Below are 55500 nucleotides of genomic sequence, written 5' to 3' on the forward strand. Positions count from 1 at the left end.
GACCGCTCGTCCCCGAGCACCTGGCGCAGCTGGAGCAGGACATGAAGAAGGCCGTGGAGTCCTTGGCATGAGGCCTGGGATGCGGGTTGAACAGGAGCTCATGGTGAGGCAGGAGCTGGGGCGCGGATGAGATCAGTACGCACGATCAGCGCCATCGACTCGCACACCGAGGGGATGCCGACCCGCGTCGTCACCGGCGGGGTCGGCGTGGTCCCGGGCGCAACGATGGCGGAGCGCCGCGAGTACTTCATGAAGCACCTGGACGACCTGCGGCTGTTCCTGATGAACGAGCCACGCGGTCACGCCGCGATGAGCGGCGCGATCCTGCAGCCGCCGACCCGCTCGGACGCGGACTGGGGCGTGCTGTACATCGAGGTTTCCGGCTGCCTGCCGATGTGCGGTCACGGGACGATCGGCGTCGCCACGGTGCTGGTCGAGTCCGGCATGGTCGAGGTGACCGAGCCACACACGGTGGTCCGGCTCGACACCCCGGCCGGCCTGGTCGTCGTCGACGTTGCCGTGAGCAACGGTCGCGCCGAGCACGTGACGTTGCGGAACGTCGCGTCGTACTCCCATGCCCTGGACGCCACGGTTGACGTACCGGGACTGGGCAAGGTCACCTACGACCTGGCGTACGGCGGGAACTACTACGCGATCCTGCCGCTCGACCAGCTCGGCATCCCGTTCGACCGCGCGGAGAAGGACCGCATCCTCAAGGCCGGGCTCGACATCATGGACGCCATCAACGCCACCGACCGCCCGGTGCACCCACTCGACCCGGGCATCAACGGGTGCAAGCACGTCCAGTTCACCGCACCGGGTACAGACGGCGCCGACTCGCGCAACGCGATGGCCATCCACCCCGGCTGGTTCGACCGTTCCCCCTGCGGCACCGGTACGTCGGCCCGGATGGCACAACTTCACGCCCGCGGCGAACTCGCGCTCAACACCGACTTCGTCAACGAATCCTTCATCGGCACCCGCTTCACCGGCCGCCTGATCGAGGAAACCACCGTAGGTCCGCACCCCGCCGTCATCCCTACCGTCACCGGCCGAGCCTGGATCACCGGCACCGCCAACTACCTCCTCGACCCCGACGACCCCTTCCCCACCGGCTTCGTCCTCTAACTCCACCCCCTCGCGGAGCCACGCGTAGCCAGCGGCCGGCGCGAAGGGGGCCAGTTCTGGTGCGTGTGCACAAGCAGCGGTGGGGTTGAACAGGTTATTGCCTGTTCAACCCCACCGTTGCCCGGCGTTTGCCCGCGCCAACGAGCGCGCGCACAACCCGCCCCGCGCAGGTACTGCCGCGCGGGAGGACCTTCGCCTGTACACCGCACGCGGCCCGGCGGAGGTGAGCACTTCTCGGGGGTGTGCACAGGCACCGGTGGGGTTGAACAGGTAATGACAGGTGCACCGCCACCGGTTCTTGTTCACACCCCCGACGGGTGGCTCCGATGGTCGCACCGTGCATCAGGCGCGGGTTTGTGACAGCGCGTTCGCGACTGCCGCGCTTCTGCCGCTGCCCGCGCGCGACCTCGGCATGGGACGCGGCGTACGCCGACGCCTGCCGCTGAACCCGCGGGAGCGGCCAGCACCGGGGTAGCCCGACAGGTCATGTCCCAGGAACCCGACAGGTGATGTCGCAGGAACCCGACCGGTCATGTCCCGGGAAATGGTGGGCTTGAACAGGTAATAACGGGTGCACGCCCACCCCTTCCTGTTCACGCCCCCGACAGGTGGCGCTGCGGGGCGGGGGAGTTAGCGGTGGAGTTGGGATTGCCAGTTTTCGGGGACTTTGCCGCCGGGGACCGGTTGGGTTTCGGGGTGCGAGGCGGGTGGGGCGAGGTCGGGGCCGTCGTAGTACTGGGATTCGCCGTAGTGCCAGAACCAGTCCTCGCCCGGTTCGAAGCTGCGGACGATCTGGTGGCCGGTTTCGGCGGCGTGGGCGGATGCGTGCTGGGCGGGGGAGGAGTCGCAGCATCCGACGTGCCCGCACTGTGCGCAGCGCCGGAGGTGGAACCACCATCCGCCGAGCTCCAGGCACTCCGCACATCCGGTGCCGCTGGGAGGAACTGAGGGGTCGATGCCAGGTGTTCCGGAGCTCTCCGTCATACCCCACATCCTCGACCCGCCCACGCCCCACCCACAACACCCGTTCCACCCACGCCCGGTCGCCAACACTCAGCGGTACGGCGATCCGCCCGCATCGGCTCGCTGCCATCTCCAGTCCACCCAGCGACGGGCCGCTGGATGCCAGGTGATCCGGCGGCCTGCGGCATTGGGCCTGCCGACGGCACCAGGTTCACACGGCGGCCGATCGCCCGAGCCCAGACGTGCGGCGTCCTGCGGCGATCGCGGCGTTCGCCTGCTGAAACCACAATTCCACCTGGGGCCGGCGGTGAAGACCCGCTGTGGTGTGGCGGTTACTCCGGCCAGGGGGAGTTCTTGACGACCTCTACGAAGTTGGTGGGGTGGAAGGTGGGGTCGTGGTGCTGGAGGACGTCGGCTTTGACGTTGCCGAAGGTGGTGGCGGGGCGGGCTACGAGGCCTTCGGTGAAGGCGGCGAGGATGCGGGTCTTGAAGTCGGGGCGGGGGTGGGCGGTGGTGACGGCGGTGCGTTCGGTGGCGGTGATCGCGTCGTACCCGATGCCGAGGACGTCGAGTTCGACGCCGCGGGTGACGAGGGCGACTTCGGGGGACATGTGCAGCGGGATCTCCGGAGTGGTGTGCAGGGCGATCGCGGTCCAGACGCGGTCGGCGGCGTCGCCGGTGATGCCGTGGTTGTGCAGGAAACGGCGGGCCTCGTCGGCGCCGTCGAGTTCGAAGCGTTGGTCGGTACGGCGGTAGCGCTCGGTGAGGCCGAGGTCGTGGAACATCGCGCCGATGTAAAGGAGTTCGGCGTCGTAGGTGAGGTCGCGGCCGCGCAGTGCGCCGAAGAGGAAGACGCGGCGGGAGTGGTCGAACAGCAGGGGTGAGGCGGCGTCCCGGACGACTTCGGTGGCTTCCCGGGCGAGGGCGCTGTCGGGGATCCGGATGCCGGCGATGGATTCGGTCATGGCTCCAGCGTCGCGTCGCCGGATACGCTGGCGCCATGTCCAGATTGCCACGTGAACCACAGATTCGGACACAGGTTCGGGCACGGCGGATCGGGTTCGTCGTGTACGACGGTGTGACGCTCCTCGACGTGACCGGCCCACTCGAGGTGCTCCACCAGGCGAACGTGGTAGGCGATGCGCCGCGGTACGAGACCACGCTGGTCAGTGCGGACGGCGGGCAGGTCACCGCGGCGTCCGGACTGGTGTTGGGAGGAACGCGCAGACCCGAGGACATCGCCGAAGTGGACACGGTGATCGTGGCTGGTGCCGATCACCTCGTCGGTGGGGTGCCGGGCGAGGTGCTCTCGGTGACGGCAGCACTCGCGGACCGGGCTGGGTGTGTGGCGTCGGTGTGCAGTGGGGCGTTCGTGCTGGCGGCACTCGGCTTCCTGGACGGGCGGCGAGCGACGACGCATTGGCGGCATGCGGCGGCGTTGGCGCGGCAGTACCCCAAGGTGGACGTCGTACCGGACGCGTTGCATGTCACCGACGGGCGCTACCTGACGTCTGCCGGGATCAGTGCCGGCATCGATCTGACGCTCGCGTTGGTCGAAGCGGATCATGGCGTCGAGACGGCCCGGGCTGTGGCGCGAGAGTTGGTGGTGTTCATGCAGCGGCCGGGTGGTCAGTCGCAGTTCTCGACCGCGATGGCGACTCCGCCGCCGCGGACCGAAACGCTCAAGGCGATCACGGACACCGTCCTGGCCGACCCGGCGGGGGACCACAGCCTGACGAACCTTGCTGCTGCGGCCGCGATGAGCCCGCGGCATCTGACGCGGGTGTTCCACAGTGAGTTCAAGACGACCCCGAGCCGGTGGGTCGAACGCGTGCGGCTGGACCGTGCGCAGCAACTCCTGCTCGACGGGCACAGCATCACGACGACGGCGCGGCTGAGCGGGCTCGGCAGTGACGAGACGTTGCGGCGAGCGTTCGCGCGGCACCTCGGGACGACGCCGACCGAGTACCGCCGGCGCTTCCGGACGACCGCGTAAACCGCCGAGACCGCGTAAACCGCCGAGACCGCGTAAACCGCCGAGACCGCGTAAACCGCCGAGACCGCGTAAACCGCTGGCACTGCATGATCTGCCGCGGCCACGCGATGCGTTGAAACCTGCGTGATCCGGTGAAGAAGAGGACAGAAACCGACCGCTACTGCGGCCAGACTCGAACTATGACGACAGCGCAGCGGATTCCTGGTGGTAAGTCGACGGTCACCCCGTACGTCGTGGTGAAGGGGGCGGATCGCTTTCTCGCGTTTGTGGAGCGGACGTTCGAGGTGACGACGAGTGGACGGTTCCTGAATCAGGACGGGACGGTCGGGCACGCGGAGATCACGGTCGGGGAATCGGTGCTGATGGCGTTCGACGCGGCGCCGGAGTGGCCGGAGACGCCGAGCTTCCTGAGTGTGTACGTCGATGACGTCGAGCGGATCTACCAGCGTGCTCTCGATGCCGGCGCGACGGTGGTGACGGAGCCGATGTCGTCGGGGATCACCGGCGATCGTGGCGGCCGGGTGAAGGACCCGGTGGGCAACATCTGGTGGCTGCAGACACATGTCGAGGATGTCGACGAGGCCACGGCGCGCGAGCGGTTCACGGACCCGAAAGAACTCGAAACCATGCGTATCGCCCAGGAAACATTCGCCCAGGAAATGCGCCGCCGCGTCACCAGTTGACAGTCCGCATCAAAGGCCATAATCAGCAGGCTCGGGCAAACGTCACCGGGTGGTCAGGCGGACTGGTTGGCCGGGGCGGAGCTGGGCGCACGCGTCCAGGTCGGCTTCGGATACGTAGGCGACCACCGGATACCCACCTGTCACGGGGTGGTCGGCAAGGAAGATCACCGGTGTCCCGGACGGGGGGATCTGGATCGCCCCGCGCGCCATCCCCTCGCTGGCCAGTTCTCCGGTGCGAGCCCGTTCCAACGGCGCCCCGTCGAGCCGTACGCCGACGCGGTTGCTGTTGCTGCTCACCACATACCGCTGCGACACGAGCGCCGCCCATCCCGCGTCCGTGAACCAGTCTCGCCGCGGTCCAGGCGTAACTCGCAGTACGACGTCGCCGGCTGGCGGATGCGCGACCGGCGCCAGATCCACGCCAGGCATGGGTAGCACAGCCGACCCGACCGGCAGCGTCTGATCAGCCTCGAGCGGCGCCGGTCCCAACCCGGACAGCAGGTCGGTGGACCGTGACCCGAGTTCCTCAGGTACGTCGATCCCGCCGCGAACGGCCACGTACGTACGAAGACCACTCGCTGGTGCCCCGAGCCGAAGCACCTGCCCCGCGCGCAACGTGGCCGGGGCGTTCAGCGGTACGCCGGTGCACGGCGCCCCGGTGATCGCGACAACCAGATCGGTGTCCGCGTGAATCGCCAGCCCGCCGAACGTCACCTCGATCGCCGCCGCGCCCACCGGATTACCGACCAACCGGTTGGACAGCGCATACGCGGACCGGTCACAAGCACCGGACGAGGGCACGCCGAGGGCCGCCTGACCGATCCGCCCGCGGTCCTGGATCGTTGCCAACGGCCCTGTTTCGAGAACGGTCAGGCTGCTCATCCACGACCCACGTCGACGAACCGGACCCGGCGCCCCGGATGCAGCAGCGTGGACTGCTCGCGTCCGGAGTCGAAGACCTGCACGGAGGTCCGGCCGATCAACTGCCAACCGCCCGGCGACTCGCGCGGGTACACGCCGCTGAACTCACCGGCCAGCCCGACGGCACCCCGCGGCACCTTCGTGCGGGGCGATTCCCGCCGCGGGATGTCCCAGCTGCCGGGCGACGTCAGGTACCCGAAGCCCGGGGCGAATCCGCAGAACGCCACGATCCATTCGTCGCCGGTGTGCCGCGCGACCACCTCGTCCGACGTACAGCCGAGCAGTTCCGCGACGTCCGCCAGGTCCTCGCCGTCGTACCGGACCGGGATCTCGACCAGGTCGGTCGGGACCCGCGAGCCGGCGGCCGGGGACACGGCGCGGAGGGCGCGGGTGAGCTGCTCGAGGCTGCCCGAGGTGGTGATCAGTACGGTCCGCGCAGCCGGGACGACGTCCACGACCTCGGCCGGCGGATCCGCGATCAGGGCCGCGTAGTACCCGAGGACCTCGTCGAGATCGGCGAGCTCGACCAGCAGGGCCCGGTCGCCCGCCGGCAGGATGCGCATCAGTGGCTGAACGGGCGCAGCGTCACGCCCGCTCCCTCCAGCGCGCCCCGCACGTGCCGAGCGATCTGGACAGCGCCCGGGGTGTCGCCGTGTACGCAGATCGAGGAGGCCTCGACGACGAGCGAACCACCCGCTTGGTCCTGGATCGGTTGCCCGGTCGCCATCGCCATGCAGCGCGCGGCGATCTCCTCGGCGTCTCGTAGCACCGAACCGGCCTCGCGCCGCGACACCAGCGTGCCCTCGGGCGTGTATGCCCGGTCCGCGAAGGCCTCATGAACTGCGGTCAGACCGGCTTCGCGGGCAAGCTGCAGCCAGACCGACCCGGGAAGTCCGAGGACCGGAAGCTTCGGGTCGTACTCCGCGACCGCCGCGACCACTGCGCTCGCCTGCTCCACGTGGTGGCCGATGGTGTTGTACAGCGCGCCGTGCGGCTTCACGTACCGGACCCGGTCACCGGCGATCCGCGCGAACGCGTCCAGCGCGCCGAGCTGGTACAGCACCTCGTCGCGCAGTGCGCTCGGCTCGATGTCGACGTGCCGACGGCCGAACCCGGCCTTGTCGTCGTACCCGACGTGTGCGCCGATCGCGACGCCACGCTCGACCGCCTCGGCCGTCACCCGGCGCATGATCGACGGGTCGCCGGCGTGGAACCCGCAGGCCACGTTCGCACTCGTCACGACGTCGAGCAGCGCCAGGTCGTCGCCCATCGACCAGGGGCCGAAGCCTTCACCCATGTCCGCGTTGAGGTCCATGTGCCACCTCCTGGCCCCGAGCGTAGGGATTGTTGAACAATCCTGCAAGACCCTTGTTCCACTTTTCGCCGCCACCTGGGATGATGCACAGATGAGCACGGGTGGGGATGAGACCGGCCGGCAAGCGTGGTTGCGGACCGTCGCTGCCGATGTCGCGCGCCTGGATCGGAGCAGCTCGGCGGAGCGGGCCGCGGACGTCCTGCGACGCAGTATTACCGAAGGTGCGCTGCCGCCCGGCGCCCAGCTGTCCGAGATCGAGCTGACCGAGGTGCTCGAGGTCAGCCGGAACACCCTGCGCGAGGCCTTCCGCCTGCTGACCCACGAAGGGCTGCTGGTCTACAAGTTGCACCGCGGCGTCTTCGTCCCGGAGCTCGACGAGCACGACGTCGTCGATCTGTACCGGCTGCGCCGCGTGCTCGAGGTGGACGTCATCCGCGGCCTGGCCGAGCGCGATCCGGAGCTGCCCGCCGAGCGGCTCGAGCCGCTGCACGACGACGTCGAGGCGGCCGAGGCGGCGGCGAACGCGGACCGCTGGCCTGCCGTCGGTACGGCGAACATGCGCTTCCACCAGCACCTGATCGAGCTCGCGGACAGCGACCGGATGAACGCCATCACCAGCCGCCTGCTCGCCGAGCTGCGGCTGCTGTTCCATGTGATCGCCACACCGCGTGAGCTGCACGAGCCGTACATCGAGCGGAATCGCGGGTTGTTCGAGCTGATCGAGGCCCGCAAATACGAACAGGCTGCCGCCGACTTGCACCAGTACCTGCTCGACTCCGAGGCCGGCCTGCTGACCGCCTTTCGGGACAAGGGCCTTCGCGGATGACCGGCAGCTGCGGATAAGTGCTTGCGCCGCGCCGGGCGTACCTGAGTTGATGGTGGCCATCGACAGTTGCAAAGGGGATCTCAGCTCATGACAGACGACGCCCGGACCGACCAGACGCCGAAGTCCTACCGCCCCATCGACGCGAAAGGGTTCCGGGAGTTCATCGCGCAGGGCTGGGGCCCGGTCGACCGCTCGGTTGCGGTGCCGGCCGGCCTCGCCGAGGCCGCCGCGGCGCACCGGCGCAAGCTGGTCGCCGCGCTGCCCGGTCGCCGGATCGCACTCGGCGCGGGCCGGGCGCCGGTCCGCTCCAACGACACCGACTACCAGTTCCGCGCGGACAGCGACTTCGTCTGGCTGACCGGCTGCCAGGCCGAGGGGGCCGTCCTGGTCATCTCCGCCGACGGCGACGCGACGCTGTACCTGCGCGAGGCGGCCGGGCCGGACGAGGCGGACTTCTTCGCCAACGCCCGCGACGGCGAGCTGTGGATCGGCCCGGTGCCGGGGCTGAAGGATTGGTCCGAGGCACTGCAGATCGCCTGCCGTCCGATCGAGGAATTGCCGGCGGCCGTCCGTGGCGCGGTCCCGTTCATGCTGTCGGTGCCGGGGGTCGAGCCGATGCTGGACGCCCTGGTCCGGACGTCGCCCACCGACGGCAACGCGCTGCGGCAGACCATCGCCGAGCTGCGCCGGATCAAGGACGACTGGGAGCTCGACCAGCTGCGGGAAGCGGTCGCGGCGAGCGTGCTCGCATTCGGCGACGTGGCGCGGGAGCTGCCCGAGGCGATCCGCGGTGGCGGCGAACGCTGGCTGCAGGGCACCTTCGACCGGCGCGCACGGACGGCGGGCAACGGTGTCGGCTACGCGTCGATCGTTGCGGCCGGCAAGCACGCGCCGGTGCTGCACTGGGTCCGCAACGACGGCCCGGTCAACGAGGGTGACGTGATCCTGCTGGACGCCGGCGTGGAGACCCGCACGCTCTACACCGCGGACGTCACCCGGACCTTCCCGGCCACCGGTGAGTACACGGCGGCGCAGCGCCAGGTGCACGACCTGGTGCACAAGGCGCAGCTGGCGTCCCTCGACGCGGTCCGGGTCGGAGCGCCGTACCGCGCCTTCCAGTACGAGGCGCTGCGGGTCCTGGCCGAAGGGCTGCGCGACTGGGGTCTGCTGGACGTCTCGCTCGACGAGCTGCTCGGGCCCGACGGGCAGCAGCACCGCCGGTACATCGTCTGCGGGACCGGTCACTACATCGGTCTCGACGTGCACGACTGCGACGCGTCGCGCCCGGAGGCGTACTTCGCCGGCACCATCGAGGCCGGGATGGCGCTCGCGGTCGAGCCGGGGCTCTACTTCCACCCGCACGACGAGACCGTCCCGCCTGAGTTGCGCGGGATCGGCATCCGGATCGAGGACAACGTGGTGGTCCACTCCGACCGGCTGGAGATCCTCACCGAGGACCTGCCGATCACCACCGACGGTCTCGAGCAGTGGACCCGATCGCACCTCGAGGCCCGCTGAAATCCAGGTAATCAAAATTACCGGTCACGAACAGTAACGTTCTCCGGCCCGGCGCGATGTAGTAGTCGGGGGAGGGCCGAGCTCGGCCGGGCGCGTGGGAGTGGGGGGCCTCGACCATGCGCCGGCCGGGTCGGCCCTGAACTGGGGCCGAGGGGGACCCAGGATTCTGGGCACGGGGAGTAGTCATCATGAACCTGCGAGTGCGAGTAGTGAACTGCGGCCGCCAGCACTGGTACGCCGACATCGACGACGCCGACGATCCGCAGCCGGACGACCCGTTCTGGTACGTCGACAACTGCCGGACCCAGGCGCAGGCCCTGGAGAGCGCCTGCGCCGAGCTCCGGCTGATGCGGAACCGCCTGGTCCGCGGCGACCACCTGGACCGCGTCCTCGAAGTGACCGGCGTCCCGGTCTGATCCACGAGCCGGTCCGACGTACTAGGCTGCCGGCGGTACGGCGGGGCAGTTGCTGCCGCGCCTCGCTACGTCACGCGCAATCAGGTAGTTGTCGATCGTGCGCTGCATGCACGGGCTCTTCCCGTAGCTCCCGTGTCCCCAGCCTTGGTACGTGAGCAGTACGCCGTACCGTCCGAGCTGCCGCTCCACGCTGCGGGCCCAGGTGTAGCCGGTGGCCGGGTCGGCGACGCCGAGCAGTACGGCGCCGGTGAAGACGGCAGCCGCGGAGCGTGGAGTGCGTCGAAGAAGCGTCATACCGCCGATCCTTCGGTAATCGTTTGCTGCGCCGCATCGGGGAACCGCCCCCACGGCACCCCGGACCCCGGCTGGGGGATGTTGTTAGGGTCGGCCGTTGATGACTACCAAACATGCGGCGGTGTTCCGGGTGGTGGCGATCGCCGAGGCGATCTCGTGGACCGGACTGCTGATCGGGATGCTGTTCAAGTACGCACTGACCGGGAACGAGGTCGGCGTGCACATCTTCGGGCCGATCCACGGCGGGATCTTCGTCGCGTACGGGATCACCGTGCTCGCCGTCCGCGGCCCGCTGCGCTGGTCCTGGCCGGTCACGCTGGCGGCGCTGGCGGCCAGTGTCCCGCCGCTGTGCACCTGGTTCTTCGAGATCTGGGCGGTCCGTACCGGCCGCGTGGACGGCCGGATTGACGCGAGCCGGGAGGCCGCCGTACCGTCCACAACATCAGCAAACACCGCCGCATGAACCCGTGCGGGAGAGTCCCGGCTACGGCGTAACCGCCGGAACCGGGCGCCGTAGGAGCAACTCTCCCCAAGAATCTCTCAGGCACCTTCACCGCACGGGCGAGGCACCTCTGGAGGGCGTCCGCCCGACAGAGCGGGGAGGACACCAACGGTCAACGTCGACCGGAAGGAACCTCCACACGATGGCGATCAGCGTCTTCGATCTGTTCAGTATCGGGATCGGCCCGTCGAGCTCCCACACGGTGGGACCGATGCGGGCGGCCCGGACCTTCGCGCTCGGGCTCGCCGCCGACGGCCTGCTGGCCGCGACGGCGCGGGTCGAGGCCCAGCTGTTCGGCTCGCTCGGCGCGACCGGGCACGGGCACGGCAGCAACAAGGCCGTCCTGCTCGGCCTCGAGGGCGAGGACCCCGAGACCGTCGTCACGCACGCCGTCGACGCCCGCGTCGAGACGATCCGCGAGCGCGGCCGGATCCAGCTGGCCGGCCGGCACGAGATCGCGTTCGACGAGAACACCGATCTGCTCATGCACCGCCGCAAGGCGCTCCCGTACCACCCGAACGGGATGATCTTCGTCGCCCGCGACGCGGCCGGCACGGTACTGCGGGAGCGCACGTACTACTCGGTCGGCGGCGGGTTCGTGGTCGACGAGGAGGCCGCGGCGGGGGACCGGATCGTGCCGGACACGACACCGCTGAAGTACCCGTTCACGACCGGCGCCGAGCTGCTCGACCGGTGCCGCGAGTCGCAACTGTCGATCAGCGAGGTGATGCTCGCGAACGAGCTGGCCTGGCGTACCGAGGACGAGGTCCGCGCCGGCCTGCTGCACATCTGGCAGGTGATGCAGGACTGCGTCCGCGAGGGCTGCGAGACCGAAGGCATCCTGCCCGGCGGACTGAAGGTGCCGCGCCGGGCGCATGCCCTGCACCAGAAGCTCAGCCAGGACCCGTGGTCGGTCGATCCGCTCAAGGTGATGGACTGGGTGAACCTGTTCGCGCTCGCCGTCAACGAGCAGAACGCGTCCGGCGGGCGGATCGTCACCGCGCCGACGAACGGTGCCGCGGGCATCATCCCCGCCGTACTGCATTACTACCGGCGCTTCGTCCCCGGATCGACCGAGGACGGCGCGGTCCGGTTCCTGCTGGCGGCCGGTGCGATCGGCGTGCTGTACAAGGAGAACGCGTCGATCTCCGGCGCCGAGGTCGGCTGCCAGGGCGAGGTCGGGTCCGCGTGCTCGATGGCTGCCGCCGGATTGTGCGAGGTCCTCGGCGGTACGCCGGAGCAGGTGGAAAACGCGGCCGAAATCGCGATGGAGCACAACCTCGGCCTGACCTGCGACCCGGTCGGCGGCCTGGTGCAGATCCCGTGCATCGAGCGGAACGCGATGGCGTCGGTGAAGGCGATCAACGCGGCCCGGATGGCGATGCACGGCGACGGCGTGCACGTCGTCACGCTCGACAAGGTCATCAAGACCATGCGCGAGACCGGCGCCGACATGAAGATCAAGTACAAGGAGACGTCCCGCGGCGGCCTCGCCGTCAACGTGATCGAGTGCTGACGCTCACCGAGCCTCGAGCAGCGCGGCGAACTGCGGCCGGGTCCTCGACCTGTGCGTTGTGGCCGAGGCCGGGCAGCGTGACCGCCTGGTCGTGCAGGGCGCGCAACTGGGCGTCGGAGTTCATCAGGTCGTGCTCGCCGCGCGCCAGGACGACCTCGGCCTGACTGCCGGCAACGAGGCGCTGCATGTCCGGAGCACCGACACCGAACGTCGCCAGATCCATCGCAAGCCGCCACCGTCCGTCGGCCTGCAGCAGGACGAGCGTCATGAGAGCAGGCTGACAGACGAGGGCGCCGCGCGCCGGGCGGCTCGGCGCGTTGTCAGCTGCTGACCTGCGCCTCGCGGAGGATCCGGGCGGCGGTCTCGGTCAGGGTCTCGTCGGTGTGGTCGCGGGAGACCCGGACGAGCCGTTGGTAGGCCTCGGCCATGTCGATGCCGTACTCCTCGGCCAGCGCGCCTTTGGCCTGCTCGATCACGATCCTGCTCTGCAGAGCCTTCGCGATTCGGGCGGCGACGTCGGCAGGGGCGAGGTCGCCAGCCTGGACGATCGCCGTGGTGGCCATGTCCGCGAACGCCTGCGACAGCCTCAGCGCATCGGCGTCGAGCGGCTCGTCGGCGCGGTGGAAGGCGTTCATCGCGCCGATCACTTCGCTGTGCCAGTGCAACGGCCGGGTGTTCACCTGGACGTACCCGGCCGCGGTGATGGCGCGCCCGACGTCACCCCAGCGCTCTTCGATCTCGGCCCGGCCGGTGACGTGGATCGGATGTCCGGTGTCGACGGTCTCGATGCAGGGGCCGGAGTCGCGCTGGATCTGGTAGAGCTCGAGTTCGGCGGTGGCATGGGATGTCGCGGCGAGCAGTTCGAGCCCACCGTTCGGGTCGCGGACCAGGACACCGAGGGCGGACGCTCCGGTGAGCGAGCCGCAGTCGTCGAGGAGCCCGGTCAGGGTGCCGACCACGTCGGACGGGCCGACCATGGCCGCGGCGGCGTTGACGAAGGCTTGGGAAGCATCCGCTGCGTTCATGAGGTGTGACTTCCCCCATCGGTGTCGGTGCCACTGTCGGTGCCACTGTCGGTGCCACTGTCGCTGTCACTGCGCCTGTCACCGTCGGGGCCGGTATCGGGCCGGACCGAGGTGTCGGGGTCGGCGAACCGCAGCCTACGGTCCACGACCCCCTGGGCGACTTGACTGAGCCTCCTGTTGTGCGCGAACGCGTGGGCGCGGAGCAACGCGGCGGCATCCTCCGGGCTGACTCGCAGCTGGACGACCACCATGCCGGTCGCCTGGTGGATGACCGCTCGTTCCGCCCAGTCCGCGCCGTCGGCGTCATCGAAGTATCCGGCCGGCACCCGCAACAACGTCGTACCGATCGCATCGGCGAGGAATTGCGCCGTCTCCGGATCGGGCGCGGCGGCATCGGCTCGGTGGGCGGTCAGTACGCCGACAATCTCGCCGCCGGGCTGGATGGGTACCGCATCGATCACCATTTCACCGACCGCTTCCAGCGCTGCCATGGCGAACGACGACCAGCCGTCCAGCCGCGAGCGTAGATCGAGTCTCACGATACGGCCGGAGCGATACGCCTGCAGGCTGGGGCCCTCGCCCAGGACCTCCTGCAGCTCCTCCAGCCGGGTGGCCGCCGCGTCGGTGCTGCACAGCAGCATCCGCTCCGGCCGGGTCGTCGACAGGCTCAGCGAGACACCGTCAGCGCCCAAGACCTGCAGATACATCTGGCACAGCCGCGCCTCCACCGGCTCTCCGTCGGTCGCGGCGATCGCTCGGGCGAGCCTCGCCAGCAGACTTGCCTTGTCCGGTGCGGCCATCTGTTCCCTCGTCAGCTCTGCCGGAGACCGTGACATCCGGCGCTCGCGGCACCCCGACCATGAGCTCCGCGCCGAGCACTGAACATCGTGTTTCGCCTCACCTTAGCGCAGCGGAAGTGACTGACCACGGTCCCTGCCACCGGACGTCGGCTGCGTTGTCAGCTAACGGATTGCATTCCTACGGACGCGTAAATGGTGGGCAATTACTGAAATGTTCAGTTCTTGGGTTGAATTTGTTCCAAGGGGTGTTTGAAACGCCCCGGAAACCGATACCCTCCGGGACTTGTGAATCCCCGCCCGCCCTGGCAGAACCCGCGGCGCCGACGCCAGGTCGCCGCCGGCGCAGGACTGTTGCTGCTCGGCTACACCGTGTTGTTCTTCGTGGCCCTGCTCGGTGGGCCACGAATCGGCGCCGGCTTCCTGCCGCTGCCCGGTGGCGGACCCGACCCGGCCGCCCCGACCGCCGGGCCGCAGCCCGGTGAGCCGACCCAGAGCGTCGCGGTACTCCCGCCCCGGACCAGCGCCTCGACCCCGGTCGTCAGCCCGGGCGCGACGCCGAGCGCCTTGGTCACGCCGTTGCCGACAGCAACGACGCCGGGTGAGACGCGGGTCCCGGTCGGACTCACCACGCCCTACCCGAAGACCGCCTCGGGGACGCCGACCCCACAGATCGTGGAGACCATCGGGCCGACCATCCCGGTCCCGACCAAGGTCCCGCCGACCCGCCCGACGTCAGGCCCCACGGACCCGACCACCGGGCCGACCGATCCGACCACGCGCCCCACCGACCCGACGACCAAGCCGACGTCGCCGCCCAGCACCACCACCCCCACCGAGCCGCCGACCACCCCGGACGACCCCGACGAGCCGGACCAGCCCGACGATCCCGAGCACCCCGGCCTCCTCGGCAGCCTCCTCGGCCACCTCCTCGACACCCTCGGCCTCTGAACCGCCCAGCCAGTGGCTCAGTAGGCCTCTACTTCGGTGGTGGGCGCGTTGCCGTCGGGGCGGGGTTGGAGGTTGATCTGCCAGGACTGGGTCTTGCCGAAGGTTTGGTCGAACTTCTTGAACGAGCAGTCCGCGCGGAACTTTCGGTCCGCCGCGTCCCAGTCGGTGCCGCTCTTGAAGTAGAGGTGGTACGCGCCGGCGATCCGATTCACCGTGGTCGAGCCGCCGGCGCGCAGGTAGACCATCAGTTGCGGGGCGTGCGGTGACCGTCCGGGCGTGACGACCGAGACCGCGACGTCCTGCACCGTGCCGTTGGTGATCTTGAGTCGCCCCATGCCGTTCGCGCCGCGCCGTACCAGCACCTCGCCGTTGTCCGGTCGCTCCGGCGAGGCCGCCGACCCCGGGGCGGGCAGCGTCGTACCGAAGCTCAGTTTGAGGGTCCGCAGCTGCGCAAGCGCAGTACTGAGATCGGAGCGCAGTTGCCACTGGACCTTCTGCGAGGTGTACGCCGCACCGCCGCACCGAGCGTCCTCCTCGGTCTTCGACGCCGAGCCGGCCAACCGCATGGCCGCCACCCCAACGCGTTCCCGCAAGGCTGCGTGCGCGGTACTGAGCTGAGGTGCCACCGTGATCGCGCCCAGCCGCACCCCGATCGTGTTGAAAGTCTGCGAGAGCGTCGTCATCGCTTCGCTCAACGCCTCGGCCGTCCGGACCCGGGTCAGCGCCCGCGCCGGTCCGGCCAGCACCTGATCGATCCGCGTCAGCTCCGCTTGGTACGCCGCCGCACTCAACTGTGTTGCGGTCGGAACCGACGACGCGGCCGCCGGCACCGCACTACCGGACGTCGACGTGACCGGGCCCGGCGTGGCGTCCGGCTGCTCGCCACAGCCCGCGAGCGGACCCACCACCCCGACACAGATCACCAGACAGCGCGCAACCCAGCGCTTCATCCCCCACCCCACACAACAAGCTCCCCAACCTGTGAGCTGTCCAGCGTAAGGCATCAATCCCGTGGTGCGGGACGGACGAACGGAAACGCCAGCGTGCTGCGGATGTTCTGGCCGGTGAGCATCATCATCACCCGGTCGACGCCGATGCCGAGACCGCCGGTCGGTGGTATCGCGTACTCGAGCGCGGACAGGAAGTCCTCGTCGAGCGACATCGCCTCGGGGTCACCGGCGGCCGCCTTCAGCGACTGTTCGGTGAGTCGCCGGCGCTGCTCGATCGGGTCGACCAGCTCGGAGTACGCCGTCCCGATCTCGGCGCCGAACGCGACCAGGTCCCAGCGTTCCGCGAGCCGCGGATCCGTGCGGTGGTTGCGGGTCAGCGGTGACGTCTCGAGCGGGAAGTCGGTGTAGAACGTCGGCAGCACGGTGGTCGGCTCGACGAGCTCGTCGTACAGCTCGAGCACCAGCTCGCCGGCCGTCAGCTCGAAGGTCGTGTGGATGCCGTGCTCCGCGCACAGCTCCCGCAGCCGCTCGATCGGTGTGTCCGCGTCGATCGCTGCGCCGGCCGCCCGGCCGACCGCCTCGTGGACGGTGACGACCGGCCACTCACCGGAGATGTCGATCTCCTCGCCGTCCCGGCGGACGATCGGCTTGCCGTACACCGCGGTCGCCGCCTCGATCAGCAGCTCCCGGGTGAGTTCGCGCATCACGTGGTAGTCGGCGTACGGCTGGTACGCCTCGACCGAGGTGAACTCCGGATTGTGGGTGGCGTCCGCGCCCTCGTTGCGGAAGTTCCGGTTCAGCTCGAAGATCTTGCCCATCCCGCCGACGCTGAGCCGCTTCAGGAACAGCTCCGGCGCGATCCGCAGGAACAGTTCGGTGTCGTAGGCGTTGATGTGCGTGACGAACGGCCGCGCGTTCGCGCCGCCGTGCACCGCCTGCAGCATCGGCGTCTCCACCTCGATGAACCCCCGGCTCTCGAAGCCGTTGCGCAACGCCCGTACGGCGGCACTGCGCTGCTGCATCATCCGCAGCGAATCCGGGTTCATCACCAGGTCGAGGTGCCGCTGCCGCACCCGCGCTTCCGGGTCGGTGAAGCCCTTGCGCTTGTCCGGCAACGGGTGCAGGCACTTGGCCGCCATCAGCCAGTCGGACGCGGCGATCGACAGCTCGCCGCGACGGCTGGTGACGACCTCGCCGGTGACGCTGACGTGGTCGCCGATGTCGACGAGGCGCCGCCACCGGTCGAGCTGTACGTCGCCGCACGACTCGGCCGTCAGCATGACCTGCAACTGGCTGAGCCCGTCCTGCAGCTGCGCGAACCCGAGCCCGCCGTGGTTGCGCATCCGCAGCACGCGGCCGGTCACCGAGACCGTGTGGCCGGTGTGGTGGTCCGGCGGCAGGTTCGGGTACAGCTCCTGGATCCGCTCGAGCGTTTCGGTGCGCGGCACCGTGACCGGGTACGGGTCGAGGCCCGCGGCAACGAGCTCGGCAAGCTTGGTCCGGCGGATCCGCTCCTGCTCGGTGAGCTTGCGCTCGGGCAGCGCGGGTCGCAGCAGCTCGTCCTCCTGCTCGCGGACGGCGGTCGTGAAGGCGCGGCCGTCCGCGGCCATGATCGCGTGCCGTTCGGCGGTCTCGACACTGTCCACGCGCGTCCACGGGCGCGGCGCCGGCAGGAAGCCTTCCGCCGTACCGGCCGCGAGCACGACCTGGGCCAGCGAGGCTCCGCGCGAGTAACACATCAGTCGCGGCGACCAGCGCGGCAGGTACTTCTCGTTCGACTGGTACAGACTCTCCAGCTGCCAGAAGCGCGACGCCGCCGTGAGCAGCGCGTTGGTCAGCCGCAGCACCGGACCGGCACCGACCCGCTCGGCGTCGCTGAAGATCTCCCGGAACATGGCGAAGTTCAGCGAGATCCGATGGACGCCGAGATCGCCGCAGGCGTCGACGAGCGACGTCACCATGAACTCCATCAGGCCGTTCACCGAATCCGGATCGCGGCGCATCAGGTCCAGCGACACGCCCCGGACACCCCACGGCGCGAACGACAGCAGCCCACGGACCTCGCCGTCGGAGTCCCGCGCGATCACCATCACGCAGCGCGCGTCGGCCGGGTCGCCGAGCCGGCCGAGCGCCATCGAGAACCCGCGTTCGGTCCGCGCACCACGCCACTTCTCGGCGAGCTCGACGTACTGCGCCAGCGCCTCCGGCGAGAGGTCTCCGTGCCGGACGACCTCCGCGTGGTACCCGGCACGCTGCACCCGCGTCACCGCCTGGCGCACCGGCCGCATCGTCCGGCCCTCGAGGGTGAAGTCCGCGACGTCGATGATCGCCTCGTCACCCATCTTCAGTGCGCGCAGCCCGGCGTCGACATACGCCTGCGCCGCCTCCTCGCTCGCCGACAGCACGGCCGGCGACCAGCCGTACGTGCGCGCCTCGGCGAGCCAGCGCTGGATCGCCGCCGGCCAGGCGACCGGATCGCCGAGTGGATCGCCACTGGCCAGGCTGACCCCGTTCACCACCCGGTAGGCGATCGCCGCGTCGTTGCCGGGCGCGAACACGACGGCCTTGTCCCGGCGCGTCGCGAAGTACCCGAGGGAGTCCCGCTCGCCGTGCAGCAGAAGCAGCCGCCGGACCTCGAGTTCCTCGGTCTGCGTCAGATACCGGACCCGCTGGACCGAGCGGAGGAAGATCCAGAACGCGATCACCAGCGAGGCCGCCGAGATCGCGCCGATGGTCAGGCCGATCCAGCCGTGGCCTTCGTTGCCGCCCAGCTTGCTGCGGGACTGGCCGAGCGCGGCCATGATCGCCCAGCCGATCTTCTGCCGCTGGCCCTCGAGGGTGCGCGGGAAGAGCTGGGTGAGCGTGATGCTGACCGCGATCGAGACGAGCATGCCGGAGACCAGGGCGCCGATCGCGAGCCGCCGGCTGCCGGGCGCCAGGCGGGCCGGGAACGCAGCCCGGATCTTCCACAGCAGGACGACGATCGCGGCTACCACGACCGCCTGCACGATGCCCCACTCCAGGTCCTGGACGCTGGCCGGACCGAAATCGCGCAGCAACTCCGCGTCGGTCGGGTTGGCCAGCCGGACACTGGTGAACGCGATCCCGGCGACCTGGGCGAGCAGCCACAGCGCCTCGAACACCCACAGCACCCAGAGCAGCGCGGCGCGCTTGCCGCGCAGCAACGCACTGCCGACCACCGCGAGGTAGACGGCGGAGAAGATCGTGTGCCCGGCCGGGATGCCGATGAAGTCGAACGCGAAGTCGACGTGCTTGACCAGTTCCGGCGCGCCGAGATGCAGCGGAATCGCGATGAACGACCACACCGCCGCGAGGACGACGATGCGGCCCACCCAGACCGCGGCTCGTTGCTGCCACGCGGGGACCACTGCTACTTCTTCCGACCGCACGAGCCGATCATCCCACTGATTCACCGGCACTTCGGTCGACCTAGCACTACCTCGAGACTACAGCTGACGCCACAGTCAACCAGGTGGTCGCCGTGTCACGGTGTTGGGCATGGCTCCCGTCCCCTACCGCCTGATCCGCAACCTGATGCTGGTCGCGGGCGTGCTCTACTGCAGTCTGCTGCTCGAGGTCGCGGCAGGCTTTCCGCTCGACGTCCGTACCTCGTTCCTCAGTGAGCTGGGCGCTCGTGACCAGGCCACGAGCCCGTACGCGCGGTTCATGGACCTCGCGACCGGCGTACTGCTGCTGGTCGCCGTCTTGCTGGCCAGGCCGGCGGTGCGCGGGCAGCGGGAGCTGACCGGCCTGCTGATCAGTACGGCGGTGTTCGGGGCCGGGACGTTGTTCGACTCGTTCTCGCCGATGGACTGTGCGCCGTCGGCAGGCGCGGCGTGCCGGGCCGCGGAGGCGAACGGTCAGGCCGGGGCGTCACTTGTCCTGCACGAGATCACCTCGACGCTCGCCGGGATCGGCAGTATCGCGATGGGCGTCTTCGCCGTCCTCGTGCTGCGCCGCTGGGGCTGGGGCGCGGCGTGGGGCAAGGCAGTCGGCGTACTGGCCGCGGGGGTCGCCGGGACGCAGACGTGGCTCGGTCTGGAGACCGGGTACGACGTTCTCACCGGCAACGACCTGCACGCGCCGGGCATCCTGCAGCGCGTATCCGTACTGCTCGTCTGCGTAATGCTGGCGACACTGCTACCAGGTCTGAGGCACGCTGTATCTCGATGACCGTCACGTGGATCGTGGTGCCCGGCCTGGCCGAGACTCCCGAGGAGTTCGGCCGGGTCGTCGCGTTGCTGCCGGGAGCGGACGTCCGCGTCGTCGATCCGTGGCGCACGCCGACCACGTCCGATGTCGACGCCCTGCGCGCGGCCGTCGGTGTGGAACCGGGGGACGAGATCGGGCTGGTCGGACACTCGATCGGCGGACTCGTCGTACTGCGGTGGGCGCTGACCCGGCCGCACGAGGTGAGCCAGGTGGTGCTTGTCGACAGCAGCCTGCTCTCGGAGACGGGATGGCGTCCGTTCTATCCGGGGCGGCGCGGTGACCGTGCGGTTCGGTTGGTACTGCGGTTCCTCGGGCGGATCGGCGTACCGCGGGTGCTCGGGCCTGTGGTTCGGCGGCTGATCGTGCGGCTCGGCAGTCTGTCGAATCGGGATCTGTTGTCGAGGGCAACAGCCCGGACGCGGTACGGCGGTTCCGCGTCATGGCTGCTGTTCTGGGACGAGCTGGCCGGCAGTTGGGAAGTGGCGGCTGAGGTGGCCCAGCTGGTCGCCGGTCCGCTGGGCGAGGTCGCGCCGGCGTCGCTGCTGGTTGCCACCGGAGGTACGTCGCGCTTCACGGCGAAGGGCTGGCTGGCCGGTCAGCAGCGACTCGCGGACCGGCTCGGTGGCAGCGTCGAAGTACTCCGCGACTCCGCCCACCTGGTCCACCTGGACCGGCCCGACGCCATCGCGGCCGCCGTCCTCCGCTCGATCGAGCCGTCAGCTTAGGTTCCTGGTCAGGTGGTGGCGGTCATCGCCGGGGTCGGGAGCTTGCGCTGCCAGACCTCGTCGAGGGCCATGCGCATCGCGCCGGTGACCACGGCGTCCTCGGCCAGAGCGGACAGCTCCAGCTTCGGGTGGTTGAGCGTCAGCAGGCGCAGCTGGTCGGAGATGGCGTCGAGGAGGACAGCGCCGGCGCGGGCGACACCGCCTCCGATCACGACGGCCGTCGGGTCCAGTACCAGTACGGAGGGTGCCAACGCCCGGGCGAACGTCCGCGCGACGCGCTGTACGACGGCCTGCGCCACCGGGTCACGTTCCGCCGCCGCGGCGAACACGTCCGCGGTGTCCAGCTGATCGCCTCCGAGCTCGGCGAGCCGGGACTGCGGATTGTCCAGCGCGGCCTGACGACCGAGCGCAGCGATGGCCTCCGAACCGACCGCGCGCTCCAGCGGGCCGCGGCTGTCGTCCGGGTTGATCACGTCGTCGGCGTCGGTGGCGATGAAGCCGATCTCACCGGCCGCGCCCGTACCGCGGTGCAGTCGACCGTCGATCACGATGCCGGCACCGAGACGCTCACCCCACTGGACCGCGAGCAGCGTGCCGGTGCCGCCGCGGGCCGCCGCGATCGCCAGCGCGGCCAGGTTGGCGTCGTTGTCCAGCATGACGGGGCAGTCGAGCATGCCGCGAACGTGCTTGATCAGGTCGATCGCCGGCCAGCCCGGCACACTCGGCACCAGCTGGACGCGGCCGGTGTGCTCGTCGACGATGCCGGGGCTCGCGGCGACCGCGGCGGCGATGTCCTCGGCCGGGACCTCGGCCTCCGCGAGGGCCTCGTTGATCACCTCGCTGATGACGCCGAGCAGCTCCTGGGCGGTCCAGCCGGGCCCAGAGCGCCGTACCAGCGACAGCTTGCGGCCGGCCAGGTCGGAGACGCCGACCGTCACCCGGTGCGGGCCGACGTCCAGCCCGAGCACTGGCGCGGCGCGGCCGCGCAAGGACACCCGGATGGCCGGGCGGCCGAGCGATCGGTCCGCGGAGTCGGGGCCGTGCTGCTGCAGCCAGCCGGCGTCCAGCAGCTCGTCGACGGCCTGCGCGACCGTCGGTCTGGCCAGTCCCGTGCGCTCGACCAGCTCCGCGACCCGCAGCGGTGCCGGCGCGGATCGACGGACCGCGTCCAGGACCGAGGCGACGTTGATTCGCCGCAGCATCGTCGTGCCGCCGCCGCCGAGCGTGCCCTTGCCCATGTCCGACCCCTTGCCTGCCACCCGCACAGTATAGATAGCGAGCGTTCATAAATACTGTCCACAAGCGCAACGATCCGGCGGACATCGGTACGTGGGTCGACAACTATCACTTGTGGGCCGCTCGAAGCTCCCAGTACACGCTTCCTGCCCGGAATCGGCACCGGCCCGTCTCGAAGTGCGACCGGAACGCCGATCAGCACCGCCTACGCTGGGTACCGGCCGAGAAGTTCGAAAGGCAGGGTCTATGTCACGTGAGCGTGCGGTTGTCGAGGGCTGTCCGACCGAGCTGTTCATCGCCGGGAAGTGGGTCGCGGCCGAGGGTGGCCGGACGCTCGCCGTCGAGGATCCGGCGACCGGGGAGACGCTCTGCGAGGTGGCCGATGCCAGTCCGGCCGACGGTGTGGCCGCGCTGGACGCCGCGGTCGCCGCGCATGCGGAGTGGGCCGCGACGCCGCCGCGGGACCGCGGTGAGATCCTCCGCCGGACGTACCAGCTGATGACCGAGCGGGCCGACGAGCTCGCGCTGCTGATGACGCTCGAGATGGGCAAGCCGGTCGCCGAGTCGAAGGGCGAGATCGCGTACGCGGCCGAGTTCTTCCGCTGGTTCGCCGAAGAGGCGGTCCGGATCGACGGCGGGTACCAGATCGCGCCGAACGGCTCCGGCCGGTTCCTGGTGACGCGGCAGCCGGTCGGTCCGTGCCTGCTGATCACGCCGTGGAACTTCCCGGCCGCGATGGGTGCCCGCAAGATCGGCCCGGCGGTCGCCGCCGGCTGCACGATGGTGATCAAGCCGGCCGCACAAACGCCGCTGTCGATGCTCAAGCTGGCCGAGCTGATGACCGAGGCCGGACTGCCGGCCGGTGTGCTCAACGTTGTGACGACGCAGGACGCCGGTGGCGTGATGGAGCCGCTGATCCGCGACGGGCGGGCCCGCAAGCTCTCGTTCACGGGGTCGACGCCGGTCGGCCGCAAGCTGTTGGAGCAGGCGTCCGAGCAGGTGCTGCGGACCAGCATGGAGCTCGGCGGCAACGCGCCGCTGCTGGTCTTCGAGGACGCCGACCTGGACAAGGCTGTCGACGGCGCGATGCTGGCCAAGATGCGCAACGGCGGCGAGGCGTGTACGGCGGCCAACCGGATCTACGTGCACGCGTCGGTGATGGACGAGTTCGCGACCCGGCTCACCGAGCGGATGTCGCGGCTGAAGGTCGGTCGCGGCACCGAGGACGGTGTCGATGTCGGCCCGCTGATCGACGGCAAGCAGCTCGACAAGGTGGCCGACCTGGTCGCGGACGCGATCGCCCAAGGCGCGCGGACCCTCACCGGCGGAGCGGTTGCCGCGGGCAACGGGTACTTCTTCCAGCCCACGGTGCTGGCCGACGTACCGCCGACCGCCCGGCTGCAGAAGGAAGAGATCTTCGGCCCGGTCGCACCGCTGACCGCCTTCGAAACCGAGGACGAAGCCGTCCGGATGGCCAACGACACCGAGTTCGGCCTGGTCTCCTACCTCTTCACCAAGGACCTGAGCCGAGCCCTCCGCGTCTCCGAACGCCTGGAAGCCGGCATGATCGGCCTCAACCAGGGCATCGTCTCCAACCCCGCCGCCCCCTTCGGCGGTGTCAAACAATCCGGCCTCGGCCGCGAAGGCGGCTCGGTCGGCATCGACGAGTACCTCGAGATCAAGTACGTCGCCGTCAACGTCGACTGACCGCAGAGGTGCGGCGGGACCTGGGGTCGCCGCCGCACCTCAGCGTTCTCAGCTGACCAGGTCGTTGACCGAGCGGAGCACGGGGGAGTCGACCTCGGTCGGGGCGGTGCTGTTGGTGATGTGGAACGTGTGGGACTCGCCTGCGGAGAGGGTGATGAGGCTGGAGTCGACGCGGGCCGCGGGGTCGAGGCGGTCCGGGAAGAGGGCCAGGTCCTTGGCGAGAGCGGTTGCCGTGACGGTGACGTCGTAGCCGTTCTCCGTGGGCGCGACCGCGGACGTGTAGGCGTCGCCAACGAGCTGCAGTTCGGTGTCCTCGACGAAGTACCAGTACGCCGTCACGCCGTCGGCGCCGCGAACCTCGAGGTACTCCGCTGCCGGGTCGCCGGCTGTGGCAACCGACTCCGGGACCGCGTTGACGACCGCCGAGCGGCGCGCGATCTCGATCGCGAAGGTCTCCTGAGCGAGCACCTCGGAACCCTTGCCGGTCGAACGGCGGGTGACCGTGATCTCGGTCGACCAGGTCTCGTCGGTGTCGTTGTGCGCGGCAACGACCAGGCCGTCGTTCCGCGGCTGTACGGTCAGCAAACGGTCGGCGTACACGCGCTTCAACGCGTACCACAACGGCTTGCGGATCCCGTGCCCGTCAACCGCCGCCCAGGAAACCACCGGCCAGTTGTCGTTCAGCTGCCACACCACAGCGCCGGTGTTCAGCGGGAACAGCGACCGGAAGTGCTCGATGCCGTAGGCAACGGCCCGCGCCTGGTTCAGCTGCGTGATCCAGTGCCAGTCGTCGATGTTCTCCCACTTCGGCAGGTGCGCACCGAGACCCCGCTCCAGCTTGAGGTTGCCTTCGAACGCCTTCTGGTGCACCAGCATCTGGTCGCCATAGGGGTCCAGCGGCTCATCGTGGACGACCGAGGTGAGGGTCGACCAGGCCGGCGGTCCCTGGAACCCGAACTCCGACACGAACCGCGGCTTGTACTTGCGGTACGTCGTGTAGTCCACCTGGTTCCAGACGTCCCAGATGTGCATGGTGCCGTGCCGGTCGTCGTTCGGGTGGATGAACTGGTCGAACGAGTACGGGCTGCCCGGCGAGTACGGCGTCCGCGGGTCGAGCTCGGCGACGATCTTCGGGAGCAGGTCGAGGTAGTACCCCGCACCCCAGGCCTTGCCGGCCAGCGGAACCCGCCAGCCCCACTCGACGTAGCCCCAGATGTTCTCGTTGTTGCCGTTCCACACCGCGAGGCTGGCGTGCCTGCTCAGCCGGGTGACGGCCTGCCGGGCCTCCGCCTCGACCTCGCTGCGCAGCGGCTCGTCCTCCGAGTACGCCGCGCACGCGAACAGGAAGTCCTGCCAGACCAGGATGCCGAGCTCGTCGCAGACGTCGTAGAAGTCTTCGCTCTCGTAGATCCCGCCGCCCCACACCCGCAGCAGGTTCATCCCCGCGTCGACCGCGTCCAGCACGCTTGTCCGGTACGTGTCGGCGTTCAACCGGGTCACGAACGCGTCGTCCGGGATCCAGTTCGCGCCCCGGACGTAGACCGGCTTCCCGTTCACCGACAGCACGAACGGCGTACCGTCGTTGTCGGGGGCAACGTTCACCGTGATGTCGCGGAAGCCGACCCGGCCCTGCCAGTCGTCGTCGTTCAGCGTCACGGTCACGTCGTACAGCGGCTGTTCGCCGTACCCCCGCGGCCACCACAACTGCGCATCGGGCACCCGGTTGGTGACCACGGCGGTGTCCGTACCCGGCTTGACGCTGGTGGACTGCGTCATACCGCCGACCTCGACGGTGACCGTCTGGTACTCCGACGCGGTGTCGGTCCACACCAGCGAGACGTGCGTGGTCAGTACGCCGTCCGCGCCGGCCAGCGGACGGACCGCGTCGATCCGGACGCCGGACCAAGACTCGATCCGGATCGGCCGCCAGATACCGGCGGTGGCGACGTCGGGTCCCCAGTCCCAGCCGAAGTTCGAGGCCATCTTGCGGAGCTCGTTGTACGGGTGCAGGTTGGTGTGCGGCCAGCTGCCGACCTTCGCACGCTGCGCCTCGGCGGCCGTCACCGGACCTTCGAACTCGACCACGAGCTCGTTGTCACCGGCAACCAGCAGGTGCGTGACGTCGAACCGGTAGGACCGGTGCTGGTTCGCGGTCCGGCCCAGCTCCTGCCCGTTCAGCGTGACGGTCGCGACCGTGTCGAGCCCGTCGGCCACCAGTTCCTGCCGCTCGTGGCCGTCGGTGGCCCAGGCGAAGGTGGTCCGGTAGCTCCAGCGGGTCCGGCCGATCCAGTGCAGTTTCGACTCGTTGTCGCCGTCGAACGGGTCCGGGATCTGACCGGCCGCGAGCAGGTCGGTGTGCACCTCGCCCGGCACGGTCGCGGCGACGGCGCGGCCGATCAGGCCGTCGGGCGCCGGTCCCTCGACGGCGTGCACGGTCCACGCGATGCCGCCGGCGGTGGTCAGGTCGAAGGTCTTCAGTGAGGTCACAGTGGGGCTCCAGAGATGAACCGGTTCAGTAGAACGGCACCGCCCCCAGGATGGTCCTGCGGGACGGTGCGGAGGTCAGGCGTCCAGGACGTGCCGTCGCCAGAGGTCGGCGAGCGCACGGTGCCCGGCCGCGGTGGGATGAACCCCGTCGTCGGCGAGAGTCGCCGGACCGGCTGTGGTCGCCTGGCGGTTCAGTTCGACGTCGGTCGGGACCAGGATCGCGCCGTACTCGACGGCGAGTTTCCGGACCACCTCGAGCTTCGGGTCGAGGTCCTCGCGCCAGTCCTGCTGCCCGTCCTTCACCGGCAGCAGGAACGGCTCCATCAGCACGACGGGGCAGTTCAGCGGATCGAGCAGCGCGCGGTACGACGTCTCGAAGTCGGCGGCCGACGTCGGGTCGTTCTCGTCGTACCGCCGCCAGGTGTCGTTGATCCCGATCAGGATCGAGACCAGCGCCGGCTCGTGGGACAGGACGTCCGCGGACCACCGGGCGGCCAGGTCGGCCGCCCGGTTGCCGCTGATGCCCGCGTTGACGATCCGCGGCCGGCGGTCGCCGAGGTCGTCGGAGATCATCCGGACGTAGCCGTCGCCGAGCCCCGCGGGGTCGTCGCGGCGTCCGCAGTCGGTGACCGAGTCCCCGGCGAACACGACGGTCCGCCGGGGATCCAGAACGATCGTCACAGGGTGGCCGCCGTGACGTCCCAGTCGTCCGGCAGGATCGGCGCGACCTCGACCGTGCTGGTCACGTCGACGAACGCGCCGGTGTCGATCGAGTCGGTGATCGAGGCCATCACGTCGACGATGTGGAACGCCAGCGCGCCGGTGGCCCGGTGCGGCCGGTCGGCCCGGATGGCCCGCGCCATTTCGAGGACACCGGTGCCGCGCTGGGCGACCGCCTTGGTCTCGGCGATCGTCTCCCAATCCTCCGCGCCGCGACGGCGGATCTTGATCGCCCCGTCGAACCCGTTCGGGTCCGGGACGGCCAGCGTCGCGTCGGTGCCGGTGATCTCGACGAACCCGGCCCGGCCGAGCGGCGAGTCGAAGCTGAAGATGCTCTGCGACGACTGCCCCGACTCGAACTTCGCGAGCGCGCTGACATGTGTCGGCACGGTCACGTCGAATTCGGTGCCCGCCAGCGGACCGGATCCGATCGTGCGCTTCTCCCGCGACTTCGAGCCGATGCCCGCGACCGCGGCGACCGGACCGAACAGCTGCACCAGCGTGGTCAGGTAGTACGGGCCGATGTCCCACAGCGGGCCGGCGCCCTCCTGGAAGAGGAACGCCGGGTTCGGGTGCCAGGACTCCGGACCGGGGGACTGCATCAGGGTGAGCGCGGTCAGCGGCGTACCGATGTCACCGCGCTCGATGATCCGCCGCGACTCCTGCAGCCCCGGACCGAGGATCGTGTCCGGTGCGCAACCGAGCCGGACGCCCGCGTCCTGCGCGGTCGCCAGCAGCTTCAGACCGCTGTCCTGGTCGAGCGAGAACGGCTTCTCGCTCCACACGTGCTTGCCGGCGGCAACGGCTGCCAGCGCGACCTCGACGTGTGCGACCGGGATGGTCAGGTTGACCACGATCTCCACGTCGTCGTTGTTCAGCACGACTTCGGGGCCCCCGTGGGTCTCGATGCCGTACTCCTTGGCCTTCGCCTCCGCGGCCTCCGGCCGCAGGTCGCCGATCGCGACGACCTTGAGGTCCGGGAAGCTCTGCATGCTCTTGATGTAGGCGTCGGAGATCACTCCGGCGCCGATCACACCTACGCCGACCGCGGTCATTCGGGAGCACCCTCCCCAGTGAGGAAGGCGTGCGAGCCCTCGACCGCATCGAAGATCTCGCCGGTGAAGTCGTCCAGCTCGACCACGCGCAGCGCCTGCGGGGCCGCCGCGAGGATCTCCGCGACCGCGATGGTGCCGTCGCCGACCGCGACCTGGGCCTTGTTGTTCAGCGTGCCGTCGCCGTCCTTGACGTGGATCGCCGTGACCCGCTCGCCGAACTTCTTCAGTAGCGCCGGCACGTCGGCACCGCCGACCGCGGCCCAGTAGGTGTCAACCTCGACTATGACGTCGTCGGACAGGTTGTCGACCAGGATCTCCAGGCCGTGCGCGCCGCCGATCTTCGACTCGAGCTCGAACTGGTGGTTGTGGTACCCGACCGTGATGCCGTGGTCGGCGGCCTCGATCGCGGCCTTGTTCAGGCCGTCGGCGATGACCTTGATCTCGTCGGCCGACTGCCAGCGCGCCGGGTCGGTGTGCGGGTCGATCACCGTGGTGATGCCGAGCCGCTTCGCCGCGGCGTAGATCGGGGCGCTGTCCTCGCGGAGCAGGCCCGCGTGGGTGGTCGGAGCCGAGAGTCCGTGCTTGGGCAGCGCCTCGGCCAGGCGGTCCGCGAATGCCGTCACACCGAAGGGTTCGACCTTGGTGTAGCCGATCTCCGCGATGCGGGCCAGGGTGCCGTCGAAGTCTTCCTCGAGCTTGCCCCGGACCGTGTACAACTGGAGGGACAGGTGGTCCTTTGCGACCATGGTTTCTCCTTGTCGGCGGCGCCGTACCCGCTGCCCTGGGATTGGCGCCGACTGATAAGCCGAACCGGTTAAGTTACGACGGAAACCGTATCCCATCCGGCCCCGGCGGCACCACCCTCCGCCCAACGACTGGGCGGTCATTTCCGCGGCCCACCGGGTGTACTGCGCGTCCCCAACACCCGTTGGTTGCCTGCGTGCGGCGGCCGATCTCAATCAAACGATCACGTTATGTGCGCGCATGCTGACACAGGGTTGAAACGGCAGGACACTGGATGTGCGGCCCCCGTCCGTCGACGTTCCGGCCGCCCGTGAGGGGGTGTCGTCGTGTCCCGAGTCACCATCAAGGAGATCGCCCGGCGTTGCGGGGTCTCGCCGGGCGCGGTGTCGTACGCGCTGAACAACCGGCCGGGGGTGTCGGAGGCGACCCGGGCGCGGGTCCTGCGGGTCGCCGCGGAAATGGAATGGGTTCCGAACCGCGCCGCCCGGCAGTTGTCGGCCGCGCGCAGCGAGACGTTCGGGCTGATCCTCGCCAGGTCCGCCCAGACACTCGTCGAGGAGCCGTACTTCATGGGGTTCGTCGGCGGCGTCGAGTCGGTGCTCGCGCAGCAGTCGTACGCGCTGGCCTTGCAGGTCGTGGCGAACCTCGGCGAGGAGATCGCGACGTACCGCAAGTGGGTCGCGGAGGGCCGCGTGGACGGCGTCATCGTGGTCGATCCGCGCGTCTCCGACCCGCGCATCCCGGTACTGCGCAAACTCGGCCTGCCGGCAGTGCTGGTCGGCGATCCCGCGCTCGCCGACCGGATGCCGTGCGTCTGGATCGACAGCACGGCGGCGATGGACGCGGCCCTCGACCATGTCGCGTCCCTCGGGCATCGCGTGATCGCGCGGGTCGCCGGTCCGCCCGAGTTCGGCGACGTGTGGATCCGCGATCAGGCGTACGACGCGGCGGCCCAGTGCCTCGGGTTGACGGCGTGGACGCAGCACACCGACTACTCGGCAGTGCACGGTGCCGACGCAACCCGGGAGGTCCTGGAGGTCGTCCCGCGCCCGACTGCGATCCTCTACGACAACGACCTGATGGCGGTCGCCGGACTGGCCGTCGTACAGGCGCTGGACCTCCACGTTCCCGACGACGTCACGCTGGTCGCCTGGGACGACTCGCCGCTGTGCCGAATCACGCACCCGCGGCTGACCGCACTGAGCAACAACGTGGTCGGCTACGGCGCCGAGGTCACCCGCCGACTGCTGGATGTCTTGGCCGGCGCCACACCGCAGGCCCACCTGTACGCGACCCCCACCCTCCGCATCCGCGGCAGTTCCGGCCCACCCCCTCGCGGATAACCCCGCGCGTCAGCCCACCCCCCTCGCAGAAGCGGATAACCGGCTCTCGTGACTGATGTGTGGGTAGGCAGGTGTCGTGCGGCTTCGCCCGCCGTCACTGGTGTTTCGGGTCGGTCGGGTGACTCCCACGCGGGGGATATCCGCGCGCGTTGGGTTGTCTGTTCGTAGATCAGCAGAGAACCCCAACACGAGGGGTTGACCCACCGTGTTAGCCCGCGCAAGCGCCCACGACGGCCGCGCTCACCCAGGAGACGCCGGGCAGCATGTGGTCTCCCTTGCCCCGCGCCGAGCTACCACGCCGCTCAACCCGGCCCACCCGGCCCGCCCGGCCCGCCCGGCCCGCCCGGCCCGCCCGGCCCACCCGGTCCACCCGGTCCACCCGGTCCACCCGGTCCACCCGGTCCACCCGGTCCACCCGGTCCACCCGGTTGACCCGGCCCGCCCGGCCGCCGCAGTTCGCCGGGTTCGTACCAACCACTGCACCGCCGGCAACTGCTGACCCGCGAAAAGTCTCCTAGGAGAGTTTTCCGCACGACACTGGAGGCGTTTGACCGCCATACGGGGGAAAACCCTCCATCGATGCGGCTCCAACAACCCCACACCCCGATCACCTGCGCGCCCACATCGCCCCACGCCGCCATCACCCCACGCCGCCATCGCCCCAGCCATCCCTCACCCGTTGGCCCGCGACCATCTCCCCTCGGGCAGAAGCCAACCCACACATCAGTCAGCGGACTCGGTTATCCACTCGTACGCCGTGCCGCGGTCGAGGGTGTTTTGGGTCACCGCCGCGCGGTGGGTTCACCCACGGTGTTGTGGGTTCCGCACCCTTCACACGGGTCAGGAACCCACAACACCGTGGGTGAACCCACCGTGCGGGAACGCCCGCGACGTCCAGCGCGGGCGCCGACTTCGTCACCCAGGCCCACCCACGGATTGGTCACAAGAGCCGGAGATCCCGTCGCGTCTATCCCGTCGCGTCTATCCCGTCGCGTCGGGGGCATGCGGCCGGACGCCTGACCGGTGCGGGCATCGACGATCATGCGGCACCCCTCCCACACCGGCGGGCGCCGCCCGCCCGCGCTCGGCGGCGGCCGGTGTGCGTTGGCGCTCATCGAGTGCTCATTCGGGTCCGCGACGCTGTTGGGCATGAAGATCGAAGGATTCGAATACCACCGCGTGCGCGCTGCGGACGGCGTCGAGCTCAATCTTGCCGTCGGCGGTTCCGGTACGCCGGTGGTGCTGTTGCACGGGTTCCCTCAGACCCATCTGATGTGGCGTGACGTCGCGCGCGAGCTGGCCACGGAGCACACCGTGATCTGCCCGGATCTGCGCGGCTACGGCGACAGCGACAAACCCGAGGACGGGTACGCGAAACGGACCATGGCCGCCGATGTCGTCGCCGTGGCGGCTGCCCTGGGCTACGACCGGTTCGCGTTGGTCGGGCACGACCGGGGTGCGCTGGTCGCGTTCCGCGCCGGTCTCGACCATCCGGACGTGATCACGCACCTGATGTGTCTGGACGTGTTGCCGACGCTGGACATGTGGGACGTGATGCACGGCGCGAGCGCCGCCGTCGGGTTCCACCTCTTCCTGATGGCGCAGCCGGCCGGACTGCCCGAGCGGATGATCGCGGCGAGTTCGGACGAGTTCTTCTCGTACTTCCTCGACCTGTGGGCCAAGGATCCGCGGGCGATTCCGGCCGACGTTCGTACGGCGTACCTGACGGCCTGCCGGGACGCGATCCCGTCGATCGTCGCGGACTACCGCGCGTCGGCGACCGTCGACGTCGCGGACGACGAGCAAGATCTTGCCCAGGGCAACAAGTTGCGGATGCCGGTGACGGTGATCCAGCAGGACTGGGGCGCCCAGCTCGGATTCGACGCCACGGCCCGCTGGAAGAACTGGGCGACCGACCTGGAGCACCGGACCACCACCGCCGGCCACTTCATGGCCGAGCAGGCGCCCGCAGAGATCGTCGCCGCGATCCGCGAACTCGTCACCCGCTGATCCACCCGCCGACAACCCGCTGACCCGGTGAACGACCCGGCGAACGACGCAGCGGCCCGGTCCCCACCCGAGGACCGAGCCGCTGCGTACTGCGTTTATCCGGCCTGGAAGAAGGCGCCCTTGAGGTAGTCGTGCACGGCATCCTCCGACACCCGGAACGACCGACCCACCCGCACCGCGGGCAGCTCACCGGAGTGCACCAACCGGTACACCGTCATTTTGGACACGCGCATGGCCGTGGCGACTTCCGCCACGGTCAGGAACTTCACCTCGGCGAGCGGCTGCTCACCACCGGACTTCTTTGATGCCATTGCGCACCGCACTTCCAGCACGGATCGTGCGCCGGCTTCCCCTCCGGCACCTCCGTCCGTGCATGTCACGAGCGTAGTGGCTGTTGGTACGAATGGGAAAGAGGGGGACTCGTGTGACTAGTAGCTGGGGTCGAGGCCGAGCAGCGGGAAGCTCGCGTCCCGGGTGGCCTTGATGGCGCGATCGAGCCAGGTGTCCGGGTTGTACCCGCTGGCCCAGTCGACGTACGACGCGTCCCGGCCGTCGGTCATCCGCAGCGGGGCGACCCGGCCGAAGCGCAGCCGGATCTCCTCGCGCCAGGTCTCGGGCACGGCGGTCAGCGGGTCGATCGGATGCCCGGCGACGATCGCCAGCAGATGGGTCCAGGCCCGCGGGACGACGTCGATGATCGCGTAGCCGCCACCGCCGGTGGCGACCCACTTGCCGGCCGCGACCTCGTGGGCGAGGTCATGCAGCGCCAGGTACGCCGCGCGCTGCCCGTCGATGGTCTTCGTCAGGTGCGCCAGCGGGTCCTCCACGTGCGAGTCGCAGCCGTGCTGCGTGACCAGCACGCTCGGGCGGAACGCCTTCACCACGTCCGGTACGACGGCGTGGAACGCGCGCAGCCATCCTGCGTCTCCGGTGCCGGGCGGCAGCGCGATGTTGACCGCCGTACCCTCGGCCGCCGGTCCGCCCGTCTCGCCGGCGCTCCCTGTCCCCGGGAACAGCGTGGTCGGCGACTCGTGCAGGCTGACGGTGAGAACGCGCGGATCGTCGTAGAAGATCGTCTGTACGCCGTCGCCGTGGTGGACGTCCACGTCGACGTACGCGACCCGCTCGGCTCCGTGGTCGAGCAGCCACCGGATCGCGATCGCGGGGTCGTTGTAGACGCAGAACCCGCTGGCCTGGTCGGGCATCGCGTGGTGCAGGCCGCCGGCGATGTTGGCGGCGTGCAGCACGTCGCCCTCCCAGACCGCCCGGGCGGCCTCGACGGAGGCGCCGGCGATCCGCGAACTGACCTCGTGCATCCCGGGGAAGCAGTACGTGTCGGTGGTCCCCAGCCCGTGCACCGGATCGGCCTCGTCGGGGTGTTCACCCGCCCGTTTCACGGCGGCGACGTACTCCGGGGTGTGCACGGTCTCGAGCAACGCGTCGTCGGCGACCGGCGCCGGGACGACCTTGAGCTGGTCGAGGACGCCGAGCTCCCGGGCGAGTTTGATCGTCAGCTCCACCCGGATCGGACTCATCGGGTGCCCGCGCCCGAAGTCGTACGCCGTCAGCCCGTCGTCGAACACCAGCAAGGCCTCACCGCTCATCCCCCGACCTTAGCGGCCGGCCCAACGGGCGTGCTTCCTCCGCGGTGTACGACGAAGTACGACGGGGGTACGACGCTCAGCGCGAGGGTGAGCGGGGTCCGGGCTCAGCCACGGACGGCGCGACACCCCTCCCTGGTCGCGCCGGTCCGTCAGCGGTCCAACAGCCGTTTCATCGCTGGCGGACTGCAAAGCGTTACAGAATTCTCACCAAGAGGCTGTTCAGCCGGAGATTTTGGTGGTTCTGCGCCGCGATCCGACTGCGGACAGTGAGATCAGACTTGCGGGTGGCCCGGGTCGCCAGTCACAGTTCTCCGGTGAGGCAAATGAAACCCAATCGGCGGCAGATCGTGAAGGTCGGCGCCGCAGCGGCAGCTGCCACTGTGGCCACCACCGCAGCGACCGCAGCGAGCACCGCCGAGACCGCGGACGCGAGCACAGCGGCGACCACCGGACCGTACGGCTCCGGCGTGCTCGGCTCCTGGGCGGGCGCGACCCGGGCGATCTCCACCCCGGCGCAGATCCAGCTCACCCGGCAGGCCAACGGCGTGTTCATGTTCGGCGACAGCATCTCGGTCCAGGACGGCAAGTCGCTGGCGATCCGGTTGCGGGACCGCGACGGCAGCCCGATGGCGGTGCACAACTGGTCCAGCCGGCCGACGTCGGGCGCCGTGGACGCGCTCCAGCAGTGGGCGTCGACGTACGGGCTGCCGAAGCGGATCCTGATGGCGAGCGGCTCGAACGACATCTTCGACCCGCCGAAGTTCGCCGCCCAGATCGCCCGCGCGGTGAGCATCGTCGGCTCGAACCGGACGCTGTACTGGGTGAACATCCAGGTCGTCCGCAAAAGCGTGACCGCGCCCGTGCAGCTCGCCGACCAGCGCAACTCGTCCTGGCTGAACATGCAGCTGTACGACGCGCAGGAGAAGTACCCGAACCTGCGAATCATCCGCTGGGCCGAATGGCTGTGGGTCAAGCCGTACCGGCTGCTGAACTACCTGCGCGACGGCGTGCACCCGACGGTGCCACTCGGGCAGAACGCCCGCAACGAGCTGATCGTGCAGTCGCTCGTCCAGCGATGAGCTAATCTGGTGCCATGAACACGACTTTGCAGCTGTGGTGGGCCGCCTAGGGCGGTCCATCCCCGCGTGTTCACACGCATCCACGAGGCCGCCTCGCCGAGGCGGCCTCTTTGTTTGCCCTCGGTGGGGCCTCCGCACACCGAAAGGGCACGATCATGACCTCGCTTTCCGGCATCACCCCGTCCGGCCGGCTGACGCTCGGCAATCACCTCGGCGCGCTGCGCCGGTTCACCGACCCCGACGGGTTCTACTTCGTCGCGAACCTGCACGCGATGACGACCAAACACGACCCGCGAAGACTCGCCGCGCTGACCCGTGAGTTCGCCACGCTGATGCTCGCGGCCGCCGTCCCCGAGGGGACGGTCTTCGTCCAGTCCGACGTCCCCACGCACGCCCAGCTCGCGTACCTGCTGGAGTGCACGTCGTACGTCGGCGAGCTGTCCCGGATGATCCAGTACAAGGAGAAGGGTCGGGGCCGCCCGATGACGCGGGCCTCGCTGTTCACCTACCCGTGCCTGATGGCCGCCGACATCCTGCTGTACGGCGCGGAGCGGGTCCCGGTCGGCGGTGACCAGGATCAGCACGTCGAACTCGCTCGCGACATCGCGATCCGGTTCAACCGCGAGTACGGCGAGACGTTCGTCGTACCGCACCTGAACAAGGCGGCGCTGGCGACGCGGGTGAAGGACCTGGCCAACCCGACCGCGAAGATGAGCAAGTCCGCGCCCGACGACGCAATCGGGACGATCCGGCTGCTCGACCCGCCGGACGTGATCCGCCGGCAGATCATGCGCGCGGTCACCGACTCCGAGAACGAGGTCCGCCACGACGAACGGACCAAGCCGGGCGTCACGAACCTGCTCGACATCCTGGCCGCCTGCACCGACGGCGACCCGGTCGAGCTGGCCAAGTCCTATTCGTCGTACGGCGCGCTCAAGCAGGACGTCGCGGACGCCGTGCTGGCGGTCATCGAGCCGCTGCAGAAGGAGTACGCGCGGCTGACCACCGACCCGGGCGCGGTCGACCACCTGCTCGCCCAGGGCCGCGACCGGGCCCTCGAGGCGTCCACTCCGCGGCTCCGGGCTGCGAGCCGGGCGATGGGTTTGGCAGGATCTACTCCATGACCACCCGCCCGGGAATCCGCATTGCCTCGTTCAACATCCGAAACTCGTCGGCACCCGACGGCGACAACGCCTGGCCGGTTCGGCGGAAGGCGACGGTGGCGGCGATCGAGCACCTGGACGCGGACGTGGTCGGGCTGCAGGAGGTGCTGCCCGACCAGCTCGAGTACCTGCGCTGGCGGTTCCCGAAGTACGAGATCGTCGGCGCCGGCCGGGACGACGGGATGAGCGCCGGCGAGCACTCGCCGCTGCTGGTCCGGCCCGGCGACTGGCGGATCGAGCGGCACGAGACCCGCTGGCTGTCCGACGACCCGAACACGCCGGGTTCGATCGGCTGGGACGCGCACCTGACCCGGATCGCGACGCTGGTCTGGCTGCGGCACCGCAACGGTACGACGATCGGTGTCGTCAACACGCACTACGACCACGCGGGCGAGGTCGCGCAGTTGCAGTCGTCGCGGCTGATCACCCGCTGGATCGCCGGCTCGGTGCCGTGGATCGTGATGGGCGACCTGAACGCGACCCCCGACTCCCCGCCGGTGAAGACACTGGTGGAAGCCGGTCTGCAGCAGGCGGTTCCGGCGTCTGCGGGCGGCAGTTGGCACGACTTCACCGGCGCGATCGACGACGACCGCATCGACCACATCCTCATCACCCAGGAGTGGACCGTGACCGATGCGGCCGTCTCGCACTTCCGCCCGGACGGTCGCGTACCCAGCGACCACTGGCCGGTCGTCGCGTCCCTAGAGCTTCGCTAGCACCTCTTCGCGCAGTCGTTCGAGCGCGTCGAAGCGCTGGTTTCCCTCGCCGAGGAAGGCGTCCGGGACGAGCAGTTCGTCGATGCCCGCGGCCGGGTACCGCGCGACGACGTCGAGCACCTCCGGCGCCGAGCCCATGACCACGTGTGCGCCGCGGCCTTCCAGCTGCTCCTTGCGGGCCAGCGCCTCGCTGTCACCGGGCTCGACGATCTGCAGGAACGTCTGCGCGGACCGCCGGACCGACTTCGGGTCCCGGCCGATCTTCGCGCAGTGGTCGGCGAACACCGCGCCCTTCTGCGCGGCCAGGTCCGGGCGGCCCCAGTGGTTCCACTCGTCGGCGTACCTCGCAACGATGCCGAGGGCAACCTTCTCGCCGGCGGCGCCGATCAGGATCGGCAGGTTGGCCGGCTTCGGCTCGGACGGCGCGCCGCTGAGCTGGTAGTAGGTGCCGTCGAAGGTGGTCCGCTCCTGGGTGAGCAGGCCCTTGATCACCTGGCAGGCCTCCTCGAACCGCTTCAGGCGCGGGCCGATCGGCGGCAGCTCGATGCCGTACGCCTCGTGCTCGTTGACCTGCCAGCCGGCCCCGATCCCAAGCACGAACCGGCCGCCGGACATCTGATCGATCGTCGCGGCCGCGTTGGCGACCACGGCCGGGTGCCGGTAGGTGTTCCCGAGCACCATGGTGCCGACCCGCACCCGCTCGGTCCGCGCGACGATGCCGGCGACGAGCGCGAGTGCCTCGTTCACCGGGACCGTCAGGTCGTCCCCGTTCTGCATGAAGTGATCGGCGATCCAGACACCGTGCCACCCGGTCCGCTCCGCATATTCGGCCCCGTCGAGCACCGATTGCCAGGTCCGGGAGGCCGCGGGCCACAAAGAAAAGTCCATGCGGTCATCCTGCCTCCTGCGCGGCCAGGACGGCCTCGCCGTGCTCTTCTGCCCACTCTGTGAGCAACCGGATCGGCCCATCCGAGGCGGTACTGACGAACGCGACCGTCGACCGCGTCACCGGCGAGGGCCCGTGGGCGGTCAGATGATGTGCCAGCGGAGGAGGAAGGCGCCGAAGGACAGGGTGAGGTAGAGGAGGACGAGCAGGGTGCCGATGCCGGGGCGGGGGCGGTGCCGGCGGACTCCGGTGGTGAGCGAGCGTTCGCGCAGGGCCTCCATGACCGCGGCGACCTCGGCGGTGCGGTCGGCGGGAATACCGTTGATCTCGTGCTCGTCGGGGCCGCGGGTGAGCACGACGTTGTCGTCGCCGACCTCGATCTTGCCGACGTCCTGCCAGGCCAGGCTGCGGATCAGCATGCTGGTGCGCGCCTTCAGACCGCTTGGGTACAGCACGACGCGGTACAGGACGACGCCGCCCGCGACCCGGACCACCGACGCGCCGATGATCGTCAGCAGCGCGACCGCGAGCATGTCGCGGGCGCCCATCCACAACCAGGAGTTCAGCGCCGGGACGAGGACGAACGGCAGTACGAACAGCGCCCAGGCCCACCAGGGCGCCGGGTCCAGCGGCACCCGCCACGGCAGCGGCGGAACGCTCTCGTCCCGGGCCGCTGACACCGCATCAGGTGCGGCAGGTGCAGCAGGCGCGGACGGTGCGGCGGACGTGGTTGCCGGCTCGACCGAACCATTACCCATGGGCGGACTCAATCCCTCGAACATGGCAGGAAACCTCGGCGCCCAACCATAACGCCACCCGGGCGACAGGTGTTACTCGGCGGCCAGTGCGCGCGAACGGTTCCGGGCGGCCTCAATCGCGGACAGGAACGCGGCCCGCACCTTATGGTCCTCCAGCTCGCGGACCGCGGCGGCCGTCGTCCCGCCCGGGGACGTGACGCGCTCTCGCAGCACCGTCGGGTGCTCACCGGTCTCGCGCAGCAGCTTCGCCGATCCGACCACGGTCTGGACCACAAGGTCGGTCGCCGTACCGCGCGGCAGGCCCATGTGGACGCCGGCCTCGATCATCGCCTCGACGACGAAGAACAGGTACGCCGGACCGGAACCCGAGATCGCGGTGACCGCGTCCTGCTGCTTCTCCGGTACCCGGACCACGCGGCCGGTCGCGGCGAGCAGGCTCTCGGCCAGCTCGAGGTGGCGCTCGTCGCAGTGCGCACCGCGGGAGATCGCGGCCATGCCCTCGTCGACCAGCGCCGGCGTGTTCGGCATGACGCGAACGACCGCGACGCCTTCAGGCAGCCGCGACTCGACGAAGGTGGTGGTGATCCCCGCCGCGAGCGAGATCACGGTCTGGCTCGGCTGCACCGCCGGGGCGATCTCGCCGAGCAGGTCGGACATGTCCTGCGGCTTCACCACGAGGACCAGCGTCTCGGCCCGCTTCGCGGCCTCCACATTGGTCACCACGTCGACGCCGTACCGCTCGCGCAGTTCGGCGGCGCGCTCCTCGCGGCGCTCGGTGATCAGGAGATCCTCCGGTCGCCGGCCGGCCCGAATCAGCCCGGACAGCAACGTCTCCCCCATCACTCCGGCCCCCAGAACGGCCACCTTCGCAGTCATGAGTTCAGGTTAGCGGCCCGGGCGGCGGCTACTTCTTGCTGATCAAGGAGCGGGCGAAGAACTGCAGGTTCGCGGGGCGCTCGGCCAGCCGCCGGACCAGGTAGCCGTACCAGTCCGCGCCGTACGGGATGTACACGCGGACCGTGTGCCCGAGGCCGGCCAGCCGGAGCTGCTCCTCGGGGCGAATGCCGTACAGCATCTGGTACTCGTAGCTGCCCGGCTTACGCTGCGCACGGTCGGCCAGCGCGCCGGCGATCGCGATCAGCCGCGGGTCGTGCGAAGCGATCATCGGGTAGCCGTCGCCGTTCATCAGGATCTTCATCGCGCGCACGTACGCCTTGTCGACCTGGCGCTTGTCCTGGTACGCGACCGACTCGGGCTCCTTGTACGCGCCCTTGCAGAGCCGGACGCGGGATCCGGAGTACGCGAGGTCGCGGCAGTCGGCCTCGGTACGGCGCAGGTACGCCTGCAGGACCGCGCCCGTCTCCGGGAAGTCCTGGCGCAGCTCGCGGAGGATCCCCAGCGTGGAGTCGGTGGTGGTGTGGTCCTCCATGTCCAGCGTCACCGTCGTCCCGGCGTTGCGGGCGGCCAGGCAGATGGTCCGGGCGTTCTCCAGGGCGATCTTCTCGCCGTCGCCCGGCAGCGCCTGGCCGACCGCGGACAGCTTCACCGACACCTCGGCGTGCGTGGTCAGCCCGGCGGCGGACAGCCGCTTGAGCAGGTCCAGGTACGCGTCCGCGGTCGCCTGCGCGGCGGCCCGGTCGGTGACGTCCTCGCCGAGATGGTCGAGCGTGACGTGCAGCCCGTTGCTGACCAGCTTCTCGGTGGCCAGCACGGCCTCCGGAGCGGTCTCACCGGCGACGAACCGGGCGACGATGCCGCTCGACACCGGCAGCGACGACACGGCCTTCTTGATCTGGGGGCTGCGGGACATGCCCAGCAGGACTCGCCGAAGCACTACGTGTTCCTCCTCATCAACCCACCCATGTGCCAGTGGTGAATGCAGGCTACGCGCCTGAACCTGGCGCTCCCTAATCGTGTGGCCGGGACCACACCAGCACGACCGGGCACGCCGAACAGGACGAGGTCGCAGCGCGTGGACTTCTACACCTGCAGGAACCTCAGCGGTGCGAAGTGCGGAACACTGATGTGCTGGGAGCTCCGCGCCTGGGGACGCGTCGCGAGTACGGCGACCCGCGTGCACCTGCAGATGGGATCGGTGGGCACCGACGTCCCGGTCACCGACGGCTGGTTCGCCTACCAATGGCTGACATCACCGACCACCGCCAGGGCGAAAGACCTGCAGGTCGTGGCCTACGACAAGGACAACAAGGTCGTCCGAGTGCTCGAGTAGGCGCCAGCGGTCAGGCAGTACGGCGTTTGAGGGTGGCGGCGCCCAGGGCGAGTGCGGCGAGGATGAAAGCCAACACAACCAGGGCGTCGGCACCCACACCCGACATGAAACCGTCGCCTTGCGCAACACCGATGACCGCGTCCACGGCGTACGACAGCGGCAGCACGTCGCTGATCGCGTGCAGCACCGTCGGCAGCTGCGCACGCGGAACGAGCAGACCGCAGAGCAGGAGCTGCGGAATCATCACGGCCGGCATCATCTGCACCGCCTGGAACTCGGTGCCGGCGAAAGCGCTCGCGAACAGGCCCAGCGCCGTACCGAGCACACCGTCGAGCACCGCGACGACACCGAGCTGCCAGGCGGCACCCTGGACGTCGAGATCCAGCAAATACAGGGCGATCGAGACCACCACCACCGCTTGGACGACCGCGATCAGCGCGAAGGCGAGCGCATACCCGAGCAGGAAGTCAAGCTTGCCCATCGGCATCGTGAACAGCCGGGACAACGTGCCGCTCGAGCGCTCGCGCAGCGTCGCGACCGACGTCACCACGAACATGATGATCGACGGGAACACCGCGAGCAGCGGACCGCCGATCCGGTCGAAGACCATCGGCGAATCGTGGAACATCCACCACATCAGGCTGACCAGCGCGGCCGGCAGCACGATCAGCATCGCGACCGTCCGGTGGTCCCGGCGCAACTGCGCCAGCACCCGGGCAGCAACGGCGAAGGTCACGCGGGGAGTCATCGGGCACCGGCCTTCCGCTCGATCAAGGTAAGGAACGCCTGCTCGATGTCACTCGTGCCGGCCGACGCGAGCAGGTCTCCCGGGGTGTCGTCGGCGAGCAGTTCGCCGTCGCGCATCAGCAGCAGCCGGTCGCACCGCGACGCCTCGTCCATGACGTGACTCGAGACCAGCAATGTCGCGCCGGCGTCGGCGAGCTCGTGGAAGAGCTTCCACAGGTCGCGGCGCAGCACCGGATCCAGACCGACCGTTGGCTCGTCCAACACCAACAGGTCGGGACCGCCCAGCAGCGCAGCCGCCAGCGAGGCCCGGGACCGCTGCCCGCCGGACAGCTGGTCGACCCGGGCGTCCGCGTGCGAGCCGAGATCGACCGCTGCCACGACCCGGTCGACGTCCGACAACGGCACTCCGAGCACGCCCGCGAAGAAGCGCAGGTTCTCGGCGACGGTCAGGTCGCCGTACACACTCGGCTCCTGCGTCACGTAGCCGATCCGCCCGCGCAGCTTCGGCGCACCGGCCGGCAGCCCGAGCACCGAGATCTCGCCGGTGACCCGCGCCTGCAGGCCGACGATCGCGCGGATCAGCGTCGTCTTGCCGCAGCCGGACGGCCCGAGCAGCCCGGTCACGGTCCCGGCGCGCAGGTCGAACCCGACGCCGTGCAGCACCTCCCGGTCGCCGCGCACCACGACGACGTCCCGGCAGCTCACCGCGTTTTTCACCATGTGGTGAATTTAGCGCAGACCGCAGCGCCCGGCAACAGGGCGTGTCAGGTCGACAGGAGGTGTCGTCGACCGGGTAGGGCACCTGAGCGTGATCGGGCTCGTGCGGACGGCGTCGCCCCGCGCACTACCTGTCGACCTGACACACAACTCAGACGACGGCACTCCATCAACCGGTCAGATGCTGCTGGAGAACCGGGGCGAGCCGGTCGATCAGGGTCTCGACGTCGGCGGAGGCGACCGGCTCGAGACCGACCAGGTACCGCACGACGGCGGCACCGACGAGCTGGGTGGCGACCAGTCCGACCCGGAGCTCTGCGTCCGGGACGTCGAGCACCTGCGAGACCGGCTGAATGATCATCTGGGTGATGCCCTCGCGCATCATCCGGGCCACCTCGTCGCTGCTCATCATGCTGCGGAACAGCGCCTTCATCCGCTGCTGCCCGTCCGGCGACTCCCAGACGCCGAGGAAGACCGTGGCGATCCGGCGCCCGATCTCGTCGGCCGGCCCGGCGACGATCTGCGCGGCGATCCGGCGCGGGTCGACCGGGATCGCCATCGCCTCGATGAACAGCTCGTCCTTGCCGTCGAAGTAGTGGTGCACCAGGGCCGCGTCGACACCGGCCCGGCGTGCGACGGCTCGCAGCGAGGTGGCCGCGAATCCCTTTTCCGCAAAGGATTCCCGGGCCGCGCGAAGGATCTCGCCCCGGGTGTCCGGTCCCCCTGGGCGGCGTCCCGGCGTACGGCGGTCCACCGTCACGGAGTCAGCTCCGAGATCTCGCCTTCGGGCGTTACCGCGAACGAGGTCCGGCGGGAACCGGTCTTCACGAAGTGCTTGCGGGTGAACTCGAGCGATTCGACCAGGTCGACCTCGCGCTCGGAGCGGCTGGTCGCGCGGCGGGTGTTGATCTCGATCACGATGTGCCCGCGGAAGTCCTGTTTCGCCAGGCCGGTCAGCAGATCGGCGGCGCGCTGCGTGCCGCGGCCCGGTACCAGATGCTCGTCCTTGGCGGACCCGGTGCCGTCGGTCAGGTGGACGTGCGTGAGGCTGCTGCCCATCGTTGCGGCCAGCTCGACGCAGTCCTGCTCGGCGGTGGACGCGTGCGACAGGTCGAGCGTGGTGTGCGCATAGGTCTGCTCGGTCGGGTCCCAGCTCGGCGCGTACGCCTGCAGTCCCTTGCCCGGGGCGCGCCACGGGTACATGTTCTCGACGGCGAAGATCACGCCGGTCTCGGCCTCCAGGCGGGCGATGCCTTCGACGAACCCGCGCGCGTACTCGCGCTGCCAGCGGAACGGCGGATGCACCACGACCACGTCCGCGCCGAGGTCCTTGGCCGCCTCGGCGCTGCGCTCGAGCTTGCCCCACGGGTCGGTTCCCCAGACGCGCTGCGTGATCAGCAGGCACGGTGCGTGGATCGCAAGCACCGGCAGCTGGTGATAGTCGACCAGCCGCTGGACCGCGTCGATCTGGGTGCTCAACGGGTCGATCCCGACCATCACCTCGACCCCGTCGTACCCGAGCCGGGCGGCCAGCTCGAAGCCGCTGGCGGTGGACTCGGGGTAGACGGAGGCGGTGGACAGGCCGATCTTCGCGGTCGTACGGGGGTTCATTCGCTCACCGGGGTTGCAGCTGGTCGAGCCGGGACAGGATGACGCCTTCACGGAGCGCCCACGGGCAGATCTCGAGTGCGGGCAGGTCGAAGAGGTCCATCACCGCGTCGGCGACCAACGCGCCCGCGGTCAGCTGCGCTGCGCGCCCCGGCGAGACCCCGGGCAGCTCGGCGCGTTCGGCGGCCGCCATCGTGGTCAGCTTCGGGATCCAGGCGCTCAGGTCGTCACGCTCGAGTGTCCGCGGTACGTACGGCCCCTCGGCGGACGGCGCGGCACCGGCGATCCGGGCCAGCGAGCGGAACGTCTTGCTGGTCGCGACCGCCCGCTGCGGCCGCCCGGCGCGCAGTATCGGGCCGGCCACCGCGGCCAGCTCCAGCCGGATCCGGCGGCGCAACGCCCGGACCTCGTCCTTGTCCGGCGGGTCTGTGGTCAGCCCCTCGCGGGTCAGTCGCCCCGCACCCAGCTGCACGGACTCCGCCACCGTCGGCAGCTCGTCGGACCCAGCCGCGATCTCCAGCGAGCCGCCGCCGATGTCGAACACCGCCAGCCGCCCGGACGACCAGCCGAACCACCGGCGGACGGCGAGGAACGTCAGTCGCGCCTCGTCCACGCCGGTCAGCACCTCGAGGTCGACCCCGGTCTCGTCGCGGACCTTGCCCAGCACCTTCTCGCCGTTCGGCGCCTCGCGCAGTGCGGAGGTGGCGAACGCGAGCAGTGACTCGCAGCCCTTGTCCTCGGCCAGCTCGGTCGCTTCCTTGGTGAACGCGATCAGCCCCTCGACACCGGACGGCGCGATCTTGCCGTCCTTGTCCAGGTGCTCGGCTAGCCGCAGCTCGGTCTTGTGCGAGTACGCCGGCAGTGGCGCGGCACCGCGGTGCGCGTCCACCACGAGCAGGTGAACGGTGTTGGATCCCACGTCGAGTACGCCGAGCCGCATACCCTCACGCTACTGGACAACGGCAGCAGGAGCGCCGCTGCTCCCCCGCGCATTCACGGATGCGGGGATCCGGCGCGTACGCTTTCAGGGTGCCTGAGGTTTCTCTCGACTTCCCCCGTGCCTGGGTCGAATTCACCGACCCCGACGACCCCGACCAGGTCTTCCGCTGCGACGTGACCTGGCTGACCTCCAACTGGAGCTGCATCTTCGGCGGTGGGTGCCAGGGGATCTACAAGGGCCGTCCGAACGACGGCTGCTGCACCCTCGGGGCGCATTTCTCCGACGCCGACGACGAGAAGCGGGTGAAGAAGTACGTCAAGGAGCTCGGCAAGGAGGACTGGCAGTTCCGCAAGGAGGGCCGGACCAACGGCTGGGTGGAGACCGACGAGGACGGGGAGCGCAAGACCCGGGTCTTCGACGGCGCCTGCATCTTCCTGAACCGCCCCGGCTTCGCCGGCGGCGCCGGCTGCGCGCTGCACGGGCTGGCGCTCAAGCGCGGCATCCACTTCGTCGAGACCAAGCCGGACGTGTGCTGGCAGCTGCCGATCCGGCGGACCTTCCGCGAGGTCGAGCGGCCGGACGGGACGACGTACACCGAGGTCGGCATCGGTGAGTACGACCGGCGTGGCTGGGGACCGGGCGGCCACGACCTCGACTGGTACTGCACCGGCAACACCGAGGCACACATCGGCGTCGAGCCGGTGTTCGAGTCCAGCAAGGTCGAACTGCAGACGCTGATGGGCGTCAAGGCGTACGACGTGCTCGCCGACCTGTGCCGTCAGCACCTCGAGGCCGCGCGCCCGATCCTCCCGCATCCCGCTTCCAAGTAGGCCTGGGACCGTTCCGACACACCGGGGGTGTGTCGGCTGTCGGTTCGAGGGGCAACAATGACTGGCATGCGTCTGGATCATTTGTCGTATGCGTGCGGGCCCGACGGCTGCGCGGCCACGCTCGAGCGGCTGTCGACGCTGCTCGGGGCCGAGTTCGTGGACGGCGGCGTGCATCCACGGTTCGGCACCGTGAACCACATCCTCCCGCTGGAGAACGATCGGTACATCGAGGTCGTCGACGTCCTCGACCACCCCGCGTCGGACAAGGCGCCGTTCGGGCAGGCGGTCCGCGCCCGCAAGGAGCTCGGCGGCGGCTGGCTCGGCTGGGTGGTCGCGGTCCGTGACATGGCGGCGATGGAGCAGCGCCTCGGGCGGCAGGCGGTGCCCGGCAACCGGCACCGGCCGGACGGGGTGAACCTGACCTGGCGGCAGATCGGTGTGAAGGGCCTGATGGCCGACCCGCAACTGCCGTTCTTCGTGCACTGGGACGACCTGTCCGAGCACCCATCGATCGGCGGCAAGGACATCCAGCTCACCGGCCTGGAGATCGCCGGCGACCCGCGCCGGGTCACCGACTGGATCGGGCACCCGGCCGACCATCTCCTCGACGACCTCGACGTCACCTGGGCCGGGCCGAACGGTCAGCCCGGGCTGGTCGCGGCCACGTTCGGCACGCCGAACGGCCCCGTGCGGATCTGACCCTCACTGCAGCTTTTCGAGGTCCACCAGCGCCGTTTCCAGGTGGCCGAGCAGCCGTTGCAGATGCGGGACGGTACGGCGGCAGCCGACCAGGCCGAAATGCAGTTCGCCGGCGTAGCTGGTGACGCTGATGTTCAGCGCCTGCCCGTTCAGCACGATGCTGGCCGGGTACATCCCGAGCAGCCGCGACCGGTTCCAGTACAGCGGGCTCTCGGTCGGCCCGGGAACGTTCGAGATGACCAGGTTGTACGGCGGGTTCGTCCGGCCGGCCACTCCGGGCAGGATCGCGGCCGGGCCGGCGACGCCGAAGCCGAGTGTGCCGACGATCAGGTTCTGCAGCGGGCTGAGCCCGGACAGCACCTGCTTGCCGTGCGCCGTCGAGGCCATGATCCGGCGGATCCGGCGTTCGGGGTCGGCCTCGTCGGTGGCCAGGTCGGCGATCAGCGTGGACAGCGCGTTGCCGCCGCCCGGTGCGTCCGGCGTGGTCCGCAGCGAGACCGGAACCATCGCGGTCAGCGCCTTGCCCGGCAGCGCGTCGAGCTCCAGCAGATAGTTGCGCAGGGCCCCTGAACACATCCCGAGCAGGACGTCGTTGAGCGTCCCGCCGGTCGCCACCCGGACGTTCTCCAGCCGTTCGATCGGCCACGACTGGGCCGCGAACCGTCGCGCACCGGACACCGGCTGGTTGAAGATCGTCCGCGGCGCCTGGAACGGCAGCGTCGCCTGCACCGCGTCCTTCACCCCGCCCGGCGTGAACATCGCCAGCTCGGCCAGCATCCGCCGGGCGCCGCCGATCGTCTGCGTCGCGCGCCCGGGCAGCCGGCCGGCCGACGCGAGCAGCTCCACCACGGTCGGCACCCCGCCGGGTCCGCGCGGCGACTTGTCCTCCTCGGTCCCCAGTGCGAACGGCGCCGGCATGTCCGTGCGGTCCGGGTCGGTGGTCAGCATGTCCTGCATCCAGCGCAACGCGGTGACACCGTCGATCAACGCGTGATGGATCTTGCTGTAGACCGCGAACCGGCGGCCCTCGACGCCGTCGATGAGATACAGCTCCCACAGCGGGCGATGCCGGTCCAGCAGTGTTCCGTGCAGCAGGCTGGTCAGCTCGAACAGTTCGCGGTACCGCCCCGGGCGCGGCAGCGCGGACAGCCGGACGTGGTACTCCAGGTCGACGTCGTCGTCCGGCTCCCACGACCAGTAGCCGAAGTCCGCGAGCCGGTTCCGCACCCGCCGCGTGAACAACGGGTGCACCTGCTTCGCGGCCACGATCTCGTCGTACAACCCGGCCACGAAGTCGCGCGACGTCTCCGGGAACACGTGCTCCAGTCCGGCGCCCTCCGGCAGCTCGAACAACATCAACCCGCCGACGTGCATCGGCTGCTCGCGGGTCTCCCCCGCGAGGAACATCGCATCCAACGGCCCTACCGCAGTCACGCCCCCATCCTCGGCACACCGCGGCCGCCGCGTCCACATCCGCTCCGGATGAGTGGCGACGCGACAGGCGGGTGCGATTCAGTCGAGCGGGCGGTAGTTGACGCCCAGGCGCTCGATCCGGGCCAGGTGCGGGCGGAGGCGGCCGAGGAATTCGTCGTACGAGACCTTCGGGGACCCCCAGGCGCGTTCGGCGAAGGCGGACAGGCGTGGCAGCAGCATGTAGCCGACCTGCTCCGGGCCCTCCATGTACTCGGTCCAGATCTGGCACTGGGTGCCGATGATCAGCTCCTGCTCGGCCGCGGACAGCGCCGGCGGGATCACCTCGAAGTCGTAGACCTTCTCCAGCGGGATGTGGCCGCCGATCGCCAGTGGTTCGGTCGCCGGATCGCCCTGGTAGTAGTCGAAGTAGACCGACTCGCACGGCGCCATCACGACCTGGTGCCCCGCCTTCGCCGCGACCTCGCCGCGCTGGGCGCTCCGCCACGCCATGATGACCGCGTCCTTCGGGCAGTCGGTCTCGACCATCTCGTCCCAGCCGACCAGTCGGCGGCCCTGCTCGGCTAGCACCTCCGCGACCTGCGCGGTGAACCAGCCCTGCAGCTGCCCGGGCTCGTCCAGCCCGAGCTCGGCCTGCCGCTTCTGCGCTGCCTCGGACTCGGCCCATTGCACCGACGGGCATTCGTCGCCACCGAGGTGGACGTACTGCGAGGGGAAGATCTCCAGCACCTCGCGCAGCACGGTCTTCACGAACTCGACGGTCGCGTCGCTGACGTTCAGCACGTCCTCGCTGATGCCCCAGTACTGCCGGACGGTGAGCTGCCGGTCCGGGTGGTTGCCCAGCTCCGGGTACGCCGCGATCGCGGCCTGCATGTGCCCGGGCAGATCGATCTCGGGGACGACCGTGATGCCTCGCTCGGCGGCGTAGGCGACGATCTCGCGCAGCTCGTCCTTGGTGTAGAACCCGCCGTGCCGCGTGCCGTCGTACTCGAAGTCCGTCTGACCGTGCGACATCCGGCCGACCATGGTTTCGGCCCGCCACGCGCCGACCTCGGTGAGTCGCGGGTACGCCTCGATCTCGACCCGCCAGCCCTGGTCGTCGGTGAGGTGGAAGTGCAGCACGTTCAGCCGGTGCAGGGCGAGCACGTCGATGATCCGCAGCACGAAGTCCTTCGGCATGAAGTGCCGTGCGACGTCGAGCATCATGCCGCGCCAGGCGAACCGCGGTGCGTCCGCGATCCGCGCCAGCGGTACGGCGACCGCACCGTCGGAGCCGGTGGGTTCCGCGGCCTCGACGAGCTGGGCGTACGTCGTCTCCGCGTGCCGCAGCGCGTCCTCGGAGCCGGCCGTCAGCCGGGCGCCGTCGGTGCTGATCTCGATCCGGTACTCGGCCGGGTCGAGGTTCTCGACCACGTCCCGGACGGCTTCGCCGAGCGGGTCGGCGGTGAGCCACCCGCCGTCGGCGACGGTGAGTTCTCGCGGGGCAGGGACGATCGCGATGTCGGGCATCCGGACTCCAGACCTGATGGCACAACCTACGGGTTGATGGCCGATCCTATCGGCGTCCGGAACTGCGCAGAACCGAAAAGAGCCGAGCACTAACAATCGACCTGTTGTCGTTGTCAGGTTCATGAGAAGGTTTGCCCGTGACGGCCGTGACGAGCGAGCAGCAGCGGACGACCCTGCGGGTCCTGGTCGCGAGCAACGCGCTGGGCGGCGTCGCGACCGCCAGCGGTTTCGCCGTCGCGGCACTCCTCGCCGAGAACGTGTCCGGTTCGACGTCGATGGCCGGTCTGGTCGCCACGTCGACCACGCTGGGTGCCGCGGCGCTCGCCGTACCGCTGGCAGGTCTGGCGCGGTCGCGTGGCCGTCGGGTGTCGCTGTCCGTGGGCTACGCGATCGCCTGCGCCGGCGCGGTGCTGACAATCGTCGCTGCACAGGTCGGGTCACTCGCCCTGCTCCTGCTCGCAGGCTGTCTGTTCGGCAGTGGATCCGCCTCGAACCTGCAGTCCCGGTACGCCGCGACCGACGCGGCCGACCCGAGCCGGGTCGCCCGGTCGCTGGCTGTCGTCGTCTGGGCCACCACGATCGGCGTGATCGTCGGACCGAACCTGACCGGTGTCGGCGGCTCGGTCGGGATGTCGCTCGGCATCCTGGCGCTGGCCGGGCCCTACGTCTTCTCGGTCATCGCGTTCGGCCTCAGTTCGGCGACGGTCTGGGTCGGGATGCGCAGTCAGGTCAGGCCGGCCAAGGTGGAGCGCCAGCCGTTGGCGGAGACGTTCCGCGAGGTGATCCGGATCCCGCACGCGCGGCTCGGGCTACTGGCGATCGCGACCGCGCACGCCGTGATGGTCGGCGTGATGTCGATGACGGCGGTGCACCTGCGGCACCACGGTGCCTCGCTGACCATCGTCGGCTTCGTCATCAGCGGCCACGTCGCGGGGATGTATGCGCTGTCGCCGCTGACCGGATGGCTGGCCGACCGGTTCGGCCGGATCCCGACGATCGGCATCGGCCTGGCGATCCTGGCCGTTGCGATGACGCTGGCCGCTGTCGCACCCGACGAGGCGCATGCGCTGACCGGACTGGCGCTGTTCACCCTGGGACTGGGGTGGTCCGCCTGTCTGGTCGCGGGATCCGCGCTGCTCACCCGATCGGTCCCGGACCGCATCCGTACCTCGGCCCAGGGCCTGTCGGACCTGACGATGGGTGTCCTGGCTTCCCTTTCGGGCACAGCCGCCGGTCCGGTGCTGGCGTACCTCGGTTTCCATTGGCTGGCCGTACTGTGCGGCTTCCTGCTTGTCCCGGCCGCCGTACTCGCGGCAACCACGCGGCAGGAAGTGGCTAGGGTCTGACGGTGTGAGCGTTGCGCAAGGCGGGATCCCGAGTCCGAACATCTGGCACCACCCGCAGGTGTACGAGATCGAGAACCGCGCGGTCGACCCGAACGGCGTGATCGAGCCGGCGATGCGGGCGATCCGCGACTGGGCCGGCGCGACCGTGCTCGACATCGGCTGCGGCACCGGCTACTACCTGCCGATGTTCGCGGCCACCGCGGCACGGGTGATCGGCGTCGAGCCCCACGGCGGTCTCGCGGAGGCCGCTCGCCGGCGGACCCGGGCTTTGCCGAACGTCGAGGTACGGCAGGGCGTGGCGCAACGGCTGCCGGTGCCGGATGCGTCGATCGACGTGATGCACGCGCGGTGGGCGTACTTCTTCGGCCCGGGTTGCGAACCCGGACTGGCCGAGCTGGATCGGGTCATGCGCCGCGGCGGGACGGCGTTCGTGATCGACAACGACGGCACGCGCTCGACGTTCGGCCACTGGTTCAGTACGTCGTACCCGAAGATCAAGGCCGACGAGGTCGAGCGGTTCTGGACCGACCGCGGCTGGCAGCGAACACCGCTCGACATGGGCTGGCGGTTCGAGACCCGGGCGGACCTCGAGGCGGTGGTGCGGATCGAGTTCACGCCGGCGGACGCGCGGCGGATCCTCGCGTCGCACACCGGCGTCGAGGTGGACTACGCGATCAACCTCTGGAGCCGGACCTTCTGAACGACACTCGGTCGCCTGCGCACGAACCTCCCGCACTCATAGGGTTGACGAATCACACGACCTACACGACGGGGCTTTCTGGGGAGGCGCCAACCAGGGATGTGCGGACTGCTGCTCGACGGCGTACCGGGTCTGCCCGGGCGTCTGCAGGTGGACGTCGGTGAGCAGCGTGCTGTGGTCGTACCCCACGCTGCGGACCGGCGCAGGCTCGCCGACATCGCGGCCGGGCTGGACGATCCACCCTCCGGAGCGATGGTCCTGGCCGGCGGGCCGGTGCGGCTGGTGCCCGCGGAAGGCGGGCTGCTCCCGCACCTGACGGTGCTCGGCAACGTGATGCACGGCCATCGCAGCGCGCAGCCGGCCACCAAGCAGGCCGCTCGGGAGGCCGGTCTGGTCAAGGCGATCGGCTGCGGTCTGGAGGACGTCCTGGATCGCTACCCGCACGAGATCACCCCGGGCCGTCGCCGGCTGGCCGGCGTGGCCCGTGCGCTCGGTGCGTATCCGCGGGCGATCGTGCTGGAGGACGCGAACGGCCTACCCACGTGGGGATCGTTGCTGTCGCTGCGCCCGAACCCCGACCTCGCCTCCGCCGCTCTGCTGCTGATCACGACCAGCGCGGACCGTACTGCGGGATTCGACGATGCGGAGTAGCCGCAGAGCGTTCCTCGCGACCACGGCGACGCTGGTCCTCGCCGGGTGTTCGAGCGATGTGCTGGGCCTGCGCCGCGCGGTCCGGGTGGCGGTGAGTTGGAGCGGCGAGGAGCTTCGCGCGTTTCACCAGGTCCTGGACCACCTGGGGTCGTTGGAGTACCCGATCGAGGTCGTGCCGCTCGGCGACGACATCTCCACCGCGTTCGGCGCTCGCTCGCCACGCCGCCCGGACATCGTGATGCTGCCCCAGCCAGGTCTGGTCCCGAGGCATCTCGACGACCTGGAGCCGATGCCGTCGGACATCGCGTCCCAGCGCCGTACGCCGCTCTGGAAGGACCTCCTGGTCCACGACGGGACGACGTACGGCGTGCCGTTCAAGTCGGCGCACAAGTCCGCGGTCTGGTACCGGCCGTCGGTGTTCCGGCAGGCCGGCGTCCGCCCGCCCCGGCTGTGGAGCGAATGGCTGACGCTGAACCAGACGCTGACCCGAGCCGGGATCACGCCGCTGTCACTGGCCGCGGGTGACGGCTGGGTGCTGACCGACTTCCTCGAGAACGTCCTGCTGGGCACTGCGCCGAAGGTGTACGCCGACCTCGCGACAGCAACCCACCCGCGCCCTTCGCAGTACCCAGAGTTCGCCGCCGCACTGCGGTTGCTGGGCGCGATGTGGTCCGCCCCGGGTGTGCTGGCGGGTGGCGTGAAGGCATCACTCGTGCAGCAGTTCCCGGATGCACTGGTGGAGGTGTTCGGGCACCGCAAGGCCGCCATGGTGCTCGCCTCAGATTTCGCGGAGCCGGTGGTTCGTTCGTTCGCCGCCGACCCGTTCGACATCGGACTGTTCACCTTCCCGCCGATGACGTCGGGCGTTGCGGCACCTGTGGTGGTCGGCGGCGACGTGATGGTGCTGCCGAAGCCGGCCACGGACGACGCGCGCGACCTGGTCCGCCGGCTGTCCATGCCGGCTGCCCCGGACCCGTGGATCAAGGTCGGCGGCTTCCTGGTCGACGGCCGGACGACGGGGTACTCCCCCGAGCTCACCCGGCTCGCCGAGCAGCTCACGAACCCCGGCGACCAACTGCAGTTCGACCTGTCCGACCGGCTCGGCGGGCTGGGTGGCATCAACGGGCTGTGGCGGGTGCTGACCGATTTCCTGATCGCCGTCGGCCGCCCGGGGGACTTCGCGCCCGACACCGTCGACGACGTGGTGGAAGCCGCCGTGGGCAAGGCGATGGCGGCGTTGCGGACAGTGGAGGAGAACTGATGGGCCTGCAGACCAACGGCCTGTCGCTCGAGGTCGTCGGCCGGGAGATCACCGGCCGTCCGGTGCAGGGCCGGCCACGCCGCCCGGCCGGACCGTACTTGCTGGGCCTGCCCGCGTTGTTGCTGAGCTGCCTGCTGCTGATCCCGATCGGCAGCACAGTGGTGGCCGCGTTCCGGACCGACGGCGGCTTCGGGTTCGGCAACTTCGCGGTGATGGGCGATCCGTCCGCGTTGCATGCGGTGGGCAACAGTCTGCTGTGGGTACTGGTTGCCTTCGGCATCGTCGGGTTCGGATTCTTCCTTGCCCTGTTGAGTTATCGCCTGCCCGCCGTGACGACGTTTCTGCAGCCCGCGCTGGTCATCCCGTTCGCGGTCTCGGTGCTGGTCTCCGGCGCGACGTTCCGGCTGATGTTCGACCCGACGCCGGAGCGCGGGACAGTCACCGCCGTCTGGACGCGGCTCTTCGGCACCAGCCCGGTGTGGCTCGGGCCCGGCCTGTTCTGGCTGGTGCTGGTGTCCGCGTTCGGCTGGACGTGGCTCGGGTACGTCGTCTCGCTCTTCCGCGCAGGCCTCGACGCCATCCCGGACGACGTGTCGCGGGCACTCACTGCCGAAGGTGTTCGGGGCTGGCGACGCCTGCTGGCGTTGGAGATTCCACTGCTCCGTCCGATCACCGGCGTGGTCACGTTGACGCTGGTGATCGCTGCGGTGCGGGTGTTCGACCTGGTGCTGATCGTCGTACCTGGGTCCATGCAGCAGTCCGCCGACGTCCTCGGGCTGAACTGGTGGCGGGCCACCACCACCGGCGGCGACGCGGGGCGTACGGCGGCGCTCGGCGTCGTACTGTTCGCGATCGTCGCGGCCGTCGGGCTGATCGGTGTGCGCGGACTGCGCCGGCGACGCTGGGCGATGCCCGTGACCGTCGTACGGCCGGATCCGCCTCCGGACCGGCCGCGGCCGCGACGGCGTGGACGGCGGTTCGGCTGGCTGATCGGACTGACTGTCGCGCTGGTGTGGATCTTCCCGGCCGTCGTCCTCGTCGCCACCGCGCTGCACTCCCCGCGCGAGGCCGGCGTCCGTGGCTGGTGGTCGCTGTCCGGACTGGGGTTCTCGTCCTTCGCCGCCGCCGCGAACGTCGGGCTGTTCCGCGCGTTGCTGTCCACGCTGATCATTGCGACCGCGGCGACCGCAGTACTGCTCGTCATCGCCGTACCGACGGCCTATCTGGTCGCGTGGGGCGGGCTGCCGACGCGCGTGGGGCGGATCGCGATGGGCGTGTTCGTGGTCCTGGCCGTCACGCCGGTGCAGATGTACGCCGCTCCGCTGCGGGACGCCATCGACGCAGCCGGCCTCGCCGGGTCCCGTGTCGCACTGGCGCTCGTTCACGCGGCCGCCGGTCTGCCGTTCGCCGTCCTGCTGTTGCGGTCAGCATTCGCGTCGGCGCCACCTGCACTGGTTTCCGAGGCGCTGCAAGGGCCGGTGCGCCAGAGCGCCGTACTTGCGACTGTGCAGCGCACGTACCGCCCTGCGCTGATTGCCGTTGCAGTGCTGGAGTTCGTGCTGGTGTGGAACGACTTCATCGTCGGGTTCCTGATCAGCGGTCCGGGGACGACGCCGTTGTCGCTGGTGCTGTGGGGAGAGGCGCGGCAGTTCTCCACGTCGAGTGGACCAGTCGCTGCTGCTGCAGTGGTCGCGTCAGTGGTACCCGTCGTGCTGCTGCTGTCGTTCTGGCGGACCGTTGTCCGTGGGCTGACGACCGGGAGCCGGCCATGAGCGAGGTGCAGAAGAAGCCGGACGAGCCGGACGAGCCGTCACGGACCCAAGAGTTCTCCCTGGCCATCGGCGCGGTCGCGTCCGGTCTGCTGACCGACCTGACGTCGCAGCTCCTCAATCAGAGCTTCAATCAGCGCGGCATCGTGCAGTGGGTCGGATACTCGGTGACCGCGCTGCTCGTGCTCTTCTCCTTCCTGCGCGTGCGTTCGCGGACGCGGCGTGCGCGCCGGCGCAAGCTCCAGGCCGCCTCTGCGTTGCACGCCGCCGCCGAGGACGCGGAGCAGTGGACGATCGCGCTCGGTTCCGACGCCGGTGGGATGGCCGCGGCCGAATGGTTCACTCTCAACGAGGACTGGCTCTGCGAGCTGCTCGCGACCGAGAAACCGCAGAGTGCGCCGGCGGTCGAGGACTTCGCCCGGATCTGCGACGCCCTCGAGACCTGGTACGTCCGGCAGCGCGACGCCGATGCACTGCTGCACCTGAGCGAACTCCTCAGCGTCGCGGCCGAAGGCGGTGGTCATCGCGCCCTCGCCGAGCTGGCAGCGGCCCGCGCCGCAACGGCGTACCGCATGCTCGGCGACCTGGAGGCGGCCAGCACCCGGCTGGGGATCTCCACCAACATCGCGACCCGGGGCCGTACGGCGGCCGCGCTGAAAATGCGCCGCCAGGTCGAACGCGCCCTGGTGCACCTGGCCCGCGCCGACCAGGCACCGGCCGGGAACGACCGCGACGAGGCGCTGCTCAACGCGCGGGATCGGCTGGACGACGCGCGCCTCACCCGGCCCGGGCCGG

The 55500-nt window shown here is 69.9% G+C and carries 56 protein-coding genes and 1 riboswitch (2 of these 57 running past the window's edge); of the genes, 27 read left to right on the top strand and 29 right to left on the bottom strand.

Annotated elements, in window-relative coordinates; translation table 11 throughout:
• On the top strand, positions 1 to 71 hold the final stretch of the coding sequence (locus tag AB0B82_RS02575) for a dihydrodipicolinate synthase family protein (protein WP_360161670.1). Its footprint begins 832 nt before the window's first position; the window shows 71 of its 903 coding nt (coding positions 833–903); the start codon falls outside the window, past its left edge; it ends in the stop codon at positions 69 to 71.
• A gap of 55 nt (positions 72 to 126) precedes the next feature.
• Positions 127 to 1128, top strand: a complete 1002-nt coding sequence (locus AB0B82_RS02580) for a proline racemase family protein (protein ID WP_360161672.1) — start codon at positions 127 to 129, stop codon at positions 1126 to 1128.
• A 630-nt stretch (positions 1129 to 1758) separates the two neighbouring features.
• On the opposite strand, the gene AB0B82_RS02585 is transcribed toward AB0B82_RS02580, so the two are convergent.
• A complete protein-coding gene (locus tag AB0B82_RS02585) occupies positions 1759 to 2112 on the bottom strand; it encodes a UBP-type zinc finger domain-containing protein (RefSeq protein ID WP_360161674.1) in 354 nt (117 codons plus the stop codon).
• A gap of 311 nt (positions 2113 to 2423) precedes the next feature.
• Entirely contained in the window at positions 2424 to 3056 is a 633-nt protein-coding gene (locus AB0B82_RS02590; RefSeq protein WP_360161676.1) for an HD domain-containing protein, read from the bottom strand.
• 35 nt (positions 3057 to 3091) lie between these two features.
• On the opposite strand from AB0B82_RS02590, the gene AB0B82_RS02595 reads away from it, so the two are divergent.
• Together AB0B82_RS02595 and AB0B82_RS02600 are read left to right on the top strand one after the other, a co-directional pair.
• Positions 3092 to 4087 carry a GlxA family transcriptional regulator gene (locus AB0B82_RS02595; protein ID WP_360161678.1) on the top strand — a complete coding sequence of 332 codons (996 nt, stop codon included), beginning with the start codon at positions 3092 to 3094 and terminating at the stop codon, positions 4085 to 4087.
• A gap of 179 nt (positions 4088 to 4266) precedes the next feature.
• Positions 4267 to 4770, top strand: coding sequence for a VOC family protein (locus AB0B82_RS02600; RefSeq protein ID WP_360161680.1), 504 nt, complete (start codon positions 4267 to 4269; stop codon positions 4768 to 4770).
• Positions 4771 to 4812: 42 nt separating this feature from the next.
• On the opposite strand, the gene AB0B82_RS02605 is transcribed toward AB0B82_RS02600, so the two are convergent.
• From AB0B82_RS02605 to AB0B82_RS02615, 3 genes are read right to left on the bottom strand one after another with little or no spacing between them, the layout of a single operon-like run.
• Entirely contained in the window at positions 4813 to 5652 is an 840-nt protein-coding gene (locus AB0B82_RS02605) for a biotin-dependent carboxyltransferase family protein (protein ID WP_360161682.1), read from the bottom strand.
• On the bottom strand, positions 5649 to 6254 hold the full coding sequence (locus tag AB0B82_RS02610; RefSeq protein WP_360161684.1) for an allophanate hydrolase subunit 1: 606 nt from the start codon (positions 6252 to 6254) through the stop codon (positions 5649 to 5651). Before AB0B82_RS02610 ends, AB0B82_RS02605 begins: the two co-directional genes overlap by 4 nt.
• Positions 6254 to 7006, bottom strand: coding sequence for a 5-oxoprolinase subunit PxpA (locus tag AB0B82_RS02615; RefSeq protein ID WP_360161686.1), 753 nt, complete (start codon positions 7004 to 7006; stop codon positions 6254 to 6256). The genes AB0B82_RS02610 and AB0B82_RS02615 overlap by 1 nt, the downstream gene beginning before the upstream one ends.
• Positions 7007 to 7097: 91 nt before the next feature.
• Here AB0B82_RS02615 and AB0B82_RS02620 point away from each other — a divergent pair, with 91 nt between their 5' ends.
• The 3 genes from AB0B82_RS02620 (at position 7098) to AB0B82_RS02630 (ending at position 9766) form a co-directional block, all read left to right on the top strand.
• A complete protein-coding gene (locus AB0B82_RS02620) occupies positions 7098 to 7832 on the top strand; it encodes a GntR family transcriptional regulator (RefSeq protein WP_360161688.1) in 735 nt (244 codons plus the stop codon).
• An 87-nt stretch (positions 7833 to 7919) separates the two neighbouring features.
• Positions 7920 to 9350: an aminopeptidase P family protein gene (locus AB0B82_RS02625; RefSeq protein WP_360161690.1), complete on the top strand. Its 1431-nt coding sequence runs from the start codon at positions 7920 to 7922 to the stop codon at positions 9348 to 9350.
• A 188-nt stretch (positions 9351 to 9538) separates the two neighbouring features.
• The gene (locus AB0B82_RS02630) at positions 9539 to 9766 is read left to right on the top strand and encodes a hypothetical protein (protein WP_360161692.1); all 228 of its coding nucleotides are present in this window, start codon (positions 9539 to 9541) and stop codon (positions 9764 to 9766) included.
• 21 nt (positions 9767 to 9787) lie between these two features.
• On the opposite strand, the gene AB0B82_RS02635 is transcribed toward AB0B82_RS02630, so the two are convergent.
• Positions 9788 to 10060, bottom strand: a complete 273-nt coding sequence (locus AB0B82_RS02635) for an alpha/beta hydrolase (protein WP_360161694.1) — start codon at positions 10058 to 10060, stop codon at positions 9788 to 9790.
• Between the two features lie 100 nt (positions 10061 to 10160).
• Here AB0B82_RS02635 and AB0B82_RS02640 point away from each other — a divergent pair, with 100 nt between their 5' ends.
• The gene (locus AB0B82_RS02640; RefSeq protein ID WP_360161696.1) at positions 10161 to 10523 is read left to right on the top strand and encodes a DUF3817 domain-containing protein; all 363 of its coding nucleotides are present in this window, start codon (positions 10161 to 10163) and stop codon (positions 10521 to 10523) included.
• Positions 10521 to 10626, top strand: a riboswitch (glycine riboswitch). Its footprint overlaps the gene before it by 3 nt.
• A gap of 78 nt (positions 10627 to 10704) precedes the next feature.
• A complete protein-coding gene (locus AB0B82_RS02645; RefSeq protein WP_360161698.1) occupies positions 10705 to 12078 on the top strand; it encodes an L-serine ammonia-lyase in 1374 nt (457 codons plus the stop codon).
• Here the strand turns inward: AB0B82_RS02645 and AB0B82_RS02650 are convergent.
• Genes AB0B82_RS02650 through AB0B82_RS02660 form a run of 3 tightly spaced genes read right to left on the bottom strand, consistent with a single transcriptional unit; the run spans position 12059 to position 13903 of the window.
• Positions 12059 to 12346: a hypothetical protein gene (locus tag AB0B82_RS02650; RefSeq protein ID WP_360161700.1), complete on the bottom strand. Its 288-nt coding sequence runs from the start codon at positions 12344 to 12346 to the stop codon at positions 12059 to 12061. The genes AB0B82_RS02645 and AB0B82_RS02650 overlap by 20 nt on opposite strands.
• A gap of 52 nt (positions 12347 to 12398) precedes the next feature.
• Positions 12399 to 13103: a GAF and ANTAR domain-containing protein gene (locus AB0B82_RS02655; RefSeq protein WP_360161702.1), complete on the bottom strand. Its 705-nt coding sequence runs from the start codon at positions 13101 to 13103 to the stop codon at positions 12399 to 12401.
• The gene (locus AB0B82_RS02660; RefSeq protein ID WP_360161704.1) at positions 13100 to 13903 is read right to left on the bottom strand and encodes a GAF and ANTAR domain-containing protein; all 804 of its coding nucleotides are present in this window, start codon (positions 13901 to 13903) and stop codon (positions 13100 to 13102) included. The genes AB0B82_RS02655 and AB0B82_RS02660 overlap by 4 nt, the downstream gene beginning before the upstream one ends.
• A 285-nt stretch (positions 13904 to 14188) precedes the next feature.
• Between AB0B82_RS02660 and AB0B82_RS02665 the strand changes: the two genes are divergently transcribed.
• Positions 14189 to 14851: a hypothetical protein gene (locus tag AB0B82_RS02665; RefSeq protein ID WP_360161706.1), complete on the top strand. Its 663-nt coding sequence runs from the start codon at positions 14189 to 14191 to the stop codon at positions 14849 to 14851.
• Positions 14852 to 14868: 17 nt separating this feature from the next.
• Here the strand turns inward: AB0B82_RS02665 and AB0B82_RS02670 are convergent, their stop codons facing one another.
• Together AB0B82_RS02670 and lysX are read right to left on the bottom strand one after the other, a co-directional pair.
• Positions 14869 to 15801: a hypothetical protein gene (locus AB0B82_RS02670; protein ID WP_360161708.1), complete on the bottom strand. Its 933-nt coding sequence runs from the start codon at positions 15799 to 15801 to the stop codon at positions 14869 to 14871.
• Positions 15802 to 15854: 53 nt separating this feature from the next.
• Positions 15855 to 19211: a bifunctional lysylphosphatidylglycerol synthetase/lysine--tRNA ligase LysX gene (gene lysX, locus AB0B82_RS02675; protein WP_360161710.1), complete on the bottom strand. Its 3357-nt coding sequence runs from the start codon at positions 19209 to 19211 to the stop codon at positions 15855 to 15857.
• A 109-nt stretch (positions 19212 to 19320) separates the two neighbouring features.
• Between lysX and AB0B82_RS02680 the strand changes: the two genes are divergently transcribed.
• Positions 19321 to 19995, top strand: a complete 675-nt coding sequence (locus tag AB0B82_RS02680; protein WP_360161712.1) for a DUF998 domain-containing protein — start codon at positions 19321 to 19323, stop codon at positions 19993 to 19995.
• Entirely contained in the window at positions 19992 to 20759 is a 768-nt protein-coding gene (locus AB0B82_RS02685) for an alpha/beta fold hydrolase (RefSeq protein WP_360161714.1), read from the top strand. Before AB0B82_RS02680 ends, AB0B82_RS02685 begins: the two co-directional genes overlap by 4 nt.
• 8 nt (positions 20760 to 20767) lie before the next feature.
• On the opposite strand, the gene AB0B82_RS02690 is transcribed toward AB0B82_RS02685, so the two are convergent.
• Positions 20768 to 22018: an ROK family transcriptional regulator gene (locus tag AB0B82_RS02690; protein WP_360161716.1), complete on the bottom strand. Its 1251-nt coding sequence runs from the start codon at positions 22016 to 22018 to the stop codon at positions 20768 to 20770.
• Positions 22019 to 22241: 223 nt separating this feature from the next.
• On the opposite strand from AB0B82_RS02690, the gene AB0B82_RS02695 reads away from it, so the two are divergent.
• Positions 22242 to 23702 carry an NAD-dependent succinate-semialdehyde dehydrogenase gene (locus AB0B82_RS02695; protein ID WP_360161718.1) on the top strand — a complete coding sequence of 487 codons (1461 nt, stop codon included), beginning with the start codon at positions 22242 to 22244 and terminating at the stop codon, positions 23700 to 23702.
• Between the two features lie 48 nt (positions 23703 to 23750).
• Here AB0B82_RS02695 and AB0B82_RS02700 read toward each other — a convergent pair whose 3' ends face one another.
• From AB0B82_RS02700 to AB0B82_RS02715, 4 genes are all read right to left on the bottom strand, one after another.
• Positions 23751 to 26189, bottom strand: coding sequence for a glycoside hydrolase family 2 protein (locus AB0B82_RS02700; RefSeq protein ID WP_360161720.1), 2439 nt, complete (start codon positions 26187 to 26189; stop codon positions 23751 to 23753).
• Positions 26190 to 26264: 75 nt separating this feature from the next.
• Positions 26265 to 26870 (bottom strand): SGNH/GDSL hydrolase family protein, encoded by a 606-nt coding sequence (locus tag AB0B82_RS02705; RefSeq protein ID WP_360161722.1) that lies wholly within the window; start codon positions 26868 to 26870, stop codon positions 26265 to 26267.
• Positions 26867 to 27964 (bottom strand): Gfo/Idh/MocA family oxidoreductase, encoded by a 1098-nt coding sequence (locus AB0B82_RS02710; protein WP_360161724.1) that lies wholly within the window; start codon positions 27962 to 27964, stop codon positions 26867 to 26869. Before AB0B82_RS02710 ends, AB0B82_RS02705 begins: the two co-directional genes overlap by 4 nt.
• Complete coding sequence (locus tag AB0B82_RS02715) at positions 27961 to 28710, bottom strand: sugar phosphate isomerase/epimerase (protein WP_360161726.1); 750 nt, start codon at positions 28708 to 28710, stop codon at positions 27961 to 27963. Before AB0B82_RS02715 ends, AB0B82_RS02710 begins: the two co-directional genes overlap by 4 nt.
• 324 nt (positions 28711 to 29034) lie before the next feature.
• Between AB0B82_RS02715 and AB0B82_RS02720 the strand changes: the two genes are divergently transcribed.
• Positions 29035 to 30051, top strand: coding sequence for a LacI family DNA-binding transcriptional regulator (locus AB0B82_RS02720; RefSeq protein ID WP_360161728.1), 1017 nt, complete (start codon positions 29035 to 29037; stop codon positions 30049 to 30051).
• Between the two features lie 1149 nt (positions 30052 to 31200).
• A complete protein-coding gene (locus AB0B82_RS02725) occupies positions 31201 to 32061 on the top strand; it encodes an alpha/beta hydrolase (protein WP_360161730.1) in 861 nt (286 codons plus the stop codon).
• A 95-nt stretch (positions 32062 to 32156) separates the two neighbouring features.
• Here AB0B82_RS02725 and AB0B82_RS02730 read toward each other — a convergent pair whose 3' ends face one another.
• The gene (locus tag AB0B82_RS02730; protein WP_012923942.1) at positions 32157 to 32372 is read right to left on the bottom strand and encodes a helix-turn-helix domain-containing protein; all 216 of its coding nucleotides are present in this window, start codon (positions 32370 to 32372) and stop codon (positions 32157 to 32159) included.
• Positions 32373 to 32489: 117 nt separating this feature from the next.
• On the bottom strand, positions 32490 to 33665 hold the full coding sequence (locus AB0B82_RS02735; protein WP_360161732.1) for an acetoin utilization protein AcuC: 1176 nt from the start codon (positions 33663 to 33665) through the stop codon (positions 32490 to 32492).
• Between the two features lie 323 nt (positions 33666 to 33988).
• Here AB0B82_RS02735 and AB0B82_RS02740 point away from each other — a divergent pair, with 323 nt between their 5' ends.
• The 3 genes from AB0B82_RS02740 to AB0B82_RS02750 all read left to right on the top strand — a co-directional run bounded on the left by AB0B82_RS02740 (position 33989) and on the right by AB0B82_RS02750 (position 36623).
• Positions 33989 to 34744 carry a hypothetical protein gene (locus AB0B82_RS02740; RefSeq protein ID WP_360161734.1) on the top strand — a complete coding sequence of 252 codons (756 nt, stop codon included), beginning with the start codon at positions 33989 to 33991 and terminating at the stop codon, positions 34742 to 34744.
• 155 nt (positions 34745 to 34899) lie between these two features.
• Entirely contained in the window at positions 34900 to 35868 is a 969-nt protein-coding gene (gene trpS / locus AB0B82_RS02745; protein ID WP_360161736.1) for a tryptophan--tRNA ligase, read from the top strand.
• A complete protein-coding gene (locus AB0B82_RS02750; protein WP_360161738.1) occupies positions 35865 to 36623 on the top strand; it encodes an endonuclease/exonuclease/phosphatase family protein in 759 nt (252 codons plus the stop codon). The genes trpS and AB0B82_RS02750 overlap by 4 nt, the downstream gene beginning before the upstream one ends.
• Here AB0B82_RS02750 and AB0B82_RS02755 read toward each other — a convergent pair.
• The 4 genes from AB0B82_RS02755 to AB0B82_RS02770 form a co-directional block, all read right to left on the bottom strand.
• Positions 36609 to 37511: a TIGR03560 family F420-dependent LLM class oxidoreductase gene (locus tag AB0B82_RS02755; RefSeq protein ID WP_360161740.1), complete on the bottom strand. Its 903-nt coding sequence runs from the start codon at positions 37509 to 37511 to the stop codon at positions 36609 to 36611. The genes AB0B82_RS02750 and AB0B82_RS02755 overlap by 15 nt on opposite strands.
• A 141-nt stretch (positions 37512 to 37652) precedes the next feature.
• Complete coding sequence (locus tag AB0B82_RS02760) at positions 37653 to 38267, bottom strand: hypothetical protein (RefSeq protein ID WP_360161742.1); 615 nt, start codon at positions 38265 to 38267, stop codon at positions 37653 to 37655.
• 72 nt (positions 38268 to 38339) lie between these two features.
• Positions 38340 to 39143 carry a pyrroline-5-carboxylate reductase gene (proC, locus tag AB0B82_RS02765; protein WP_360161744.1) on the bottom strand — a complete coding sequence of 268 codons (804 nt, stop codon included), beginning with the start codon at positions 39141 to 39143 and terminating at the stop codon, positions 38340 to 38342.
• A 28-nt stretch (positions 39144 to 39171) separates the two neighbouring features.
• Positions 39172 to 40101, bottom strand: a complete 930-nt coding sequence (locus AB0B82_RS02770; RefSeq protein WP_360161746.1) for a proline dehydrogenase family protein — start codon at positions 40099 to 40101, stop codon at positions 39172 to 39174.
• A 138-nt stretch (positions 40102 to 40239) separates the two neighbouring features.
• Here AB0B82_RS02770 and AB0B82_RS02775 point away from each other — a divergent pair, with 138 nt between their 5' ends.
• Positions 40240 to 40497, top strand: coding sequence for a hypothetical protein (locus tag AB0B82_RS02775; RefSeq protein ID WP_360161748.1), 258 nt, complete (start codon positions 40240 to 40242; stop codon positions 40495 to 40497).
• A gap of 10 nt (positions 40498 to 40507) precedes the next feature.
• Here the strand turns inward: AB0B82_RS02775 and AB0B82_RS02780 are convergent, their stop codons facing one another.
• The 5 genes from AB0B82_RS02780 to AB0B82_RS02800 form a co-directional block, all read right to left on the bottom strand.
• Positions 40508 to 41245, bottom strand: a complete 738-nt coding sequence (locus AB0B82_RS02780; RefSeq protein WP_360161750.1) for an ABC transporter permease — start codon at positions 41243 to 41245, stop codon at positions 40508 to 40510.
• A complete protein-coding gene (locus AB0B82_RS02785; protein ID WP_360161752.1) occupies positions 41242 to 41964 on the bottom strand; it encodes an ABC transporter ATP-binding protein in 723 nt (240 codons plus the stop codon). Before AB0B82_RS02785 ends, AB0B82_RS02780 begins: the two co-directional genes overlap by 4 nt.
• Before the next feature lie 166 nt (positions 41965 to 42130).
• Positions 42131 to 42721, bottom strand: coding sequence for a TetR family transcriptional regulator (locus AB0B82_RS02790; protein ID WP_360161754.1), 591 nt, complete (start codon positions 42719 to 42721; stop codon positions 42131 to 42133).
• Complete coding sequence (locus tag AB0B82_RS02795) at positions 42718 to 43572, bottom strand: sugar phosphate isomerase/epimerase family protein (protein WP_360161756.1); 855 nt, start codon at positions 43570 to 43572, stop codon at positions 42718 to 42720. Before AB0B82_RS02795 ends, AB0B82_RS02790 begins: the two co-directional genes overlap by 4 nt.
• A 4-nt stretch (positions 43573 to 43576) precedes the next feature.
• Positions 43577 to 44509 carry a Ppx/GppA phosphatase family protein gene (locus AB0B82_RS02800; protein ID WP_360161758.1) on the bottom strand — a complete coding sequence of 311 codons (933 nt, stop codon included), beginning with the start codon at positions 44507 to 44509 and terminating at the stop codon, positions 43577 to 43579.
• Between the two features lie 89 nt (positions 44510 to 44598).
• On the opposite strand from AB0B82_RS02800, the gene AB0B82_RS02805 reads away from it, so the two are divergent.
• Positions 44599 to 45339 carry a hypothetical protein gene (locus AB0B82_RS02805; RefSeq protein WP_360161760.1) on the top strand — a complete coding sequence of 247 codons (741 nt, stop codon included), beginning with the start codon at positions 44599 to 44601 and terminating at the stop codon, positions 45337 to 45339.
• Between the two features lie 66 nt (positions 45340 to 45405).
• The gene (locus tag AB0B82_RS02810) at positions 45406 to 46038 is read left to right on the top strand and encodes a VOC family protein (RefSeq protein ID WP_360161762.1); all 633 of its coding nucleotides are present in this window, start codon (positions 45406 to 45408) and stop codon (positions 46036 to 46038) included.
• A 3-nt stretch (positions 46039 to 46041) separates the two neighbouring features.
• Here the strand turns inward: AB0B82_RS02810 and AB0B82_RS02815 are convergent, their stop codons facing one another.
• On the bottom strand, positions 46042 to 47472 hold the full coding sequence (locus AB0B82_RS02815; RefSeq protein WP_360161764.1) for a wax ester/triacylglycerol synthase family O-acyltransferase: 1431 nt from the start codon (positions 47470 to 47472) through the stop codon (positions 46042 to 46044).
• A gap of 78 nt (positions 47473 to 47550) precedes the next feature.
• Positions 47551 to 48978 carry a family 20 glycosylhydrolase gene (locus AB0B82_RS02820; RefSeq protein ID WP_360161766.1) on the bottom strand — a complete coding sequence of 476 codons (1428 nt, stop codon included), beginning with the start codon at positions 48976 to 48978 and terminating at the stop codon, positions 47551 to 47553.
• A gap of 137 nt (positions 48979 to 49115) precedes the next feature.
• Between AB0B82_RS02820 and AB0B82_RS02825 the strand changes: the two genes are divergently transcribed.
• The 6 genes from AB0B82_RS02825 to AB0B82_RS02850 all read left to right on the top strand — a co-directional run.
• On the top strand, positions 49116 to 50324 hold the full coding sequence (locus AB0B82_RS02825) for an MFS transporter (RefSeq protein ID WP_360161768.1): 1209 nt from the start codon (positions 49116 to 49118) through the stop codon (positions 50322 to 50324).
• A gap of 4 nt (positions 50325 to 50328) precedes the next feature.
• Positions 50329 to 51024 carry a class I SAM-dependent methyltransferase gene (locus tag AB0B82_RS02830; RefSeq protein ID WP_360161770.1) on the top strand — a complete coding sequence of 232 codons (696 nt, stop codon included), beginning with the start codon at positions 50329 to 50331 and terminating at the stop codon, positions 51022 to 51024.
• A 99-nt stretch (positions 51025 to 51123) separates the two neighbouring features.
• Positions 51124 to 51675, top strand: a complete 552-nt coding sequence (locus AB0B82_RS02835; protein WP_360161772.1) for a hypothetical protein — start codon at positions 51124 to 51126, stop codon at positions 51673 to 51675.
• On the top strand, positions 51665 to 52936 hold the full coding sequence (locus AB0B82_RS02840) for an ABC transporter substrate-binding protein (protein ID WP_360161774.1): 1272 nt from the start codon (positions 51665 to 51667) through the stop codon (positions 52934 to 52936). The genes AB0B82_RS02835 and AB0B82_RS02840 overlap by 11 nt, the downstream gene beginning before the upstream one ends.
• Positions 52936 to 54708, top strand: a complete 1773-nt coding sequence (locus AB0B82_RS02845) for an ABC transporter permease subunit (protein ID WP_360161776.1) — start codon at positions 52936 to 52938, stop codon at positions 54706 to 54708. Before AB0B82_RS02840 ends, AB0B82_RS02845 begins: the two co-directional genes overlap by 1 nt.
• Positions 54705 to 55500: the 5' portion of a hypothetical protein gene (locus AB0B82_RS02850; RefSeq protein ID WP_360161778.1), read on the top strand. 515 nt of this gene lie beyond the right edge of the window; only the first 796 of its 1311 coding nucleotides appear in the window; it begins with the start codon at positions 54705 to 54707; the stop codon falls past the right edge of the window. Before AB0B82_RS02845 ends, AB0B82_RS02850 begins: the two co-directional genes overlap by 4 nt.

The sequence above is a fragment of the Kribbella sp. NPDC048915 genome (assembly GCF_040649595.1).
In the GTDB taxonomy this organism is placed as follows: Bacteria; Actinomycetota; Actinomycetes; order Propionibacteriales; family Kribbellaceae; genus Kribbella.

Excerpts from the sequence above, each read along its gene's own strand:
- AB0B82_RS02580 (WP_360161672.1), top strand. The coding sequence starts at position 127 with ATGAGATCAGTACGCACGATCAGCGCCATCGACTCGCACACCGAGGGG.
- AB0B82_RS02585 (WP_360161674.1), bottom strand. The coding sequence starts at position 2,112 with ATGACGGAGAGCTCCGGAACACCTGGCATCGACCCCTCAGTTCCTCCC.
- AB0B82_RS02590 (WP_360161676.1), bottom strand. The coding sequence starts at position 3,056 with ATGACCGAATCCATCGCCGGCATCCGGATCCCCGACAGCGCCCTCGCC.
- AB0B82_RS02595 (WP_360161678.1), top strand. The coding sequence starts at position 3,092 with ATGTCCAGATTGCCACGTGAACCACAGATTCGGACACAGGTTCGGGCA.
- AB0B82_RS02600 (WP_360161680.1), top strand. The coding sequence starts at position 4,267 with ATGACGACAGCGCAGCGGATTCCTGGTGGTAAGTCGACGGTCACCCCG.
- AB0B82_RS02605 (WP_360161682.1), bottom strand. The coding sequence starts at position 5,652 with ATGAGCAGCCTGACCGTTCTCGAAACAGGGCCGTTGGCAACGATCCAG.
- AB0B82_RS02610 (WP_360161684.1), bottom strand. The coding sequence starts at position 6,254 with ATGCGCATCCTGCCGGCGGGCGACCGGGCCCTGCTGGTCGAGCTCGCC.
- AB0B82_RS02615 (WP_360161686.1), bottom strand. The coding sequence starts at position 7,006 with ATGGACCTCAACGCGGACATGGGTGAAGGCTTCGGCCCCTGGTCGATG.
- AB0B82_RS02620 (WP_360161688.1), top strand. The coding sequence starts at position 7,098 with ATGAGCACGGGTGGGGATGAGACCGGCCGGCAAGCGTGGTTGCGGACC.
- AB0B82_RS02625 (WP_360161690.1), top strand. The coding sequence starts at position 7,920 with ATGACAGACGACGCCCGGACCGACCAGACGCCGAAGTCCTACCGCCCC.
- AB0B82_RS02630 (WP_360161692.1), top strand. The coding sequence starts at position 9,539 with ATGAACCTGCGAGTGCGAGTAGTGAACTGCGGCCGCCAGCACTGGTAC.
- AB0B82_RS02635 (WP_360161694.1), bottom strand. The coding sequence starts at position 10,060 with ATGACGCTTCTTCGACGCACTCCACGCTCCGCGGCTGCCGTCTTCACC.
- AB0B82_RS02640 (WP_360161696.1), top strand. The coding sequence starts at position 10,161 with ATGACTACCAAACATGCGGCGGTGTTCCGGGTGGTGGCGATCGCCGAG.
- AB0B82_RS02645 (WP_360161698.1), top strand. The coding sequence starts at position 10,705 with ATGGCGATCAGCGTCTTCGATCTGTTCAGTATCGGGATCGGCCCGTCG.
- AB0B82_RS02650 (WP_360161700.1), bottom strand. The coding sequence starts at position 12,346 with ATGACGCTCGTCCTGCTGCAGGCCGACGGACGGTGGCGGCTTGCGATG.
- AB0B82_RS02655 (WP_360161702.1), bottom strand. The coding sequence starts at position 13,103 with ATGAACGCAGCGGATGCTTCCCAAGCCTTCGTCAACGCCGCCGCGGCC.
- AB0B82_RS02660 (WP_360161704.1), bottom strand. The coding sequence starts at position 13,903 with ATGGCCGCACCGGACAAGGCAAGTCTGCTGGCGAGGCTCGCCCGAGCG.
- AB0B82_RS02670 (WP_360161708.1), bottom strand. The coding sequence starts at position 15,801 with ATGAAGCGCTGGGTTGCGCGCTGTCTGGTGATCTGTGTCGGGGTGGTG.
- AB0B82_RS02680 (WP_360161712.1), top strand. The coding sequence starts at position 19,321 with ATGGCTCCCGTCCCCTACCGCCTGATCCGCAACCTGATGCTGGTCGCG.
- AB0B82_RS02685 (WP_360161714.1), top strand. The coding sequence starts at position 19,992 with ATGACCGTCACGTGGATCGTGGTGCCCGGCCTGGCCGAGACTCCCGAG.
- AB0B82_RS02695 (WP_360161718.1), top strand. The coding sequence starts at position 22,242 with ATGTCACGTGAGCGTGCGGTTGTCGAGGGCTGTCCGACCGAGCTGTTC.
- AB0B82_RS02710 (WP_360161724.1), bottom strand. The coding sequence starts at position 27,964 with ATGACCGCGGTCGGCGTAGGTGTGATCGGCGCCGGAGTGATCTCCGAC.
- AB0B82_RS02715 (WP_360161726.1), bottom strand. The coding sequence starts at position 28,710 with ATGGTCGCAAAGGACCACCTGTCCCTCCAGTTGTACACGGTCCGGGGC.
- AB0B82_RS02725 (WP_360161730.1), top strand. The coding sequence starts at position 31,201 with ATGAAGATCGAAGGATTCGAATACCACCGCGTGCGCGCTGCGGACGGC.
- AB0B82_RS02730 (WP_012923942.1), bottom strand. The coding sequence starts at position 32,372 with ATGGCATCAAAGAAGTCCGGTGGTGAGCAGCCGCTCGCCGAGGTGAAG.
- AB0B82_RS02735 (WP_360161732.1), bottom strand. The coding sequence starts at position 33,665 with ATGAGCGGTGAGGCCTTGCTGGTGTTCGACGACGGGCTGACGGCGTAC.
- AB0B82_RS02740 (WP_360161734.1), top strand. The coding sequence starts at position 33,989 with ATGAAACCCAATCGGCGGCAGATCGTGAAGGTCGGCGCCGCAGCGGCA.
- trpS (WP_360161736.1), top strand. The coding sequence starts at position 34,900 with ATGACCTCGCTTTCCGGCATCACCCCGTCCGGCCGGCTGACGCTCGGC.
- AB0B82_RS02750 (WP_360161738.1), top strand. The coding sequence starts at position 35,865 with ATGACCACCCGCCCGGGAATCCGCATTGCCTCGTTCAACATCCGAAAC.
- AB0B82_RS02755 (WP_360161740.1), bottom strand. The coding sequence starts at position 37,511 with ATGGACTTTTCTTTGTGGCCCGCGGCCTCCCGGACCTGGCAATCGGTG.
- AB0B82_RS02760 (WP_360161742.1), bottom strand. The coding sequence starts at position 38,267 with ATGGGTAATGGTTCGGTCGAGCCGGCAACCACGTCCGCCGCACCGTCC.
- proC (WP_360161744.1), bottom strand. The coding sequence starts at position 39,143 with ATGACTGCGAAGGTGGCCGTTCTGGGGGCCGGAGTGATGGGGGAGACG.
- AB0B82_RS02780 (WP_360161750.1), bottom strand. The coding sequence starts at position 41,245 with ATGACTCCCCGCGTGACCTTCGCCGTTGCTGCCCGGGTGCTGGCGCAG.
- AB0B82_RS02785 (WP_360161752.1), bottom strand. The coding sequence starts at position 41,964 with ATGGTGAAAAACGCGGTGAGCTGCCGGGACGTCGTCGTGGTGCGCGGC.
- AB0B82_RS02795 (WP_360161756.1), bottom strand. The coding sequence starts at position 43,572 with ATGAACCCCCGTACGACCGCGAAGATCGGCCTGTCCACCGCCTCCGTC.
- AB0B82_RS02800 (WP_360161758.1), bottom strand. The coding sequence starts at position 44,509 with ATGCGGCTCGGCGTACTCGACGTGGGATCCAACACCGTTCACCTGCTC.
- AB0B82_RS02810 (WP_360161762.1), top strand. The coding sequence starts at position 45,406 with ATGCGTCTGGATCATTTGTCGTATGCGTGCGGGCCCGACGGCTGCGCG.
- AB0B82_RS02820 (WP_360161766.1), bottom strand. The coding sequence starts at position 48,978 with ATGCCCGACATCGCGATCGTCCCTGCCCCGCGAGAACTCACCGTCGCC.
- AB0B82_RS02835 (WP_360161772.1), top strand. The coding sequence starts at position 51,124 with ATGTGCGGACTGCTGCTCGACGGCGTACCGGGTCTGCCCGGGCGTCTG.
- AB0B82_RS02840 (WP_360161774.1), top strand. The coding sequence starts at position 51,665 with ATGCGGAGTAGCCGCAGAGCGTTCCTCGCGACCACGGCGACGCTGGTC.
- AB0B82_RS02845 (WP_360161776.1), top strand. The coding sequence starts at position 52,936 with ATGGGCCTGCAGACCAACGGCCTGTCGCTCGAGGTCGTCGGCCGGGAG.